The 54993-nt window shown below is 72.2% G+C and carries 51 protein-coding genes and 1 tRNA gene (2 of these 52 running past the window's edge); 29 read left to right on the top strand and 23 right to left on the bottom strand.

Annotation, left to right across the window (positions count from 1 at the left end; translation table 11 throughout):
- Window positions 1-449, bottom strand: the 5' portion of a protein-coding gene (locus ACWCSU_RS37285; protein WP_449941487.1) for a metal ABC transporter substrate-binding protein. The gene continues 460 nt to the left of window position 1, outside the view; 449 of the gene's 909 nt are visible here — the first part of the coding sequence; it begins with the start codon at window positions 447-449; its stop codon lies off the left edge, out of view.
- Between the two features lie 76 nt (window positions 450-525).
- Window positions 526-870, bottom strand: coding sequence for a DUF6703 family protein (locus ACWCSU_RS37280; protein ID WP_449941485.1), 345 nt, complete (start codon window positions 868-870; stop codon window positions 526-528).
- Window positions 871-927: 57 nt separating this feature from the next.
- Here ACWCSU_RS37280 and ACWCSU_RS37275 point away from each other — a divergent pair, with 57 nt between their 5' ends.
- Window positions 928-1215 (top strand): antibiotic biosynthesis monooxygenase family protein, encoded by a 288-nt coding sequence (locus ACWCSU_RS37275; RefSeq protein WP_364086892.1) that lies wholly within the window; start codon window positions 928-930, stop codon window positions 1213-1215.
- A 94-nt stretch (window positions 1216-1309) separates the two neighbouring features.
- Entirely contained in the window at window positions 1310-2695 is a 1386-nt protein-coding gene (locus ACWCSU_RS37270; protein WP_357693950.1) for a glycine--tRNA ligase, read from the top strand.
- A gap of 68 nt (window positions 2696-2763) precedes the next feature.
- Here ACWCSU_RS37270 and ACWCSU_RS37265 read toward each other — a convergent pair whose 3' ends face one another.
- Window positions 2764-3642 carry a dienelactone hydrolase family protein gene (locus ACWCSU_RS37265; protein ID WP_449941482.1) on the bottom strand — a complete coding sequence of 293 codons (879 nt, stop codon included), beginning with the start codon at window positions 3640-3642 and terminating at the stop codon, window positions 2764-2766.
- A gap of 181 nt (window positions 3643-3823) precedes the next feature.
- On the opposite strand from ACWCSU_RS37265, the gene ACWCSU_RS37260 reads away from it, so the two are divergent.
- Window positions 3824-4486: a response regulator transcription factor gene (locus ACWCSU_RS37260; protein ID WP_357693948.1), complete on the top strand. Its 663-nt coding sequence runs from the start codon at window positions 3824-3826 to the stop codon at window positions 4484-4486.
- Window positions 4483-5655 carry a HAMP domain-containing sensor histidine kinase gene (locus ACWCSU_RS37255; protein ID WP_449941480.1) on the top strand — a complete coding sequence of 391 codons (1173 nt, stop codon included), beginning with the start codon at window positions 4483-4485 and terminating at the stop codon, window positions 5653-5655. The genes ACWCSU_RS37260 and ACWCSU_RS37255 overlap by 4 nt, the downstream gene beginning before the upstream one ends.
- A gap of 45 nt (window positions 5656-5700) precedes the next feature.
- On the opposite strand, the gene ACWCSU_RS37250 is transcribed toward ACWCSU_RS37255, so the two are convergent.
- The gene (locus tag ACWCSU_RS37250; RefSeq protein ID WP_364086899.1) at window positions 5701-6144 is read right to left on the bottom strand and encodes a hypothetical protein; all 444 of its coding nucleotides are present in this window, start codon (window positions 6142-6144) and stop codon (window positions 5701-5703) included.
- A 405-nt stretch (window positions 6145-6549) separates the two neighbouring features.
- Here ACWCSU_RS37250 and ppdK point away from each other — a divergent pair, with 405 nt between their 5' ends.
- A complete protein-coding gene (ppdK, locus tag ACWCSU_RS37245) occupies window positions 6550-9186 on the top strand; it encodes a pyruvate, phosphate dikinase (protein WP_449941478.1) in 2637 nt (878 codons plus the stop codon).
- 291 nt (window positions 9187-9477) lie between these two features.
- Window positions 9478-9948: a GNAT family N-acetyltransferase gene (locus tag ACWCSU_RS37240; RefSeq protein WP_357693939.1), complete on the top strand. Its 471-nt coding sequence runs from the start codon at window positions 9478-9480 to the stop codon at window positions 9946-9948.
- Here ACWCSU_RS37240 and ACWCSU_RS37235 read toward each other — a convergent pair.
- A complete protein-coding gene (locus tag ACWCSU_RS37235) occupies window positions 9945-11435 on the bottom strand; it encodes a M48 family metallopeptidase (RefSeq protein WP_449941476.1) in 1491 nt (496 codons plus the stop codon). The two genes, ACWCSU_RS37240 and ACWCSU_RS37235, sit on opposite strands and share 4 nt — an antisense overlap.
- An 80-nt stretch (window positions 11436-11515) precedes the next feature.
- On the opposite strand from ACWCSU_RS37235, the gene ACWCSU_RS37230 reads away from it, so the two are divergent.
- A complete protein-coding gene (locus ACWCSU_RS37230) occupies window positions 11516-12736 on the top strand; it encodes a deoxyguanosinetriphosphate triphosphohydrolase (protein WP_357693935.1) in 1221 nt (406 codons plus the stop codon).
- A gap of 49 nt (window positions 12737-12785) precedes the next feature.
- On the opposite strand, the gene ACWCSU_RS37225 is transcribed toward ACWCSU_RS37230, so the two are convergent.
- Window positions 12786-13646: a M23 family metallopeptidase gene (locus ACWCSU_RS37225; protein ID WP_449941473.1), complete on the bottom strand. Its 861-nt coding sequence runs from the start codon at window positions 13644-13646 to the stop codon at window positions 12786-12788.
- Between the two features lie 236 nt (window positions 13647-13882).
- Here ACWCSU_RS37225 and dnaG point away from each other — a divergent pair, with 236 nt between their 5' ends.
- Complete coding sequence (dnaG, locus tag ACWCSU_RS37220) at window positions 13883-15724, top strand: DNA primase (RefSeq protein ID WP_449941471.1); 1842 nt, start codon at window positions 13883-13885, stop codon at window positions 15722-15724.
- Between the two features lie 354 nt (window positions 15725-16078).
- Window positions 16079-17182 (top strand): RNA polymerase sigma factor RpoD, encoded by a 1104-nt coding sequence (gene rpoD, locus ACWCSU_RS37215; RefSeq protein WP_397042687.1) that lies wholly within the window; start codon window positions 16079-16081, stop codon window positions 17180-17182.
- Window positions 17183-17246: 64 nt separating this feature from the next.
- Here the strand turns inward: rpoD and ACWCSU_RS37210 are convergent, their stop codons facing one another.
- The 7 genes from ACWCSU_RS37210 to ACWCSU_RS37180 are packed head-to-tail and all read right to left on the bottom strand — an operon-like array spanning window position 17247 to window position 25531.
- A complete protein-coding gene (locus ACWCSU_RS37210; protein ID WP_449941469.1) occupies window positions 17247-18053 on the bottom strand; it encodes a transporter substrate-binding domain-containing protein in 807 nt (268 codons plus the stop codon).
- Window positions 18050-19426 carry a hypothetical protein gene (locus ACWCSU_RS37205; RefSeq protein ID WP_449941467.1) on the bottom strand — a complete coding sequence of 459 codons (1377 nt, stop codon included), beginning with the start codon at window positions 19424-19426 and terminating at the stop codon, window positions 18050-18052. Before ACWCSU_RS37205 ends, ACWCSU_RS37210 begins: the two co-directional genes overlap by 4 nt.
- Complete coding sequence (locus tag ACWCSU_RS37200; RefSeq protein WP_449941464.1) at window positions 19423-20055, bottom strand: FHA domain-containing protein; 633 nt, start codon at window positions 20053-20055, stop codon at window positions 19423-19425. The genes ACWCSU_RS37205 and ACWCSU_RS37200 overlap by 4 nt, the downstream gene beginning before the upstream one ends.
- Window positions 20055-21341, bottom strand: coding sequence for a vWA domain-containing protein (locus ACWCSU_RS37195; RefSeq protein ID WP_357693923.1), 1287 nt, complete (start codon window positions 21339-21341; stop codon window positions 20055-20057). The genes ACWCSU_RS37200 and ACWCSU_RS37195 overlap by 1 nt, the downstream gene beginning before the upstream one ends.
- A complete protein-coding gene (locus ACWCSU_RS37190) occupies window positions 21334-22188 on the bottom strand; it encodes a PP2C family serine/threonine-protein phosphatase (protein ID WP_449941462.1) in 855 nt (284 codons plus the stop codon). The genes ACWCSU_RS37195 and ACWCSU_RS37190 overlap by 8 nt, the downstream gene beginning before the upstream one ends.
- Window positions 22188-24368 carry a tetratricopeptide repeat protein gene (locus ACWCSU_RS37185; RefSeq protein WP_449941459.1) on the bottom strand — a complete coding sequence of 727 codons (2181 nt, stop codon included), beginning with the start codon at window positions 24366-24368 and terminating at the stop codon, window positions 22188-22190. Before ACWCSU_RS37185 ends, ACWCSU_RS37190 begins: the two co-directional genes overlap by 1 nt.
- Complete coding sequence (locus tag ACWCSU_RS37180; protein ID WP_449941457.1) at window positions 24365-25531, bottom strand: hypothetical protein; 1167 nt, start codon at window positions 25529-25531, stop codon at window positions 24365-24367. The genes ACWCSU_RS37185 and ACWCSU_RS37180 overlap by 4 nt, the downstream gene beginning before the upstream one ends.
- A 177-nt stretch (window positions 25532-25708) precedes the next feature.
- Here ACWCSU_RS37180 and ACWCSU_RS37175 point away from each other — a divergent pair, with 177 nt between their 5' ends.
- Genes ACWCSU_RS37175 through ACWCSU_RS37165 form a run of 3 tightly spaced genes read left to right on the top strand, consistent with a single transcriptional unit; the run spans window position 25709 to window position 27644 of the window.
- On the top strand, window positions 25709-25867 hold the full coding sequence (locus ACWCSU_RS37175) for a hypothetical protein (RefSeq protein ID WP_357693913.1): 159 nt from the start codon (window positions 25709-25711) through the stop codon (window positions 25865-25867).
- Between the two features lie 32 nt (window positions 25868-25899).
- Window positions 25900-27174 carry an amylo-alpha-1,6-glucosidase gene (locus ACWCSU_RS37170; RefSeq protein WP_364086921.1) on the top strand — a complete coding sequence of 425 codons (1275 nt, stop codon included), beginning with the start codon at window positions 25900-25902 and terminating at the stop codon, window positions 27172-27174.
- On the top strand, window positions 27171-27644 hold the full coding sequence (locus ACWCSU_RS37165; protein WP_357693908.1) for a hypothetical protein: 474 nt from the start codon (window positions 27171-27173) through the stop codon (window positions 27642-27644). Before ACWCSU_RS37170 ends, ACWCSU_RS37165 begins: the two co-directional genes overlap by 4 nt.
- A 42-nt stretch (window positions 27645-27686) precedes the next feature.
- Here ACWCSU_RS37165 and ACWCSU_RS37160 read toward each other — a convergent pair whose 3' ends face one another.
- On the bottom strand, window positions 27687-28004 hold the full coding sequence (locus ACWCSU_RS37160; protein WP_357693906.1) for a YtxH domain-containing protein: 318 nt from the start codon (window positions 28002-28004) through the stop codon (window positions 27687-27689).
- Window positions 28005-28130: 126 nt separating this feature from the next.
- On the opposite strand from ACWCSU_RS37160, the gene ACWCSU_RS37155 reads away from it, so the two are divergent.
- A tRNA-Asn gene (locus ACWCSU_RS37155) sits at window positions 28131-28205 on the top strand.
- Window positions 28206-28322: 117 nt separating this feature from the next.
- Here the strand turns inward: ACWCSU_RS37155 and ACWCSU_RS37150 are convergent.
- A complete protein-coding gene (locus tag ACWCSU_RS37150; protein ID WP_357693903.1) occupies window positions 28323-28499 on the bottom strand; it encodes a hypothetical protein in 177 nt (58 codons plus the stop codon).
- A gap of 306 nt (window positions 28500-28805) precedes the next feature.
- Between ACWCSU_RS37150 and ACWCSU_RS37145 the strand changes: the two genes are divergently transcribed.
- From ACWCSU_RS37145 to ACWCSU_RS37130, 4 genes are all read left to right on the top strand, one after another.
- The gene (locus tag ACWCSU_RS37145) at window positions 28806-29903 is read left to right on the top strand and encodes a nitric oxide synthase oxygenase (protein ID WP_364086926.1); all 1098 of its coding nucleotides are present in this window, start codon (window positions 28806-28808) and stop codon (window positions 29901-29903) included.
- 41 nt (window positions 29904-29944) lie between these two features.
- Window positions 29945-30718 (top strand): enoyl-CoA hydratase-related protein, encoded by a 774-nt coding sequence (locus tag ACWCSU_RS37140; protein WP_449941451.1) that lies wholly within the window; start codon window positions 29945-29947, stop codon window positions 30716-30718.
- Window positions 30719-30859: 141 nt separating this feature from the next.
- Window positions 30860-31897 carry an NAD(P)-dependent alcohol dehydrogenase gene (locus ACWCSU_RS37135; protein ID WP_449941448.1) on the top strand — a complete coding sequence of 346 codons (1038 nt, stop codon included), beginning with the start codon at window positions 30860-30862 and terminating at the stop codon, window positions 31895-31897.
- A gap of 69 nt (window positions 31898-31966) precedes the next feature.
- Window positions 31967-33796: a glycoside hydrolase family 15 protein gene (locus ACWCSU_RS37130; RefSeq protein WP_449941447.1), complete on the top strand. Its 1830-nt coding sequence runs from the start codon at window positions 31967-31969 to the stop codon at window positions 33794-33796.
- A gap of 5 nt (window positions 33797-33801) precedes the next feature.
- Here the strand turns inward: ACWCSU_RS37130 and galK are convergent, their stop codons facing one another.
- Entirely contained in the window at window positions 33802-34914 is a 1113-nt protein-coding gene (gene galK / locus ACWCSU_RS37125; RefSeq protein ID WP_449941446.1) for a galactokinase, read from the bottom strand.
- Between the two features lie 43 nt (window positions 34915-34957).
- On the opposite strand from galK, the gene ACWCSU_RS37120 reads away from it, so the two are divergent.
- Window positions 34958-35794 (top strand): 1-aminocyclopropane-1-carboxylate deaminase/D-cysteine desulfhydrase, encoded by an 837-nt coding sequence (locus ACWCSU_RS37120; RefSeq protein WP_357693889.1) that lies wholly within the window; start codon window positions 34958-34960, stop codon window positions 35792-35794.
- Here the strand turns inward: ACWCSU_RS37120 and ACWCSU_RS37115 are convergent.
- The 3 genes from ACWCSU_RS37115 to ACWCSU_RS37105 all read right to left on the bottom strand — a co-directional run bounded on the left by ACWCSU_RS37115 (window position 35728) and on the right by ACWCSU_RS37105 (window position 37455).
- Window positions 35728-36399 (bottom strand): DUF6766 family protein, encoded by a 672-nt coding sequence (locus tag ACWCSU_RS37115; protein WP_449941444.1) that lies wholly within the window; start codon window positions 36397-36399, stop codon window positions 35728-35730. The genes ACWCSU_RS37120 and ACWCSU_RS37115 overlap by 67 nt on opposite strands.
- A gap of 79 nt (window positions 36400-36478) precedes the next feature.
- On the bottom strand, window positions 36479-36859 hold the full coding sequence (locus ACWCSU_RS37110; RefSeq protein ID WP_449941443.1) for a hypothetical protein: 381 nt from the start codon (window positions 36857-36859) through the stop codon (window positions 36479-36481).
- Between the two features lie 50 nt (window positions 36860-36909).
- A complete protein-coding gene (locus ACWCSU_RS37105) occupies window positions 36910-37455 on the bottom strand; it encodes a hypothetical protein (protein ID WP_357693883.1) in 546 nt (181 codons plus the stop codon).
- A gap of 114 nt (window positions 37456-37569) precedes the next feature.
- Between ACWCSU_RS37105 and ACWCSU_RS37100 the strand changes: the two genes are divergently transcribed.
- The 4 genes from ACWCSU_RS37100 (at window position 37570) to ACWCSU_RS37085 (ending at window position 41696) form a co-directional block, all read left to right on the top strand.
- Window positions 37570-38301 carry a TetR/AcrR family transcriptional regulator gene (locus tag ACWCSU_RS37100; RefSeq protein ID WP_449941441.1) on the top strand — a complete coding sequence of 244 codons (732 nt, stop codon included), beginning with the start codon at window positions 37570-37572 and terminating at the stop codon, window positions 38299-38301.
- Window positions 38298-40775: a PEP/pyruvate-binding domain-containing protein gene (locus ACWCSU_RS37095; RefSeq protein ID WP_449941438.1), complete on the top strand. Its 2478-nt coding sequence runs from the start codon at window positions 38298-38300 to the stop codon at window positions 40773-40775. The genes ACWCSU_RS37100 and ACWCSU_RS37095 overlap by 4 nt, the downstream gene beginning before the upstream one ends.
- Before the next feature lie 83 nt (window positions 40776-40858).
- On the top strand, window positions 40859-41008 hold the full coding sequence (locus ACWCSU_RS37090; protein WP_357693877.1) for a hypothetical protein: 150 nt from the start codon (window positions 40859-40861) through the stop codon (window positions 41006-41008).
- On the top strand, window positions 40995-41696 hold the full coding sequence (locus tag ACWCSU_RS37085; protein WP_449941435.1) for a hypothetical protein: 702 nt from the start codon (window positions 40995-40997) through the stop codon (window positions 41694-41696). Before ACWCSU_RS37090 ends, ACWCSU_RS37085 begins: the two co-directional genes overlap by 14 nt.
- Window positions 41697-41770: 74 nt before the next feature.
- Here the strand turns inward: ACWCSU_RS37085 and ACWCSU_RS37080 are convergent, their stop codons facing one another.
- Together ACWCSU_RS37080 and ACWCSU_RS37075 are read right to left on the bottom strand one after the other, a co-directional pair.
- Window positions 41771-43753, bottom strand: coding sequence for an amino acid transporter (locus ACWCSU_RS37080; protein WP_449941433.1), 1983 nt, complete (start codon window positions 43751-43753; stop codon window positions 41771-41773).
- 86 nt (window positions 43754-43839) lie between these two features.
- Window positions 43840-44496 (bottom strand): TetR/AcrR family transcriptional regulator, encoded by a 657-nt coding sequence (locus ACWCSU_RS37075; protein WP_449941430.1) that lies wholly within the window; start codon window positions 44494-44496, stop codon window positions 43840-43842.
- Window positions 44497-44555: 59 nt separating this feature from the next.
- Here ACWCSU_RS37075 and ACWCSU_RS37070 point away from each other — a divergent pair, with 59 nt between their 5' ends.
- On the top strand, window positions 44556-45524 hold the full coding sequence (locus tag ACWCSU_RS37070; RefSeq protein WP_449941428.1) for an NAD(P)-dependent alcohol dehydrogenase: 969 nt from the start codon (window positions 44556-44558) through the stop codon (window positions 45522-45524).
- Between the two features lie 61 nt (window positions 45525-45585).
- Here ACWCSU_RS37070 and ACWCSU_RS37065 read toward each other — a convergent pair whose 3' ends face one another.
- Window positions 45586-46590, bottom strand: a complete 1005-nt coding sequence (locus ACWCSU_RS37065; RefSeq protein WP_449941426.1) for a PP2C family protein-serine/threonine phosphatase — start codon at window positions 46588-46590, stop codon at window positions 45586-45588.
- 138 nt (window positions 46591-46728) lie between these two features.
- Here ACWCSU_RS37065 and ACWCSU_RS37060 point away from each other — a divergent pair, with 138 nt between their 5' ends.
- The 5 genes from ACWCSU_RS37060 to ACWCSU_RS37040 all read left to right on the top strand — a co-directional run bounded on the left by ACWCSU_RS37060 (window position 46729) and on the right by ACWCSU_RS37040 (window position 53755).
- Window positions 46729-48846 carry an ATP-binding protein gene (locus ACWCSU_RS37060; RefSeq protein ID WP_449941424.1) on the top strand — a complete coding sequence of 706 codons (2118 nt, stop codon included), beginning with the start codon at window positions 46729-46731 and terminating at the stop codon, window positions 48844-48846.
- A 131-nt stretch (window positions 48847-48977) separates the two neighbouring features.
- Window positions 48978-50192, top strand: a complete 1215-nt coding sequence (locus ACWCSU_RS37055) for a cytochrome P450 family protein (RefSeq protein ID WP_449941422.1) — start codon at window positions 48978-48980, stop codon at window positions 50190-50192.
- A gap of 267 nt (window positions 50193-50459) precedes the next feature.
- The gene (locus tag ACWCSU_RS37050; protein WP_449941419.1) at window positions 50460-51404 is read left to right on the top strand and encodes an alcohol dehydrogenase catalytic domain-containing protein; all 945 of its coding nucleotides are present in this window, start codon (window positions 50460-50462) and stop codon (window positions 51402-51404) included.
- Window positions 51405-51407: 3 nt separating this feature from the next.
- A complete protein-coding gene (gene melA / locus ACWCSU_RS37045) occupies window positions 51408-52700 on the top strand; it encodes an alpha-galactosidase (protein WP_449941417.1) in 1293 nt (430 codons plus the stop codon).
- A gap of 2 nt (window positions 52701-52702) precedes the next feature.
- Window positions 52703-53755 (top strand): amidohydrolase family protein, encoded by a 1053-nt coding sequence (locus tag ACWCSU_RS37040; protein WP_449941415.1) that lies wholly within the window; start codon window positions 52703-52705, stop codon window positions 53753-53755.
- 60 nt (window positions 53756-53815) lie between these two features.
- Here the strand turns inward: ACWCSU_RS37040 and ACWCSU_RS37035 are convergent, their stop codons facing one another.
- Window positions 53816-54700, bottom strand: a complete 885-nt coding sequence (locus ACWCSU_RS37035; RefSeq protein WP_449941413.1) for a sigma-70 family RNA polymerase sigma factor — start codon at window positions 54698-54700, stop codon at window positions 53816-53818.
- A 202-nt stretch (window positions 54701-54902) separates the two neighbouring features.
- On the opposite strand from ACWCSU_RS37035, the gene ACWCSU_RS37030 reads away from it, so the two are divergent.
- Window positions 54903-54993, top strand: the 5' end (the start) of a protein-coding gene (locus ACWCSU_RS37030) for an FAD-binding oxidoreductase (RefSeq protein WP_449941411.1). It continues 1217 nt past the right edge of the window; only the first 91 of its 1308 coding nucleotides appear in the window; the start codon lies at window positions 54903-54905; its stop codon lies off the right edge, out of view.

The raw sequence follows: 54993 nt of genomic DNA, 5'->3' as shown, positions 1-54993 counted from the left end.
GCGACCGTGGCCAGCCGGGACGGGTCGAGCCAGATGTGCGGGTCGTAGGAGACGTTGTGCTCCGCTGCGTGCTCTTCCGTGTGCCCCTCCTCATCGGCGTGCCCGCCCGCCGGGATCGTCGTGACGACGGCGGCGGCGTCGAAGGCCGTGTCGCCGGAGACGGCGTCGTCGACGGCGGGCTGCACGCCCTTGACGTAGACCGTGAGCGCGGCGTCCTGGAGCTTGGTCATCTGCTGGATGCCCAGCTCCAGGTCGTGCGGCTCGACGCCGGGCGCGGTCAGGACGGTCACGTTCGCGTCGGGCCCGGCCACCTGCTCCGTGAGCCACTGGAGCGGGTAGAAGGCGGCGATCACTTCGGGCCTGCCGTCCGCGGCGGTCTCCGCCGACCCGGCGCCGCAGGCGGACGTGGCCAGCAGGGCTGCTCCGGCGAGGAAGATTACGGCGCGCATTGGGGGCGTACGGGACATCACGCCCTCAAGTATGGAGGAAAATGAAAATGATTGTCAAAATCTCCGGCGGGCCGGACTAGAACGCCCCAAACCGGTCAGCCGCCAGGATCGCCAGGAAGACCACCATCGCGACCCGCAGCAGCCGCCCGCCGACGCCCAGCGACGGCCACGACAGGTACGCCAGCCAGCCGACGAACGCCAGCACCACCAGCGCCGCCACGCCGCCCATCCAGTTGCCTACCGCGAAGGCGGCCAGCAGCAGGATCACCAGCACGGCGGGCGTCGCCCACCTGGGCACCTGCGTGAACAGGAACGTCATCGGGATCGCGCTGCGCCGCTCGACGGCCTTGCGGACGCCGCTCGCGCCCGGCGTGAAGAACTGCTCGCCCTGGGGCAGCGGGCGCTTGTTTTTGGAGGCCACGTCGAGAGCCTATGGGAGTTCGCGTGACAGCAGGGTGCGCACCTCTAGGCTGGGCTGGTGCTCGCCGTGATCCGATACACCGTGCCAGAGTCCCAGTCTCAGGACTTCCTCAAGCAGGGCCACGCCATCCTCGACACCTTCGCCGCCCAGCCGGGCTACCAGCGCGGGCGGCTGGCCCGTTCGGTCGACGAGCCCAACCTGTGGGCGCTGATCAGCGAATGGGAGGGCGCGGGGTTCTACCGGAGGGCGCTGTCGGCCTCCAGGATGGTCATGTACCCGTTGATGATCCTCATGGTCAACGAACCCAGCGCGTACGAGGACGTGTACACGCAAGAGGGTGCGTAGCGTTACTCGCGCGCGAGACCGGGTGAGCGTCCCCTAAGCTGGGATCTCATCGAATTCACTCGCCGACCTCCAGCCGGAAAGAGACGCAACCAAAATGGCACGACGCACCGACGTCATGGACACCATCGTCAGCCTCGCCAAGCGCCGCGGGCTCGTTTACCCGTCGAGCGAGATCTACGGCGGACTTCGCGCGTCGTGGGACTACGGTCCTCTGGGCATCGAGCTGAAGAACAACGTCAAGCGGCAGTGGTGGCTGTCGATGGTCCAGTCGCGCGACGACGTGGTGGGCCTCGACTCCTGCGTCATCCTGGCCCCCGAGGTCTGGCGGGCCAGCGGCCACGTCGAGACCTTCACCGACCCGCTGACCGAGTGCCAGTCGTGCCACAAGCGTTTCCGCGCCGACCATCTCGTCGAGGCGTACGAGGAGAAGAACGGCAAGGAGCCCGACAACGGCCTGGCCGACGTCACCTGCCCCAACTGCGGCAACAAGGGCACCTTCACCGAGCCCCGGCAGTTCAGCGGCCTGCTCAAGACCTTCCTCGGCCCGGTCGAGGACGAGTCGGGCCTGGCCTACCTCCGTCCGGAGACCGCGCAGGGCATCTTCATCAACTACCTCAACGTGCAGCAGTCGGCGCGCAAGAAGGTCCCGTTCGGCATCGGCCAGGTCGGCAAGTCCTTCCGCAACGAGATCACCCCGGGCAACTTCATCTTCCGCACCCGCGAGTTCGAGCAGATGGAGATGGAGTTCTTCGTCAAGCCCGGCACCGACGAGGAGTGGCACCAGTACTGGATCGACGAGCGCTTCCGCTGGTACTCCGACCTGGGCATCAACAAGGACAACCTGCGCCTGTACGAGCACCCGCAGGAGAAGCTGTCCCACTACGCCAAGCGCACCGTCGACGTCGAGTACCGCTTCAACTTCCAGGGCTCGGAGTGGGGCGAGCTGGAGGGCATCGCCAACCGCACCGACTTCGACCTCACCGCCCACTCCAAGGCGTCGGGCGTCGACCTGAGCTTCTTCGAGCAGGACACCGGTGAGCGTTACGTCCCCTACGTCATCGAGCCGGCCGCCGGCGTCGACCGGGCCACGCTGACCTTCCTGCTCGACGCCTACACCGAGGACGAGGCGCCCAACGCCAAGGGCGTCCTGGAGAAGCGCACGGTGCTGCGGCTCGACCACCGGCTCGCGCCGGTCAAGGCCGCGGTGCTGCCGCTGTCGCGCAACGCCGACCTGTCGCCGAAGGCCCGCGACCTGGCCGCGCAGCTGCGCAGGCGGTGGAACGTCGAGTTCGACGACGCGGGCGCGATCGGCCGCCGCTACCGCCGCCAGGACGAGATCGGCACCCCGTTCTGCATCACCGTCGACTTCGACACCCTCGAAGACCACGCGGTGACGATCCGCGAGCGCGACAGCATGGCCCAGGAGCGCATCGCCATCGACCAGGTCGACTCCTACCTGCGTCAGCGCCTCAACGACTGACCTCGGCACCACCGGCGCCGCCCCGGCTTCGGCCGCGGGCGGCGCTCGCCGTTCACGGCCCGGCCGGTTCAGGACAGGTGGCGGCCGAACCAGGTCAGCACGTAGTCGTAGGCCTGCGAGGCGGCCCGCGCGTCGTAGCGGGCGCCGGTGTCGTTGAAGAAGGCGTGGCCGACGCCCGGGACGGTCACCAGCTCGTGGGTGAGCCCGGCCTTCGTCAGCGCCGTCTCGGCCGCGTCCCTGGTGGCGTTGACGCGGTCGTCCTGCTCGGCGTAGATCGCCAGGACGGACGCCCGCGCGCCGGTCAGATCGGCGTCGTCGGGCAGCGGGCCGTAGAAGGGCGCGGCGGCGGCCAGCCGGTCCTCCCCGGACGACAGCAGCAGCCATGTCATCCCGCCGCCGAAGCAGAAGCCGATCATGCCCAGCCGGACGCCCTCGGCCCGGTTCCGCAGCTCGCCGACGGCCGCCTTCATGTCGGCCACGAACCGTTCCTGCGGGATCTCGCCCAGCTTGGCCGTGACCTGCGCGGTGTCGGCGAACGCGGCCGTGCCGCCCTCGTGGGAGAGCAGGTCGGGCGCGAGGGCCGAGTAGCCGCTCGCGGCCAGGCGGCCGGCGACCGAGCGGATGTGGTCGGTCAGGCCGCGGTTCTCGTGCATGACCAGCACCGCGCCCTTGGGGGCGGCGGCCGGGGACCAGGCGGCCCGCAACGTGGTCCCGTCCGGGCCGGGGAACGTGATCGCCTGTGTGGGGAGCGGCGGCGGGCCCGCGGGGGAGGCCGCGCCGGGCGGCGAGGCCGTCTGCGGCCCCGGGGGGCTCGCCGGGCCGGTGTCCGGGGTGGCGCCGCAGGCGGCGAGGAGAGCAGTGGCGGCGGGGAGGGCGAGCCCGAGAAGGCCCAGGCGGCGCAGAGCCTCGCGCCGCGAGATCAGGCCCTCAACGTGATCGAGTGCCACTTCTTCTGCCAAATATCGCTGGAAGGGCGTCATGGTCGAAAGATCTAACCGTCAACACCGAAAAATCGTGTAAAGGCGATAGTTATGTGGTTTTTCGCGGGTGTTTGGTGCAGTGTTGCCGGGCCGGGAAGGCCGATCCGACCCATGGCGTGACACCCTATCCGGAACTAGGGTCAAGATCATGCGACTGCTGGTGGTCGAGGACGAGGAAGACCTGGTCGACGCGTTACGGGTGGGTCTGGTCCGGGCGGGCTACGCGGTGGACGTGGCCTACGACGCGCCGTCGGCGCACGAGAAGCTGGAGGTCAACACCTACGACCTGGTCCTGCTCGACCTGAACCTGCCCGGCGGCGACGGCTTCCAGCTCTGCCGCTCGGTACGTGCCGCCGGCCGCGGCGTGCGGATCATCATGGTGACCGCCCGCGACCGCCTCGACGACCGGGTACGCGGCCTCGACGAGGGCGCCGACGACTACCTGGTCAAGCCGTTCGCCTTCCCCGAGCTGCTGGCCCGGGTACGGGCGCTGCTGCGCAGGGACACCGGCGGCACCGCCGTGCTCCAGGTGGGCGGGCTGCGCATCGACACCGCCCGCATGGAGGTCTCCCTCGACGGCCGCTCCCTGGCCCTGACCCCCAAGGAGTACGGCGTGCTGCACTACCTGATGACCCGTCCCGGCCACGTCGTCTCCACCGAGGAGCTGCTCGAACACGTCTGGGACGAGCACGCCGACCCGTTCACCAACACCGTCCGGGTCACCGTCGGCAACCTGCGCCGCAAGCTCCAGGAGGACGGCCTCATCGAGACGGTGATCAGCCGCGGCTACCGGCTCAAGGAGCCGGCGTGATCCACACCATCCGCTTCCGGCTCACCGTGCTCTACTCGGGGCTGCTGTTCGTGCTGGCCGCGCTGGTGCTCGGCGGCATCTACGCGGCCGTCTCCAAGACCACCGAGGAACGCCCGTACTCCACCGAGTACGCCAAGGCGTACCGCGGCAACCAGTACGTGGGCAAGCAGGAGGTCGTCTTCATCGAGGAGGTCGAGAACGAGGTCAACATCAGGACGCTGGCCACGCTGCGCGACTATTCGCTGGCCACCCTGGCCGGGCTCTACCTGGCGTCCCTGGGCATCGGATGGGTGCTGTCGGGGCGGGTGCTGCGTCCGGTGCGGTCGATCACGCGTACGACGGAGGAGATCCAGGCTACCGACCTGACCCGGCGGATCAGGCTGGGCGGCTCGCGCGACGAGCTCAAGGACCTGGCCGACACCATCGACACCATGCTCGACCGGCTGGAGGAGGCGTTCAGCGCGCAGCGCCGGCTCATCGACGACGCCTCGCACGAGCTGCGCAGCCCCCTGACGATCATCCGGGCCAACGTGGACGCCGTGCTCGCCTCGCCGGAGGCCAGCGACGAGGAGCGGGCCAGGGCCGTGCAGATCGTGGACCGGGCGACCACCCGCATGACCAGGCTCGTGGAGGACCTGCTGGCCAGCGCCCGGCGGCAGGCGACCGCGTTCGCCGACACCGACCTCGACCTGGGCAGGGTGGCGCGGGAGGCGTGCGAGGAGTACGCGGCGCCGGCCGCCGCCCGCGGCCTGACGATCACCCGCACACTGGACCGGGACCTGGAGATGACCGGCGACCAGGACGCGCTGCGCCGCGCCGTGGCCAACCTGCTGTCCAACGCGGTGCGGCTGACCCCGCCGGGCGGCCGCGTCCGGGTCGGGGCCGGCCGGTCGGACGGCTGGTTGTGGGTCGCGGTCAGGGACGACGGCCCCGGGCTCGGCGCGGCGGAGCAGGAGCGGGTGTTCGACCGGTTCTGGCGCGGCGAGGCCAGCAGGCGCGACCGGCACACCGGCCTGGGCCTGGCCATCGTCCGGCAGATCGTGGAGTCGCACGGGGGGCGGGTGGCGGTGTTCTCCGCGCCCGGGCAGGGGGCCACGTTCGTGCTGTGGCTGCCGCCGCGCGACGGCGCGCCGGGCCCGTCGCCCGAGACCAACCCGATCCCCGCGTGACCCGGCCCCCACGCCTGCTCCAGAACGCGCCCGAGGCCCTCGCGCCTACTCCAGGACGCGCCCGACGAGCTGACCCTGCCGGGCCACCGCCACGCAGTACGCCGTGCGGTGACGCGGCCACTCGGCCTCCAGCGGCGGCAGCGCGGTCACCTCGATGTCGCTCAGCCGTTCCTGCTTGACCCGCAGCCGCGGCGCGCAGAAGCTCTTGGCCTGCCGCCTGGCCTGCTCGGTGCCCGGCCACGGACCCTCCGGCACGACGTAGATCATGCCGAACTCGGCCCTGTGCGGGTTGCCGCACGGGACGAGCGTCGCGATCAGGTCGTCGGGGATCGACACCAGGCAGTCTCCAGGCCTGAGCTGGGTCGCGTGTCGCTGCTCCGCCCCCGGTAGCAGCGACCCTGCGGCGGGCTCGGGCGTTCCCGAGCCGCAGGCGGACAGCGCCAAAGCCAGGCAGGCGGCCATCAGGCCTCGTGGCGTCGTGCGGGGCATGCGAGCAGAGTGTCATGTCCCGATCACGTCCATATCGCGGAACGAGCCGAGCTGGGTCACGTTGAGCGATCATGCCGCCGGCGCCCCGGGCCGGGCCGCCCAGGTGCGTCACCGTGCCCACCGGCGGCCTTGGCGGGGCCCTGCACGACGCTTGGGCTCGGCGGGAGACGGCCGTGGCGACCTCCTGGCGCAGGTGTGATCCGATTCTGCGGCCCGGCTCCTCTTTCTCAAGAATTGGTGTAAACCAATTGGTATAAACCAATTTATCGGGTAGCGGTCCCTATAATTGGATTAGACCTGTGCCAGGCGGTTGACCTGCATAAACGATGACTTAACCGAGGAGTGCAGTTTCATCATCAATTTCGCCGGTAGAGTCCGGGACAGAAGCGTTGGATTGGAGCTGTGGTGGCCAAGTACGTTTACGACTTCACCGAGGGCAACAGGAATCTCAAGGATCTTCTCGGTGGAAAGGGCGCGAATCTCGCCGAGATGATGAATCTCGGGCTGCCCGTCCCCCCCGGATTCACGATCACCACTGAAGCCTGCCGTCACTACCTGACGGAAGGCGCTCTTCCCGACGGCCTGGAGCGCGAGGTCGCCGAGCACCTGGACGCCCTGGAGGCCCAGATGGGCCGCCGCCTCGGGCAGGCCGACGACCCCCTCCTGGTCAGCGTACGGTCGGGCGCGAAGTTCTCCATGCCGGGCATGATGGAGACGGTCCTCAACATCGGGCTCAACGACGAGTCGGTCCACGGCCTGGCCAAGCAGGCCGGCGGCAACGACCGCTTCGCCTGGGACTCCTACCGGCGGCTGATCCAGATGTTCGGCAAGACCGTCCTCGGCCTCGACGGCGACCTGTTCGAGCACGCGCTCGACGAGCTGAAGGGCCGCCGCCAGGACACCGACCTCGACGCGGGCGAGCTGCAGGGTCTCGTGGAGACCTACAAGGGCATCGTCCGGGAGCAGACCGGCAAGGACTTCCCCGCCGACCCCCGCGAGCAGATGCGGCTGGCCGTCATGGCGGTCTTCGACTCCTGGAACGCCCCGCGCGCCATCCTCTACCGCCGCCAGGAGCGCATCCCCGCCGACCTCGGCACCGCCGTCAACATCGTGGCCATGGTCTTCGGCAACGTCGGCAACGACTCCGGCACCGGCGTCGCCTTCACCCGCGACCCCGGCTCCGGCCAGCAGGGCATCTACGGCGACTACCTGCAGAACGCCCAGGGCGAGGACGTCGTCGCCGGCATCCGCAACACCATCCCGCTGCAAGAGCTCGAACGCCTCGACAAGCCCTCCTACGACGAGCTGCTGCAGATCATGGAGACGCTGGAGAACCACTACAAGGACCTGTGCGACATCGAGTTCACGATCGAGCGCGGCAAGCTGTGGATGCTCCAGACCCGCGTCGGCAAGCGCACCGCCGCGGCCGCGTTCTGCATCGCCACCCAGCTCGTCGACCAGGGCCTGATCACCCTGGACGAGGCCGTCACCCGCGTCACCGGCGACCAGCTCGCCCAGCTCATGTTCCCCCGCTTCGACGGCGGCGCCGAGAAGAAGAAGATCGCCAAGGGCATGAACGCCTCGCCGGGCGCCGCCGTCGGCAAGGTCGTCTTCTCCTCCGAGCGCGCCGTCGAGCTGGCCGGCCGGGGCGAGGACGTCATCCTCGTCCGCCGCGAGACCAACCCCGACGACCTGGCCGGCATGATCGCCGCCAAGGGCATCCTGACCAGCCGCGGCGGCAAGACCTCGCACGCGGCCGTGGTCGCCCGCGGCATGGGCAAGACGTGCGTGTGCGGCGCCGAGGAGCTGGACGTCTCCACCGGCGAGCGCAGGTTCACCGCGCCCGGCGGCGAGGTCGTCTCCGAGGGGGACGTGATCTCCATCGACGGCACCACCGGCGAGGTCTACCTCGGCGAGGTCCCGGTCGTGGACTCGGCGGTGGTCGAGTACTTCGAGGGCGCGCAGCCGGACGACGACCTGGTCAGGGCCGTGGACCGGATCATGGCCCATGCCGACTCCGTCCGCCGGCTGCGGGTGCGCGCCAACGCCGACACCCCCGAGGACGCCGCGCGGGCCCGCCGCTTCGGCGCCCAGGGCATCGGCCTGTGCCGCACCGAGCACATGTTCCTCGGCGAGCGCCGCCGGCTCGTGGAGGACCTCGTCCTGGCCGACGGCGACGAGGAGCGGCAGGCCGCGCTCGACGCCCTCGAACCCCTCCAGAAGGCCGACTTCATCGGCATCTTCAAGGCCATGGGCGGCGACCCCGTCACCATCCGGCTCATCGACCCGCCCCTGCACGAGTTCCTGCCCGACCTCGTGGACCTGGCGGTCAAGGTGGCCACCTCGCCCGACGTGACCGACAAGGACCGCAGGCTGCTGGCCGCCGTCAAGCGACTGCACGAGCAGAACCCGATGCTGGGCCTGCGCGGTGTGCGCCTCGGCCTGGTGATCCCCGGGCTGTTCGCCATGCAGGTGCGGGCGATCGCGCAGGCCGCGGCCGAGGTCCCGGGCGCGCGTCCGGAGATCATGATTCCGCTGGTGGCGGCCGTCCAGGAGCTGGAGTCCGTACGCGAGGAGGCGGCCGGGATCCTCGCGGAGACCGGCGTCGAGGCGCTGATCGGCACGATGATCGAGGTGCCGAGGGCGGCGCTGACGGCGGGCCAGATCGCCGAGGCCGCCGAGTTCTTCTCCTTCGGCACGAACGACCTGACCCAGATGACCTGGGGCTTCAGCCGCGACGACGTGGAGGCCGCGTTCTTCTCGCGCTACCTGGAGCTCGGCATCTTCGGCGTCAGCCCGTTCGAGACCCTCGACCGCGACGGCGTCGGCCGGCTGGTCAGGATCGCCGTCGAGGAGGGCCGCGCCGCCCGTCCCGACCTGCACGTGGGCATCTGCGGCGAGCACGGCGGCGACCCCGACTCGGTGCACTTCTGCCACGAGGTCGGCCTCGACTACGTCTCCTGCTCCCCGTTCCGCATCCCGGTGGCCCGGCTGGAGGCCGGCCGCGCCGCCCTGACCGACACCGACTCCGACACCCGCTGACCCGCCCGGCGGCCGGGCCCGGCCCCGGCCGCCTCCCGCGCGCTACCCACGCCGCCGGTTGGCCAGCACCACGGCGGTGAACACCACGAGCCCGATCAGGAGGAAGAAGAGCACGAAGCCGATGATGATCTCCGGGACGCCTAGGTTCACGACGGGTTCCCTCCCTGCCGGCGCTCCCTGGAGGAGCGCTCCTCGGGACGGATCCTAGGAACGGCCGGTTGAGGATCTGTTGACTTCTTGTCGACAGACCCGGAGATCACCTCAAAACCGGTCATTGCGATACTTTCCGCCATGGAAAATCTCGTGGACTGGGAGCTGCGCACCGCCGGGCCGGACGAGGTCGAGGCGATCGCGGAACTGCGGGCGACGGTGATGCGCCCCGACCTGGAGCGGCTGGGCCGCTACGACGAGCACCGGGTGCGTCAGCGGTTCCGGGACTCCTTCTCTCCCGGCCACACCTCCGTCATCCTGGCCGGCGGCGCCTTCGCGGGCTGCGTCACCCTGCGCCCCGCCGAGGACGGCCGCTGGCTGGAGCACTTCTACCTCGACCCCGCCCTCCAGGGACGCGGGCTCGGCTCGGCCGTCCTGCGGACGCTGCTGGACCGCGCGGACGCCGAGGGCGCGCCCGTACGCCTGATCGTGCTGCGGGGCAGCGCCGCCCAGCGGCTCTACGAACGGCACGGCTTCACCGTCGAGGGCGAGGACCAGGTGGACGTCCTCATGGTCCGCCGGCCGGCCGCGAGCCTGCCCACGCCCGGCTAGCGGGGCAGGGCCTCCTCCAGCGGTACGTAGTCGTGCCGCATCCCGTGGTCGCCCAGCCACTTCCGCAGCCCGGCCACCGCCTCCGGATCGCCGGCGACCCTGGCCGCGTACTCGGCCAGGGCCACCTCCTCGCCGTCGTCGTACAGCAGCCGGGCGGGGCCTGACCAGGACAGCGTCCACCTGGCCTCGCCGAGCTGGATCAGCACCGCCTCCAGCGCCTGCCCCAGCACCCCGGCGAGCAGCGTCTCGGACGGCTTCCAGCCCAGCTCGCGCAGCTGCCCGGCCAGCTCGGCCCCCCGGCCCCTGGCGATCGCCTCGAAGGCCGCGTCGAGGTAGGGGCGCGTGGCCCCCATCACCCGCTGCCCCGCCACCGCCAGGTCGCGCAGGGCCTCGGCGTTGCGCCCGGCGTACATGCCCTGGGCCACCAGCTCGTCCCACGGCACCGGACGCAGCCCGGCCAGCGCCTCCGGCGTCCACATCGACCGCTCCACCGCCTCGGCCGCCACGTCGGGGTCGCGCAGCAGCGTCAGCGCCGGACGCGGATCGGGGACGTGCTCCGGCTCCGGCAGGTTCGCGATGGCGGCCAGGCGGTCGGCCAGGCTGGGATGGGAGTCGTACGGCGAGACGTCCTCGGGCCGCTCGCCGAGCCGGGCGATCTCGGCCTGCCGGCCCGGGTCGTTCATCAGCGCGTGGAAGCCGCCGAACACCGAGGCGGGCCGGGAGCCGCCCACGCCGGTCAGCGACAGGTAGTCGCCGACGTACAGGTCCCAGCCCAGGGCGGTGTCGTGGATCTTGCGGAGCGCGCCCGACATGGCCTGTCGCCCGCCGATCGCCACCGCGAACTCGTCGGCCTCCAGCTCCTGCCGGCGCGACACGGCCTGGGAGACCCGCAGGTAGAGCTTGGCGTACCCGGCGAAGAGCCGTTGGATGAGCGGATGGTTGCCGAGCCCCTGCACGGTCGCGATCAGCGAGACCCGCCCCCGGTAGACCGGCGCGCCCAGCCGCGTGTGGGCCCCGCTGTAGTGGCCCAGCTCGTGCCCGAGCACGGCGCGCATCTCGTCGACGGTGAGGGTCTGCAACAGCGGCAGGCCGATGAACATCCGCCGCCGCGTCGCGCGCAACCCCAGGAACCGGGTGTCCTCCGAGACCGCCGCGTTCACCTCGGGGACCAGCCGGATCTCGTCGGGCGGCGCGGTGCGCACCCGCCGGGACAGGTCCTCCACCACCTGCCAGAGCGCGGGCTCGTGCTCGCGCCCCACCTGCACGCCCGGCTGCTCGCCCCCCTGGCGGCGGCCGACCATGAACAGCGCCCGAACCAGCGCGCCCGCCGCCAGCGTGAGCACGATCGCGGCCTTCAGCGCCGTGGCGTGGAAGTCCACCAGCAGCAGGACGTCGAAGAACACGGCGGCCGCCAGAATGATGCCGACCAGCACGTAGAAGCCGGCGAGCAGACTGAAGGCCAGCACCGCTCGGAACGCTGTCGTCATGGGGGAGGGCTCCCGGGGAAGGGGTTCTCGCGAGGCTTGACACTAGCGGAGACGGGAAACTGGATAAAATCACTGCAGAAATGTCGTACTACGACGAGCACGACCAGGAACGATGGGTCCCGGAACCACCCGGCAACCCCGGACGAGGCGCGTTCGAACGCGACCGTGCCCGCGTCCTGCACAGCGCCGCGCTGCGCAGGCTGGCGGCCAAGACGCAGGTCGTGGGCCCCGGCGAGACGCTCGGCGGCGGCCAGCACATCCCGCGCACCCGGCTGACGCACTCGCTCGAATGCGCCCAGGTCGGCAGGGAGATGGGCGCCACGCTCGGCGTCGACCCCGACCTGGTCGAGACCGCGTGCCTGGCCCACGACCTCGGCCATCCGCCGTTCGGGCACAACGGGGAGGTGGCGCTCAACGCGCTGGCCACCTCGTGCGGCGGCTTCGAGGGCAACGCCCAGAGCCTGCGCCTGCTCACCAGGCTGGAGGCCAAGGTCCTCACCGAAGACGGCCGCAGCGCCGGGCTCAACCTCACCAGGGCCGCCCTCGACGCCGCCGTCAAATACCCCTGGACGTGCGAGAAGTCCCCGAAGTTCGGCGTCTACCACGACGACCTGCCGGTCTTCGAGTGGATCAGGGACGGCGCCCCGGAAGGCCGGGTGAGCTTCGAGGCCCAGATCATGGACTGGGCCGACGACGTGGCCTACTCCGTCCACGACCTGGAGGACGCGCTCCACTCCGGCCACGTCACGCCCGAGGCGCTCCAGTCGCCCGTCGAGCGCGGCGCGGTGGCCCGCATCACCCGCACCTGGTACGCGCCCGGCGCCGACCTCAACGAGCTGGAGGAGGTCTTCGCCAAGCTGATCGCCGACCCGCTGTGGCCGCGCCGCTTCGAGGCGACGCTCGCCGACCTGGCCGGCCTCAAGGCGCTCACCAGCGGCCTGATCGGCCGGTTCTGCCGCTCGGCCCAGACGGCCACCAAGGAGGTCCACGGCGCCCGCCACCGCGCCGACCTCGTCGTGCCGCGCGCCACGCTGATGGAGTGCGCCCTGCTCAAGGGCGTCACCGCCCACTACGTGATGACCACCGAGGGCCACCACGCCAACCAGGCCAGGCAGCGGGAGCTGATCACCGAGCTGGCCTCGCTGATCACGCTCGGCGCCCCCGGCACGCTCGAACCCGCCTTCCGGCCCGCCTTCCTGGAGGCCCCCGACGACGCGGCCCGGGTGCGGGTCGTGATCGACCAGATCGCCTCGCTCACCGACACCTCGGCCGTGGCCTGGCACCGCCGCCTGTCGACGTGACGGCACCCCGCCGTGCCGGGGATCCAGGAGCTGATCAGGCCGGGCGTCGTCACTGACCGAAAGGAGTCGACGTCGGCTCCGTCGTGACCGGATCGTCGTCCTTGGTGTCGTCGGTCCGCGGCTTCCTGGGCTTCTTGCTGGCCTGGGGCACCTTCTTGGACTTGCACTGGACCGCGCAGCGCGGCGTCTCGCCGAGCCTGCCGCGCAGCCCCAGCGTCTCCTTGCGCGGGGAGAGCGTGCGGTTGCCGGACCGCCAGGCGTCCAGGTAGTCCCACGGCTCGACCATGCCCCGGCGGACCCACCAGTAGGCCGGGCCGGTCTTCCAGGAGATCGCGAAGTAGAGGTTGGAGCCGGTGTCGCGGGCGTTGCCGGACCTGCCCACCCGGCCGAGCAGCTGCCCGGCCTTGACGCGCACCCCTGGCCGGACGCCGGCGGCGATGGAGTCGAGGTGACCGCCGAGGTAGCGCACGCCGTCGTCGCCGATGATCGTGACGAACCTGCCCTCGCGGTCGGCGCCCTTGTCGGTGGAGGGCGTCCACCGGTTCTTGACGTTGACCTCGTCCACGACGCCGCCCACGGGCGCGACGAACGAGCAGCCCTGCGCGGCCCAGATCGTCGTCTTGGGCAGCACGAGCAGGGCGCGCTGGTAGGTGCTGGCGCAGCCCTTGACCGGGAACGCGTAGGTGAACTTCGACAGCTTGGGCGGCGGCACCTTGACCGGGTCGTCGCCCTTGGGCGGCTGCTCGGCGCCCTGGTCGGACGGGCCGGGGGAGGGGATGGTGGCGGTGACCGCCGGCGTGGGGGTGGGCGTGCTCGTGGCCGGGGCCGTGGAGGGCGACTGGGCGCTGACGCCCGCCACCCCGGTCGCCTGGGCGCAGGCGCCGGTGAGCAGCACGGCGGCGACAGCCACCCACCGTGCGATATGCCCGGAACGCATAGTTTTCCTCACCCGTGTCACCGTTTCCACCGACAACCCTCACCTTTGTAGCCGACCACGGGACTCCGCATCACCAGTTTCCCGCTTTAGCAACCCAGAGGTGACGCGCGTCTTCCCCGGCCGTCCACCGCCCGTGCCTCGCCGTTCACCGGCCGCGGCACAGCCCGCGGGGGGCGGAACCGTCGGTCGGGCGGAATAGACTCACCGGCGTGGCTGGCCGGATCCGTGATGTCGACATCGCGCTCGTACGTGAGCGTTCACCCATCGCCGACGTGATCGGCGAACACATCCAGTTGCGCAACGCCGGAGGGGGCAACCTCAAGGGCCTGTGCCCCTTCCACGACGAGAAGAGCCCGTCCTTCAACGTCACCCCCGAGCGCGGAATGTACTTCTGCTTCGGCTGCGGCGAAGGCGGCGACGTGATCACGTTCGTCGAGAAGATCGAGCACCTGCCGTTCGGCGAGGCGGTCGAGCGGCTGGCCCAGCGGGCCGGCATCCAGCTCCAGTACGAGCAGGGCGGCTACGTCCCCAAGCGCGACCACGGCGAGCGGGCCCGGCTGATCGAGGCCCACCGGGTGGCCGCCGAGTTCTACGCCGAGAAGCTGTTCGGGCCCGACGCGGCCCCGGGGCGCCGGTTCCTGTCCGAGCGCGGGTTCGAGCGCGCCGACGCCGAGACGTTCGGCGTCGGCTACGCCCCGGCCGAGTGGGAGGCGCTGGCGCGTCACCTGATGGGGCGCGGGTTCAGCGCCGACGAGCTGGTCAAGGGCGGCCTGGCCAAGGAGGGCAGGCGCGGGCCGATCGACCGGTTCAGGGGGCGGCTGATCTGGCCGATCAGGGACGCCACGGGTGACGTGATCGGATTCGGCGCCCGCAAGTTGCTCGATTCCGACGATGGCCCGAAATATCTGAATACGCCTGACTCGCCGCTTTACAAGAAGAGCCAGGTCCTTTATGGCATTGATCTCGCCAAGCGAGAGATCAGCAAGCGCGCCCAGGCGGTGATCGTCGAGGGATACACCGACGTGATGGCCTGCCATCTGGCCGGCGTGCCGACCGCGGTGGCCACCTGCGGCACGTCGTTCGGCGAGGAGCACATCAAGATCCTGCGCCGGTTCCTGCTCGACCAGGCCGAGTTCCGGGGCGAGGTCATCTTCACCTTCGACGGCGACGCGGCCGGCCAGAAGGCGGCGCTGCGGGCCTTCGCCGACGAGCAGAAGTTCGTCACGCAGACCTACGTCGCGGTGCAGAGCGACGGGCTCGACCCGTGCGACCTGCGGATCAAGCAGGGCGACGCGGCGGTGCGCGACCTCATCGCCAGCCGCGAGCCGCTGTTCCAGTTCGCCATCAGGAGCACCATCTCCCGCTACGACCTGCGCAGCAACGAGGGCAAGATCGCCGCCCTCGACGCGGCGGCGCCCATCGTGGCCGGGATCAAGGACGTCGGCCTGCGCAAGCGCTACGCCATCGACCTCGACCGCTGGCTCGGGTTCATGGACGAGCGCTTCGTCATGCAGCGCATCGGCGAGGTCGCCAACACCCAGCAGGGCCGTCCCCAGCGCGCCCCCAAGGCGGCCCCCGTCGATCCGAGCGTGCGGGTGGAGGGCGAGCTGCTCAAGCTGGCCGTCCAGCGGCCCGCGCTGCTCGGGCCGCGCTTCGACGCCCTCGACCCGCAGGCGTTCACCGCCCCCGACCACGTCGCGCTGCACAAGGTCGTCCAGGCCGCCGGAGGCGCCGGCTCGGCCGGTCACGGCGGCCGTGAGTGGGTCGACCGGCTGCTGGAGCACGCCCACGACGAGGGCGCCAGGGGGCTCGTGACGAGGTTCGCGGTGGAGCCCATCCAGGCCGACGCGCACGCCGAGGAGCGTTACGCGGGGGCCATGCTGGCGGCCATCGAGGCGATCGCGGTCGACCGGGCCATCGCCCAGGTCAAGTCCCGCATGCAGCGCCTCAACCCGGTGGAGGAGCAGCAGGAGTACAACAAGCTGTTCGGCGAGCTGGTCGCGCTGGAGCAGCAGCGCCGGGTGCTGCGCGACCGCGCCGCCGGAAGCTGACCGCGGGGGCCTTTGATAACAGTTCGGCAGCGGGGGCAGGCGGTGAACCAGAGTGGTTGACCGGGGAATTCCGGCCGGCCCGCGCTGCCGTGAAGGCGCATCTCGGGCATTGCGGGCAGCGAAAGAGATACGTCCGGCCGTCATGCCTCGCCGGACGTCTGATTCCAGACCGCGTAATTGACTTTTCTTTCCTGATCAAACTCCGGCCAAACCTTTACTCGATCTCAATTCGGTAATGCTGATCGTCTTACCTTCCGCAACAAAAATGGGTCTGCCATTTGATGGAACCAATACTGCAGACTGTCTCCCGTGGGTGCATCGGTGCTGCCAAGCGGGCCGCCATCGGTAGATCAGGTGGCGGACCTCGTCGCGAAGGGAAGGGAGCGCGGAAGCGTAACCGTCGATGACGTCGCCGCCGCGCTTGACCGATCCGAGCTGCCGTCCGACGCGCTGGAACGCGTCGTGCGGATGCTCGCAGAGAACGGCGTGGAGGTCCTTGAGCCCCAGGGCGACGAGGAATCCACCCGCGCCGATGAGGAGGACGTAGGCAAGCGGGCGCCGACCAGCGATCTCGTCCGCATCTACCTGCGCGAGATCGGTCGCGTCCCCCTGCTGACCGCCGAGGAGGAGGTGGAGCTCGCCAAGTCGATCGAAGCCGGCCTGTTCGCCGAGGACAAGCTGGCCACCGGGGTCTCGCGCCTGGCCTTCCCGGAGTTCAGGGAGCTCGTCTGGCAGGGCACCAGGGCCAAACAGCGGCTCATCGAGGCCAACCTCAGGCTCGTGGTGTCGATCGCCAAGCGCTACGTCGGGCGCGGCATGCTCTTCCTCGACCTGATCCAGGAGGGCAACCTCGGGCTCATCCGGGCGGTCGAGAAGTTCGACTACACGAAGGGCTACAAGTTCTCCACCTACGCCACCTGGTGGATCAGACAGGCGATCACCCGGGCGATCGCCGACCAGGCGCGCACCATCCGCATTCCGGTGCACATGGTGGAGACCATCAACAAGCTCGTCAGAGTGCAGCGTCAGCTCCACCAGGATCTCGGTCGCGAGCCCATCCCCGAGGAGATCGCCAAGGAGATGGACCTCCCGGTCGACCGCGTGGTGGAGATCCAGCGCATCGCCCAGGAGCCGGTGTCCCTGCAGTCGCCGATCGGCGAGGAGGACTCCGACCTCGGTGACTTCATCGAGGACGCCGACGCCGTCGTGCCCATGGAGGCCGCCGCCTTCATCATGCTGCAGGACCAGCTCGACGACATCCTGGCCACGCTGTCCGACCGCGAGCAGCGCATCATCCAGCTCCGCTTCGGCCTGGCCGACGGGCATCCGCGCACGCTGGAGGAGGTGGGCAGGGAGTTCGGCGTGACGCGGGAGCGCATCCGGCAGATCGAGTCGAAGACCCTGGCCAAGCTCCGCCACCCGACGCGCGCGCAGATGCTCAAGGACTACCTGGACTGACCCTTCGACCCCGCGACGGGCCCGGCGAGCGCGCCGGGCCCGTCCGCATGCCGGAGCCGGTTCTTCAGGAGCAGCCCTCGAACTGCGGTACGGCGATGTTGTCCAGGTGCAGTCCCGCCTTGCCGAACCACTTGTGCAGCAGCTTGCCCGCGGTCCCGTCCTGGTACATGTCGGTGATCGCCCGGTTCACCGCCTCGCAGCCGGGCACGTCGTCCTTGTGCAGGCCCACCCCGGTGCGCTGCTCGTTGAACTGGGCGTTGGCCAGCCGCAGCCCCGAGCCGTCCTGGTTGGCCAGGCCGGCCAGGATCACGTCGTTGGTGGTCACGGCGTCCACCTGCCTGCTCTTCAGCGCGCTCAGGCACGACGCGTAGTCCTTGAACGGCACCAGCTCGGCCGCCACGCTGCGCTCCTTCACGACCCGCTCGGCCGCGTTCGAGCCCTCCACGGCGCAGATCCGGCGGCCCTTCAGCTCCCGGACGTTGTCCACCCTGTCGTCCGGCCGCGTCAGGATGTCCTGGTAGGAGACGTGGTACGGCCCCGCGAACAGCACCTTCGCCTTACGGTCCATGCTGATCGTGTACGTCGCCAGCACCAGGTCGGCCCGCCCCTGGACCAGCACCTTCTCCCGATCGCCCGCCAGCACGGGGATCAGCTTGAAGTCCTTGCCCAGCCGCTTGGCCACGTAGCGCGCGACGTCGACGTCGAAGCCCTCGAAGGTGCCGTCCGGCTTGCGGAAGCCCACCGACGGCAGGTCGGGGCGGACCGCGATGACGAGGGAGTCCTTGTCGAGGATCGACGCCCGGTCGCCGGTCCCGCAGGCCGCGGTGACCACCGCGACCAGGGCCAGCGCCGCTACCAGTGCCCGCTTCAACGGTACTCCTTGAGTCTCGGCCACACCCCGGCGATCATCAGCAGCCCGATCCCGGCGATCGCGAACGGCAGCAGCCGCCACAGGTTGTCCAGCGCGTTCTCGCCGGCGTCGATGGCCCGGTCGAAGGTGTGCTCGTGCCGGTCGGCCAGCGCCACCAGGGACCGGTCGTAGGCGTCGAACGCGGCGGTGACCGGCCCGAGCTTGGCGGTCACGGCCTCGGCCGTCCGGCCGGCCAGCGCCAGCTCCCGGAAGGCGGTGTCGGCCTGCTGGAAGGCCTTGTACGCGTCCAGCACGCGCCCGCCCTCCACGCCGGTGAGCTCGGGCCCCAGCATGCCCAGGGCGTCCCCGGAGTCGCCGGCCACCTTCGCGTGGTACTGCGTGAGGTTGCCCGACTCGTAGTAGACGACCGACTGCGACTTGTCCAGGAACGTGTGCTCATAGGTGTCGGCGCGCTCCTTGTCCAGCAGGTACCGGCTCTGGTCGCCCTGCATGCTGTTGCTGATCGCGCGGGCCTTGGCCAGCGTCAGCACCGAGTCGAAGCCCTGTGCCTTGGCCGTGCGCAGGTCCTCCTGGTCCTGGCCGAGCACGTTCGCGCCGAGGATCAGCGAGACCGCCGTGGCCAGCGTGGCGACCAGCAGTGCCGGGCCGAACACCCGGCGGAATCGCCGGGCCAGGAAGACCTGGAGCCAGATCAGGCAGCCCAGCGCGAGCAGCCCGGCCAGCAGCACCGCGGTCCGCAGCAGCGGGACCCAGGCGTTCTTCTCGTCGTAGGTGCTGCGGACGATCGTGCCGCTCTCCAGGGTCAGGTTGTAGGCCTGCGGCAGCAGCACCAGCCGCATCAGGTCGGTGGCCTGCCGGTAGGTGCCCACCACGTTCTCCGGCGGCGCGCCAGGCGCGTGCCGGGCCTGCTCGTTCAGCAGGAGCGCCTGCCCGGCGAGCCGTTCGTAGCGGCCGAGCCCGTCGAGCACCGACTGCACGGTCCGCCGATCGGCCGCGTTGTCGCCGGCCAGCTCGAACGCCTTCAGCAGCGCCTGGTTGGCCTCCGAACGCCGCCGCTCGTACCGGTCGACGGCGACGCGGCGCTGCTGGCCGTACTGGTCGCCCATGACCAGCGCGTTGGCGACCTGGGCGTCCATGTCGCTGAGCGCCAGGTAGAGCCCGGCGGTGGCGACGACCTGCGGTCCGGCGTCGCGGCCGATGACCTGCAGTCCGTCGCCGGAGGTCAGGCTGCCGACCCCGAGCGCCGCGAACAGCAGCGCCAGCGCCGCCACCGTCACGCCGGAGATCACGCGGATGCGGCCGGGCACGTTGCGGTGCGGCGGGGGCGCGGCTCCCGCCTGGACCAGGGGGCCGGGGTTCTGCACCAGGGTCACGGCGTCCCCTCCCTGATGGTGATGACGGTCCAGGCGCCCAGGTGGATCCGGTCGCCCGGCCCGACCCTGACGGGCGTGTTGATCTCGACCGTCCTGCCGTTGACCTGGGTGCCGTTGGCCGAGCCGGGATCGACCAGCGTCCACGTGCCGTCGGGCCGGCCCAGCAGCACGGCGTGCAGGTGCGACACGCCCGGGTCCTCGGGCGGGCCGGTCAGGTCGATCTCCGGCGCCAGGTTCCTGGCCCTGCTGCGCCGCCCGATGCGCACCTGCTCGCCGACCAGCCCGAACGAGCGCTCGGGACAGTACGGCGGGAAGGCCATGCGCGCCGCGTCGGGGCCGCCCTCGGCGACCACCTTCTCGTAGTAGGTGCGGTCGGCGGCCGCGACGGCCTCCCATCGCGCCCCTCGCACGGGGATCGGGACGCCGCCCCCGCCGCCGGTGAAGTCGTGGCCGCACACCTCGCAGAACTGCCCGGCGCGCGGCGTCTGGCAGACCGGGCAGGCGTCGTCACCGCCGCCGGGGGCCGTCGCCTGGGGCTGGGACGGGGCGGCGGTCCCGCCCATCTGCGCGCCGCAGACGTCGCAGTAGTCGTCGGAGCCGGAGGCGTGCCCCTGGGGACAGGTCGCCATCAGCCCTCGTCCTTACGCAGCCGGCTGGTGCGGACGGAACCGGTGTCCAGCTCGATCTCGTCCGCCTTGTCCACGTTCCTGCGCAACCGGGCCGTGCCGGTGGCGGGATCGACCTCCACGACCTTCTCCAGCAGCCGGGCGGTGTCCTCGCGGCCCGACTCGGCGGCCAGTTCCCTGGCCTTGGCCAGGCGCGCGGTCGCGGCCTCAACGTCGCCGGCGGCGCGGGCGCTCAGGCCGTCCTGGATGAGCTCGTGCAGCTCGGCCTGGCCGGTGTAGTGGGCGACCTTCCGGTTGATCTGCGTGGACTGCGCCAGGTCGTCGGTCCACTGGGCCAGCACGTTGCCGCTGGCCACGACGTCCTGGGTGTCGGGGCGCACCAGCTTGACCCAGCCCGCCCTGATCTCCTGGCCGATCTGGCCCGGCGGCACCTCCACGCACAGGTGGTACTCGCGTTCCTCCTGGCCCCACGAGCCGGTCGGGTAGTCGCCGGTCAGCGGGTTGACGTCGGTGCGCTTGCCGGTCAGGTCGAGCAGCGTGGGGGAGACCTGCTTGACGAACTTCAGCTTGGCCGTCTGCGGCACCCACACCCGCAGCGACAGGTCCGCCACGGTCTTGCTCATCGACGTCTGCGTCACCCGGCGGAAGAACTCGGCCAGATCACTCTGGTTCCGTACGAACTCGAACGAGCCGAGCATCGCCTCGGCGACCTTCCGCAGCTCGGCGGGCACCCAGTCGTCGCCCACGCCCAGGCTGTCGCAGACGAACTTGCCGCTCCACCCCTGCAGCACGGCCCCGAACACCTCGGGACGCTCGTTGTTCTGCCCGTCGGTCATCAGCAGCGCGTGCCTGATCGCGTTCGGGTACGCGCTCAGCAGGTGCCCGGCCAGCTTCAGCCACTCGCCGATGGCCGTGCCGCCGTGCGCGAGCAGCCGGCTGATCGCGCGCTCGGCCTCGGCCCGGGTGGCGGGCGTGGATCTGACCAGGTTGGCGTTGCCGCCGGGGTAGACGACCTTGGCCTTCTCCGTCCCGGCGATCACCGCGAAGTACACGCCGTCGCGCAGCGCGTGCACGGCCGCCGCCGCGGCCTGCCGGGCCTCGCGGATCTTGCCGCCGCTCATCGAGCCGGAGGTGTCGACGATGATCACCTCGGCCGCCTCCGTGGGCGCGGCCTGGGCGAAGCCGCCGCCGGAGGAGGCCACGGTGAGGACCGCGTGCACCTCGCGGGCGTCGGTGGACAGGTACTTGTTCTGGTCGATGTTCAGCGTGAACGTGGGCTGGTCACCCATGCGTTTCTCCTAGGGGGATGAGAACGATCGTCACGTTGTCCTGGCCGCCGGAGGCCAGTGCGTGGCGCAGCATCTCGCGGGCCATGTCGAGAGGGGTTCCCGTGTGCGGGAACCGGTAGCCGTCCAGGTAGCGCCACAGCCCGTCGCTGCACACCAGCAGCAGGCCGGGCGCCCCCAGGGCGAGCGTGCGCACATGCAGCGACACCTCGCCGGAATCCGCGCCGAGCCACGCGGTGATCTCGCCGGTCGGGACCACGTCGTCCTCGGTCAGCAGCACGCCCTGCCCGGGGTCCGCGCCGGGCAGCCAGTACGCCCGCGTGTCCCCGGCCCAGCTCAGCGTGATCCCGCCGGGGCCGGCGACCGCGGCGACGTAGGTGCAGGCGGGCGCGTCGTCCACGGACGTGGCCAGCGCGGCCACGGCCTTGCCGGCCAGCTCGAACGCCTCCTGCGCGGACGTCCCCCTGGCCAGGGCGGCGCCCGCGGTCTCCACCGCCGCGGCCGAGGCCTGGTCGGCCCGCGGCGAGCTGCCGACGCCGTCGCACACGACCGTCACCACGGCGTCGCCGGTGGTCAGCAGCGCCACGGCGTCCTCGTTGCGGGCCCGCCGCAGCCCCCGGTCGGTCACGGCGGCGGCCCCGCCGTCGAGCACGGTCTCGGCGTGGTCCCGGCCGGTGGGCTGGCGCACGCCGCAGCGTTCGCAGTAGCCCTCCGGGTCCACCGCGGCCGCGCCGCAGGAGGTGCAGACCGGCGCGCCGAGCGCGTGCCCGCACCGCTCGCAGTAGACGTCCCCCTGGACGACCGGGGAGGCGCACATCGGGCAGCTCTGGGCGTTCGGTACGGGTTCCATCACAGCCACGTCCTCGGTCGTACGGCGTTCGCCTCGTCGATGAGCGCGTGGCGTTCGTGGCGGGAGCCGGCCGCCACCGCGAGCTTCCTGAAGATCGACTCCAGCCGCCTGCGCAGCCCCGGTTCGGTGAAGTCCGCCTCGGCCAGCTTCGTCCCGGGCGGCGCGGGGTTGTTCTCCAGCCAGGCCAGCGCGCAGCGCAGCAACTCGGTGGTGAGCAGGTCGCGGCGGCGCGGGTCGAGGTCGACCAGGTTGGCCAGCCGCCCGGCCGCGCCGACCAGGTCGGCCGCCGACAGCGTGCTCAGGTCGGTCCGGCGGAACACCGAGGCGGCCAGCGCCACCTGCGCCGCCACCCGGTAGCTGGAGGTGGGCGGCACCTCGTCCAGGATGTTGACGCGGCCCGTCCTGGCCAGCCCGAACGCGGCGCTGACGTAGGAGTGGTCGGTCCGCCAGACGGCGTTGTACCAGTGGGCCGACTGCCTGCCCGCGCATTCCAGCGCGAACGCCAGCGCCAGCTTGGGCGCGAGCTCGCCGGGCAGCGCCGACACGCACGCGTCGAACATCGTCACCGCGGTGTCCGTCTGGCGTGTGGCCAGCGCGAGCACGCCGCGGTACCAGGTCGTCCGCCAGTCGCCGGGGAGCTGACGTTCCAGCTCGGCCAGCGCCGCCGGCGTCTCGGCCGCGCCCGCCTCGGCCAGCAGCCGGGTGCGCATGAGCCGGGTCTCGGGCGTCGGCGGCATCGCCGAGAGCTGGTCGAACAGCTCCTTGCCGTCGAACCCGACCAGGCCCGCCAGCGGGCCCGCCGCCGGGTCGAGCGGATCGACGTGCGGCACCGGCAGCTCGACCGCGACCGCGGCCGGGTCGAGCGGGCCGAACACCTCCTGGCGCGAGTCCGACAGCGCCGTCCACACGGCCGAGCGTTCGGGCCCGAACAGGGTCGAGGGCGCCGGGAAGGGCACGCCCTCCTCGGCCGCGCTGATCTCCCGCAGCACCCCGACGAGCTGCTCCTCCATCTCCCAGGCGCTCTGGAACCGGTCGGCGGGGTTGGGCGCGGTGGCCTTGCGCAGCAGCCGGGCGAACGACTCGTGCCCGCAGTCCTGCGGCAGCGGGCTGGCCACGCCGCCCTTGGCCGGGCTCCAGGACGGGATCGCCAGCACCGCCAGCGTCCTGGCCACGGTGTAGAGGTCGGAGGACACCGACGAGGGATGGGTGTCCAGCTCGGGCGCGTGGTAGCCGACCGTCGCCCAGGACGTGCCGGGCGGGGAGCCGATCGGCTGGACGGCCCCCAGGTCGATCAGCCTGAGCCGCCGGCCGACCCTGATCACGTTGGCCGGCTTGAGGTCGCAGTAGACCAGGCCGTTCTCGTGCAGGTAGCCGAAGGCGTGCAGGATCTCCCGGCCGTAGATCAGGGCCTCGCGCAGCGGCAGCGGGCCCTTGCGGCGCAGCTCGTGCAGGGACTGGCCGCCGACGTACTCCATGACGATGTAGCCGAGGCCGCCGGAGAGCTGGAAGTTGAGGATCTTGACGATGTTCGGGTGGTCGACCGTGGTGAGGAACTTGCGCTCGGCCTCGGCCGCCGCCAGCGCCTCGGCGTCGTTGGTGTTGAGCAGGCCCTTGAGGACGACCCAGCGGCCGTCCAGGTTCTCGTCGGCGGCCAGGTAGATCCAGCCGAGACCGCCGTGGGCCAGGCAGCCGAGCACCCGGTACTGCCCGGCCACCATGTCGTCCTTGCCCAGCTTCGGGGTGAACGAGTACGGCGTGCGGCAGTGCGGGCAGAACCCCTCCGTCAACCCCGGACGGCCCTGCCGGGACCGGCCCACCGGCTCCCCGCAGGCCGGGTTGGCGCAGAACCGCTTCTCCTCCGGCACCTGCGGATCGGCCATCACGGCCGTCGCCGGATCCCGGTACGGGACGGACGGCAGGTCGGCGATGCCGCCCAGCACCCCGGCCCGCGACCTGCCGCTGCTGCTCACCGGCGAGGTCAGCGACCGGCTCACCGGCTGGGTGTTCACCGGGCCCGAGAGCGGCCCCGAGATGGGCCCCGAGATGGGCCCCGAGATGGGCCCTGACACCTGCTGGGGGACGGACACGGGCGCCGGTGGCGCGGCCGCCGCGTTGCCGCACAGGTCGCAGTAGCCGTCCTCGATGGTGCCGGTGCAGCCCGGCTGCGCGCAGCGGGTCATGGCTTACCTCCGTGTATCGCGCGCTGGTAGGTCTCGACCGCGGCGGCAGCCTCGGTCAGGTCGCAGGGAGCGGTCCACAGCAGGGATCGTGCCCGCTCGAAGCACGCGGTGGCGGCGGGGTCCTCGGCCATGCCCTTGCGTACCGCCATGGCCTGGCAGGCCCCGAGCCGGCCGCGTAACTCGTCGCGCCTGCCGACCAGCCCGTACAGGGCCTTGGCGGTGGCCCGCGCCCGGTCGGCCGCCTTCGCCGCCTCGCTCTCCACGGCCGCCAGCCGCCTGGCGCGTACCACCCAGGTGTCGGCCGAGGCGTCGAGCGCGTCCAGTTCGCCGGTCAGCTCCTCGACGCGGCTGCGCGGCCGGGCCTGCGGCGGCAGGGCGATCTTGACCACCACCGCGCCGTGGGCCAGCCTGGCCTCGCTCTCGGCCGCGCGTACCCGGTCGAGGGCCGCGACCAGGTCCTCGCGGCGCCTGGCGTACTCGCGCTTGACCACGATCGCCTGGTCGACCTCTGCGCGGGCCTCGGCCAGCGCGCGGGCGACCCCGCCGAGGTCGGGGCCGACGCCCGCGCCGAGCGGGTCGGCGAGCAGGGCCGCGCGCATCCGCCGCAGCTGCGACTCCTGGGCGTCCAGGCCGGCGCTCTCGCCCAGCTCGCGTTCCAGGTCGCGGAGCTCGCGCAGCGCGCGGTCGGCGTCGTCCAGCCGGGGCAGGACGGCGTTCCAGACGGCGTCGATGTCGTTGAGCGCCGAGGTGACCTCGCGGAACGCGCCGTCCATGCGGGCCACGGTCTCGTCGAGGGTCAGCCGCTCGTCGGCCTCGGGCAGCAGCGAACGCTGCTCGACGGGCTTGGCCGCGGCCCGCAGCACCACGGACGGCCCCGAGAGCAGCCGGGTGAGCTCGTCGAGCTGCTCCGCGCCCGGCTTCGCCCGTACGGCCCTGACCTGCTCGGCCTCGCGCAGCACGGCCCGGTAGGCGTCGTTCAGCACCCACAGCCGGGCCAGCGCGGCCTGGACGGCGGTCCAGCGCTGCCGCGTCACCCCGTCCAGCGCCGCGCCCTTGAGCAACTGGTAGGTGGTGTGAGATTCGAGGTCGAGCAGGTCGCCGGAGATCCGGTCGCGTTCGTCGGCCCGAGCGCGCAGCGCGTACTCGGCGCCTTCCCTGCTCATGGGCGGTCCCAGACTCATCACGCTCCCCGTGAAGAGGGCCCCCGATGCCCCGTGGTTCTACCGGATCAACGGGAGGCTTGACCGGTTGGTTCCAATGGGTAGGGGTGACCCTGACTTGTCCCTGATTCAACCCTCGGTCACCTGCAAACGGCTTAAAGGATCTCCTACCGTGGAGACATGGCACGCATCCTTCTGATCATCGCCGCGATCATCGTCGCACTGCTTCTCGTCGGCCCGCTCGTGGGTTTCGTCTTCACGCTTCTCAAGTGGGCTCTCATCATCGGCGCCGTCGTCCTCGGTGTCACGTTCGTCGCGAAGTGGGCCCAAAGGCCGTAGCTTCCGCCCGCTTCCCAAGGCATAGTGAGTGAATGGAGGCGCGGCCGGCGGTTGACGATGCCGCGCTCGGGCGCGAGGCGCTGGCCGTGCTCGAGGCGAACTGGACGGGCAGCGGCACCGTGCCCGCGCCCGGCCTGTACCCGCACCAGTGGAGCTGGGACTCCGCGTTCGTCGTCATCGGCCTGGCCAGGCACCGTCCGGAGCGCGCCCGGGAGGAGCTGCTCAGCCTGCTGAGCGGCCAGTGGGCGACCGGCATGGTGCCCCACATCGTCTTCCACACGCGCGAGGCGTACTTCCCCGGGCCGTCCGTCTGGCGTTCGCAGGAGCACGAGTCCGCGCCGAGGGTCGGCACCTCCGGGCTCACCTCACCGCCGCTGCAGGCGCTGGCGCTGCGGTGGCTGTACCGGCACACCGGCGACGTGGGGTTCGTCCGGCGGACCTTCCCGCTGCTCGTCGCCCAGCACCACTACCTCGCCTCGGCCCGCGACCTCGGCGGCGCGGGGCTGGCGGCCATCGTCCACCCCTGGGAGTCGGGCATGGACGACAGCCCGGCCTGGGACCAGCCGCTCGCCGCGCTGCCCGTCATCGGCTACGGCTACCGCAACGTGGAACTGGCCGACCGCCACCCCGACAGCGACCACGACCGTTACGTCTGGCTGGCCATGCGCTACCGCGACGCCGGCTACCGCGCCGAGTACCTGCGCGACGAGCACCCGTTCGCGGTCGAGGACCCGATGTTCAACGGCATCTGGCTCGCCTCCTGCCAGGCGCTGGCCGAGCTGGCGCCGCTGGCCGGCGCCGATCCCGCGCCCCACGCCGAACAGGCCGAACGCATCAGGCAGGCCATGCTCGACCGGCTCTGGGACGGCTGCTTCTACCCCCGCGACCTGCGCTCCGACCGGCTGATCAAGGTCTGCACGGTGGGCGCGTTCGGGCCGCTGCTCGATCCCGGGCTGCCCAGCGACCAGCTGCACGCCTGCGTCGAGGTGCTGGAGTCGGCCCGGTTCATGGGCGCGACCGGCTACCCGGTGCCGAGCTGCGAGATCCGCGCCGCCCAGTTCGACCGCACCCGCTACTGGCGCGGGCCGTCCTGGGTGAACACCAACTGGCTGTTACGCCGGGCCGCCGCCGTCCACTCGCTCGACCAGCTCGGGCGGCAGCTCGCCAACGGCACCCTGCGGCTCGTCCGGCAGGCCGGGTTCCGCGAGTGTTTCGATCCCTTCGACGGCAGCGGGCGCGGGTGCAGGGACTTCTCGTGGAGCGCGGCGCTCACCCTCGACCTGCTCGCCGATACCGTGGAGGTATGAGCATTTTTCGCCGCCTGCCCGCCGACGTGCGCCGATCGCTGGACGTCCGGCCGGGGGAGCGGGTGCTGACGTTCACCGAGACGGGTGACGGTCACCTGGTGGCCACCAACCTGGCCCTGTTCCTGTCGGACGGGACGCGGGTGCCGTACGAGGAGATCGACAAGGCGTCGTGGGACGACGAGGGGCTGCGGGTCGTCACCGTCGGCGGCGCCCGGTACTTCGAGCGGGTCGCCGAGCCGCGGATGGTGCCGGAGACCGTGCGCGAGCGGGTGAACTCCACCATCGTGGTCAACAAGCGCGTCAGCCTGCCGGGGCGCGGCGGCGTACGGCTGGTGGCCAGGCGTCCGCCGGGCGGCGAGGTGCTGGGCTGGACCCTGGTCTTCGACGAGGGGCTCGATCCGGCGGACCCGGGGCTGCGCGCGCAGGCCGAACAGGCCCTGGAAGGCGTCCGGCGCAGCATGGGCGTGTGAGGGTCACACGTCCGTGCCGCGCCGGATCTCGGGGTCTCGGCCTCAGTAGGGGATGCCGGTCTCGCGGGACTTCCGTTCCGCGAGATCCTCCTCCTCGGGCCAGCCGCTGCCGGACCTGTGATGGCCGTCGGAGCCGAGGAACGGGATCTTCTCCTGAAGAGTTCCGCCCACCTTCTCCCTGGCCGCTCCGGCCAGCTTCGACGCCTGCGCGCCGACCACGCCCGCGGCCTCCTGGACCCTCGGGCTGTCGGCCACCCGCTGGGCCGCCCGCTTGATCTGTTCGTACCGCTCGCGGCCCGCCCGGCTGCCGAGCACGTAACCGACCGCCAGACCGACCGCAAATGTCATCCGATAACGCATGTTGCACCTCCGCTGTCTCCCGGCCTACCCCAGTTGCGATGCGACACGCACTCCCGGAGTGCGCTAATCTATTCCTGCGCACGAAGGAAGGGCCCAACAAGCCCGACCAGCAGGGCGAACGTTCGATCCCGCGTAGCTCAACGGCAGAGCAGCCGGCTGTTAACCGGCAGGTTATAGGTTCGAGTCCTATCGCGGGAGCCAGTGGTCAGGCCCTCTACCTGGAGACAGGTGGAGGGCCTGAGTCGTTTCCGGGGCGTCGTCCGGGGTCTCGGACGACGCGTTCCCCTCACTCAAGGCCCAGGTCCTCGACCGCCGGTCCTACGGGGCGAGGTAGTACTCAGGGGCGCCGCCCGTGGCCTGCACGACGATGGGCTCCGCGCCTTCCCAGCCCGTGTTCTTGAGGTGGTACCGGACGCGGTAGTCGTGGAGACCGGCGACGTCGTAGTCGGTGACGTCGAGCGTCAGGCGTACGGTGCGGGTCTCGTCGTTGCTCATGAACGGGGAGCGTAGACGTCGCCACCGACAAGATCGTGCGAGGCGGCGCGTGGAGTGTACGGGTTGTAGTTGGTGGGTTACGGGATTTTGGGGTTTGGGGGACAAGGGGAGGGTTGGGGCGGAAGATGGGGGAGCCGGTCGGGTATGGCCGGCAGCCGCGGGAAGTCGTCGAAGGTGGCGTGGAGAGGGCGCCGCCGCAGGACGTGCCGCCGACCCGGAATCGGCGGGGCGCTCCGCTGACGGAGAAGTGTTGGTTGCCGCGTGCGTACCTGGATCAGATCCCTGCGTCCCTTCGATGTGCAAGCCGTGCACGCGCTGTTCGAGCGCACCACGGACGTCCGCGAGGCGGAGCGCTTCATCAGGCTCTTCCACGCCGAGAACCCCTCCGCCGGCGGCCTGGCCGCCCGGCTGCGCGACGTCGCCAGAGACGTCGCCCGCCACGGCACGTACGCCCACACCTTCGAGGAGCTGGAGTTCGGCGCGCGGGTCGCCTGGCGCAACAGCGGCCGGTGCATCGGACGCCTGTACTGGCGCTCGCTGAAGCTGCGCGACCGGCGGGAGGTGGCGACCGCGGAGGGCGTGGCGGTGGAGTGCGTGGCGCACCTGCGGGAGGCGACGGGGGAGGGGCGCATCAGGCCCACCATCACCGTCTTCGCCCCGGACACCCCGGCCATGCCGGGCCCGCGGGTGCTCAACGACCAGCTCGTCCGCTACGCCGGGCACCGTCTGGACGGCGGCGGCGTCCTGGGCGACGCGCGCAACGCCGGGCTCACCGACCTGGCCAAGGAGCTCGGTTGGCGCGGCGGGCCGGGCCGGTTCGACGTGCTGCCGCTGATCGTGCGGGCCGGGCTCGGCGACCCGCTGCTGTGCAACCTGCCCGGCGACGCCGTCCTGGAGGTGCCGCTGCTGCACCCCGAGTACGCGTGGTTCGCCGAGCTGAGGCTGCGCTGGCATGCCGTGCCGGTCATCTCGGACATGTGCCTGGAGATCGGCGGCGTCTGCTACCCGTGCGCGCCGTTCAACGGCTGGTACATGGGGACCGAGATCGGGGCGCGCAACCTGGCCGACGCCGACCGGTACGACCTGCTCCCAGAAGTGGCCAAGCACCTCGGCCTGGACACCTCCACCGAGCGCTCGCTGTGGCGCGACCACGCGCTGGTCGAGCTCAACGTGGCGGTGCTGCACTCGTTCGAGGCGGCCGGGGTGACGATCACCGACCATCACACCGAGTCCCGGCGCTTCCTGACCCACCTGGAACGCGAGGAACGCGCCGGACGCCGCTGCCCGGCCGACTGGTCGTGGATCGTCCCGCCGCTGTCGGGCGGCGCGACCCCGGTCTTCCACCGGTACTACGACACCTGCGAGCTGACCCCCGCCTACGTGCACCGCCACCCCACCCGGTGACATGCTTGCCAGCCCTGCCCAGAACATGGTTCGGTTAGCGCATGGCGGAACTCGTGCTCTCATCGTCGGACCGGGGCGTGCTCACGCTGACCTTCAACCGTCCCGACACGCTCAACGCCTGGACGGACGCCATGGGCCGGCGCTACTTCGACCTGCTGGCCGAGGCCGAGAAGGACCCCGACGTCCGGGCCGTCGTGGTGACCGGCGCGGGCAAGGGCTTCTGCGCCGGAGCCGACTTCAGGACGCTCGCCGCCATCCAGACCGGCTCCTACGACGAGACCCCCGACCCGCGGCCCAACACCTTCCCCACCACCATCGGCAAGCCGATCATCGCCGCGGTCAACGGGGCCTGCGCCGGGCTCGGCATGGTGCACGCGCTCGTCTGCGACCTGGTCTTCACGGCCGAGGAGGCCAAGTGGACGACGGCGTTCCCGCGCCGCGGCCTGGTCGCCGAGTACGGCCTGTCCTGGGTGCTGCCGAGGGTCATGGGCCAGCAGCGGGCCATGGACGTCCTGCTGTCGGGCCGGGTGTTCAGCGGGCGGGAGGCGTACGAGCTGGGTCTGGCCAACCGGGCGGTGCCCGGGGAGTCGCTGCTGGAGCAGGCCCAGGAGTACGCGAGGGAGCTGGCCGTGCACAGCTCGCCGGCGTCCATGGCGGTGATCAAGCGGCAGGTGTGGCACGACTGGGACACCACGCTGGAGGATTCGGCCAGGAAGGCCGTCCACGAGATGCTGGCCTCCTTCGGGCGGCCCGACTTCGCCGAGGGCGTCGCCAGCTTCCTGGAGCGGCGCCCGCCCAACTTCCCGGCGCTGTGAAACCGCAGGCCGGAGGGGGGCCGGCCGGCGCGCGCCGAGGTTAGACGACGAGCCCCGCCGGGTAGGCAGGGCGTGTCCGGGAGCTTCACGGCGAAGCGGGGACGCGGGGCAGGTTCGGGGGGCGCGGTGCAGGCTTTCGTCATGAGGGAGATCGGCCGGGTCGGCTTCATGGACAAACCCGTGCCGCGACCGGGCCCGCGCGACGCCGTCGTCCGCACCACCACCGCACTCATCTGCACCTCCGACTCCCACACCGTCCAGGGCGGCATCGGCCCGCGCACCGACCTGACGCTCGGGCACGAGGCCGTCGGCGTCGTGCACGAGGTGGGCGGCGAGGTGCGCGACTTCCGGCCGGGCGACCGCGTCCTGGTGGGGGCCATCACGCCCGACTGGGGCGATCTCGCCTGCCAGAACGGCCACCCGTCGCAGTCCGGCGGCCCGCTCGGCGGGTTCAAGTTCGCCAACTCCAAGGACGGCGTCTTCGCCGAGTTCTTCCACGTCAACGAGGCCGACGCCAACATGGCCAAGATCCCCGGCGGCGTGCCGGACGAGACGGCCGTCTACTGCGCCGACATGCTCTCGACCGGGTTCATGGGCGCCGAGAACGGCGACATCCCCATCGGGGGGACGGTCGCCGTGCTGGCCCAGGGCCCGGTGGGGCTCATGGCCACCGCCGGCGCCCGGCTGCGCGGCGCGGGCCTGGTCATCGGGGTCGAATCGGTGCCCCGCCGCAAGCGGCTCGCCCGCGACTACGGCGCCGACGAGATCGTCGACTTCACCACCGAGGACGTCGTCGAGCGCGTCCTCGGCCTGACCGGGGGCCAGGGCGTGGACACCGCCATCGAGGCGCTCGGCGCGGACGCCACCTTCCAGACCGCGATCAAGATCACCAAGCCGGGCGGGACGGTGTCCAACACCGGCTACTACGGCCAGGGCGAGTTCGTCCGCATCCCGCGCGTCGAGTGGGGCGTCGGCATGGCGGAGAAGAAGATCACGACCGGCCTGTGCCCGGGCGGACGGCTGCGCATGGAACGCCTGCTGCGCATCCTGGAGGGCGGCCGGCTCGATCCCACGCCCCTGACCACTCACACGTTCGGCTTCGAGGAGATGGAACGCGCCTTCGAGGTCTCGGACAAGAAGCTCGACGACGTGGTGAAGGTGATGATCGCCTTCCAGTGACGGCAAGGGCACCAAGAGGCGCCGAGAAGCACTGAGGAGCGCCGAGAAGCACTGAGGAGAACGCCGGCCATGCTCGACCTCGACCCACCCTTCCGCCCGGTGCGCCGCCGGGACGGCTACCCGGCGCTGGAGGACCTGGGCCTCATCGGCGACGGCACGACGGCGGCGCTGGTCGGTCTCGACGGCTCGATCCCGTGGTTGTGCCTGCCCGACTTCGACAGCGATCCCCTGCTGTGCGGCCTGCTGGACCACGAGCGCGGCGGCCACTTCACGCTGACGGCCGACGACCTGCGCGAGGCCAGGCAGTACTACGAGCCGGACACCGCCGTGCTGGTCACCGAGCTGCGCGGCCCGTCCGGCGTGGTGCGGATCACCGACGCACTGGTCCTGCGCGCCGGCGCCGACCTCAGCGACGACGCGGGCGGCGGCAGGGGCGAGCTGGTCCGGTCCGCGGTCGTCCTGGCGGGGAGCGTACGCCTGCGGGCGGAGCTGGAGCCGCGCGGCGGCGGGCAGGCCCGGATGCTCGGCAGCGGCCTGGAGGTGCGCGCGTCCCGGCGGCCCGACCTGCGGCTGCATCTGCGCTCCGACCGGCCGCTGACCGGGCTGCGCACCGTGCACGACCTCCAGGAGGGCGACCGCCTCGACCTGGTGCTGTCGTGGGGGCGCATCCACCGCCACCACCGGTTCGACCCCGAGGCGATGTTGCGGCAGACCGCCGACGCCTGGCGGCGCTGGATGGGCGCGTGCGGCTACCGGGGCCCGCAGGAGGCGCTGGTCCGGCGTTCGGTGATCACGCTGAAGCTGTGCGACGACTGGGTCAACGGCTCGCTGGTGGCGGCGCCGACGTCCTCGCTGCCCGCGCCCGTCGGCGGGGTGCGCAACTGGGACTACCGCTACACGTGGATCCGCGACGCCGCCTACGCCGTCTTCGCGCTGCGCCGCGTCGGCTTCGAGGAGGAGGCCGACGGCTTCCTCGGCTGGGTCCTCGACGCCTTCGAGCAGAGCGGCGATCCGCTGATCATGTACACGCTGCGCGGCGACCCCGTACCCGAGGAGGTCGTCGACCCCGATCTGGAGGGCTACCGCCGCTCGGCGCCGGTGCGGTGGGGCAACGGCGCGGCCGACCAGCGCCAGCACGACGTCTACGGCGAGGTGCTGGACTGCGCCGACCAGTGGCTGCTGCCCGGCCGCGACCTCCAGCCCGCGCTGTGGTCGGGGCTGTCGGAGCTGGCCGAGGCCGCCGCGCGCACCTGGCAGGAGCCCGACCAGGGCATCTGGGAGGTACGCAGCCAGGGCCGGGTCTTCACCTACTCGGCGGGCATGTGCCAGGTGGCGCTGGACCGGGCCGCAGCCATCGGCGAGCGGCTGGGCCTGGCCGGTCCGATCGCCAGGTGGCGGTCCACCGCCGAGGAGCTGCGCCGGCTCATCCTGGAACAGGCGTGGAACGAGGACGCGCAGTGCCTGGGCGAGCACCTCGACGGCGGCAGCGGCCTGGACGCCAGCCTGCTCGCGCTGCCGCTGCGCAAGGTCGTGCCGGCCAACCATCCGCGGATGGCGGCGACCACCGCCGCCGTCGCCGAACGCCTGTCCGCCGGCGACGGCCTGCTCTACCGCTACCTGCACGAGCAGTCGCCGGACGGCCTGCCCGGCGACGAGGGCGCCTTCCTGCTGTGCAGCTTCTGGCTGGTGGACAACCTGATCCTCCAGGGCCACCGGGCCCGCGCCGAGGCGCTGTACGCCTCCCTGTGCGCCCGCGCCAGCCCGCTCGGCCTGCTCCCGGAGCAGATCGACCCGGCCACGGGCGCGTTCGCGGGCAACTTCCCGCAGGCGTTCAGCCACATCGGGGTGATCGCCAGCGGGGTCAACCTGGCCCGGGCGGGGGCGGCCCGGACGCCCTGACCGGCTCAGGCCAGGCGGTGGGCGCCCTTGGCCGCGGTGGCCGACAGGAAGCGCGGGGCCTGGAAGCCGCGCTCGGCGTAGGCGGCCGTGACCGACGCGCGCACGTCGTCGAGGCGGGCGTCGGGGACCAGGGCGATGGCCGAGCCGCCGAAGCCGCCGCCCGTCATCCTGGCGCCGCGGGCCCCGCCGCGGAAGGCGGCCTCCACGGCGACGTCGAGCTCCGGCGAGGAGACCTCGTACTGGTCGCGCAGCGACAGGTGGGAGGCGTTGAGCAGGGCGCCGATCTCGGTGACCTTGCCCGCGCGCAGCAGGCCGATCAGGGCCTCGACGCGGTGGTTCTCGGTGACGACGTGCATGACGCGCCTGCGCTCGGCGCCCTGGAGCCGGTCGAGGGCCGCGGCCAGGTCGGTGACGTCGCGCAGGGACGGCACGCCCAGCTTCCGGGCGGCGGACTCGCACTCGGCGCGGCGCTTGGCGTACTCGCCGCCGGCGTGCTCGTGGTGGACCTGGGTGTCGATGATGAGGATGCTCAGGCCCTCGGCGGCCAGGTCGAGGGGGATGTTCCTGGAGCCGAGCGAGCGGCAGTCGAGGAACAGCGCGTGGCCCTCCTGGCACAGCGCGGAGGCGGCCTGGTCCATGATGCCGCACGGCATGCCGACGAAGTCGTTCTCGGCCCGCTGGCTGAGCAGGGCGATCTCCATCGGCGTCAGGCCGAGCCCGTGGACGTCGTTCAGCGCGGAGGCGACGGCCACCTCCAGGGCGGCGCTGGAGCTGAGCCCCGCGCCCTGGGGCACGTCGCCGTCGATCGCGATGTCGGCGCCCGCGACCCGGTCGCCGAGCATGGCCAGCACGCCCACGGCGTAGCGGGCCCAGCCGGTCGCCTCCTCCCTGGCCGACAGCTCGACCGGGCCGCCGGAGGACTGGAGGGACAGCAGGCGGATGGTCTGGTCGGCGCGCGGGGTGACGGCGGCGCTCACGCCCCACGGCACCGCGAAGGGCAGGACGAAACCGTCGTTGTAGTCGGTGTGCTCGCCGATCAGGTTGACCCGGCCGGGCGCGCGCCAGACCGTGCGGGGATCGGCACCGAAGGCGGCACGAAAAGCTTCAGCAACGCGCATAATCCAACACTCCTCAACAAAGGCCCGACCGTAGACTAGCGCCATGGAGGAGCTCCTGGATCCAGCGCTCGGCGAGGTCCGGGTGTTCCTGATGCACGACGACAACAAGCGGCGCAAGCTCAAGTACAACCTGGGCCATCGGCGGCTGCTCACCTTCGGCGGGGCGTACTCCCATCACATCAGGGCCGTGGCCCGGGCCGGGAGGCTGCACGGGATCGAGACGATCGGGGTGATCAGGGGCGAGGAGCACCTGCCGCTCAACCCCACGCTCGCCTTCGCCGTCTCCTGCGGGATGACGCTCACCTACCTCGACCGCGCCTCCTACCGGCTCAAGCACACGCCCGAGGTGCAGGCGCGGCTGCGGGAGCGCTGGGGGGACGTCACGATCCTGCCGGAGGGCGGCAGCAACGCGGCGGCCGTGCGCGGCTGCGCCGAGCTCCCGCCGGAGATCGGCGTCGACTACGACGTGGTCTGCTGCCCGGTCGGCACCGGCGGCACCCTCGCCGGCATCGCGGCCGGGCTGCCCGAGGGCAGGCGGGCGCTGGGCTTCGCGGTGCTCAAGGGGGCCGGCTTCCTGACGGACGAGGTGGCCCGGCTCCAGCGCGAGGCGTACGGCCGTACCTGGACGAACTGGTCGGTCAACCTCGACTACCACTTCGGCGGCTACGCCCGCTCGACCCCCGTCCTCGACCGGTTCGCCGCCGAGCACCGGGTCGAGGGCGTCTACGTGGCCAAGATGCTCTACGGCGTGCTCGACCTGGCCCGGCAGGGGGCCTTCGCGCCGGGCACCCGCGTCGTCGCCGTGCTGACCGGTCAGCCCTCGACGTCCGTGGCGGCGTGCGGGGCGCCGACCGGCTTCGACTCGGGCGAGCCGCGCTGACGCAGGTAGACCGACAGCACCACCATCGACAACACGGCCAGCAGCTCCGACTGCCAGTTCTGCAGGCTGCGGTTCCAGAACTCGGCGGAGGTCACGTACTGGCCCCACGAGACGGGGTCGCGCAGGTCGCCCAGCCGTCCGGCGTTGTAGGCCGCCTGGCCCGCCACCGACTGGGCCAGCCACGACAGCACGAAGATGGCGCCCATCACCAGGCCGAGCGAGTTGCTGAACAGCCACAGCCGGGCGCCGCGGGCCTTGGCCCAGGCGGGGGAGTAGCTGGTGGCGTGCGCGCCGACCTGCTGCTCCTCGTCCGACTCGGCCCCGGCGTCCTCCACCTTCTTGGACTCGGGGGAGCCCTTCTGCACGAGCCAGACGGTCAGCATGATGTACAGGAAGAACTGCAGGTACTCCGACTGCCAGTTCTCGGCCACGTCCACGGCGAAGTCGGAGGAGGTGACGTACTCGGCGAACGACACCGGGTCGCCGCCCTGAACCAGCTGCACGTCGTTGAACTGCAGCATGCCCGCCACCGCCTGGCCGCCGAGCGCCAGCAGGAACATGACCAGGAAGGCCAGCGACAGGGAGTTCTCCTTCAGCCACCTCACAACCGCGCCCACCCGATGGCGAAGAACCAGGCCAGCCCCGCCGCGATGATGAGCAGGGTCAGCGTGAACATCACCCGCATCAGTCCTCCACCTCGCATTCGTAGGGCAGGTCGCGCGCGGGCCGGCAGCCCGCGGCCTTCACCCGCCAGCCGTCGGCGAAGCGGTGGAGGAACACCGTGTCGCCGGCCAGCCGCACCTGGGCCTCCTTCCCCCACACGTTCACCTCGGTGACCCGGCCGCCGGGGCCCAGCTTGACGTCGCCCAGCGCCTGCGCGCAGGTCTGGCCGGGGTCGGGCAGCTTGTCGGCGGTGGTACGGGCCAGCAGCCCGCACGCGGCGTCCTCCTGGTGGGCCGCCACGGCCGCGTGGAACCGTTCGGCGGCCCGCGCGGGGGACGTCGTGTCCACGGCGCAGCCGGCGGCCGCCAGGAGGAGCGCCGGAACGACGAACGGGAATCTCATGAGCCACCCGCTACCCCCAGGGGCTCAGGGCATGCTGCCGGGCGCGCCGGCTAGCCGAGCTGGTCGAGCACCGGGGTGACCAGGGCGTTGAGCTCGCGGGCCAGCACGACCACGGCCCGGTGGGCCCGCTGCTCGACCTCGTCGTGCGGGCCCTCGGGCTCCGGCGGGAGGTCGTCGAGCGGCACGGGCGCCTCGACGAGCAGTGTGGCGCGCAGGAACGGGATGCGCGCCAGGTCCTGCTGGCTCGGCTCGACGTACTGGCCGAAGGTCTCCTGCCAGCCCAGCCAGCCGCGGTCGCGCCACCAGGCCCGCGACCTGGTCAGCTCCTCGGGGAGCGGCGAGGCGATCTGGACGCGGGCGTAGAGGGTGCCGTCCCAGGTGTTGCGGTGGCAGGTGGCCTCCAGGACGCGACGGTCCCAGCGCACGTAGCCGGGGGTGAGCGAGGGCGAGGTGGCCAGCCGCCAGGCCGCGCAGGCGAACCTGACCGGCGCGATGTCACCCCACTCGAACTCGTCGAGGTTCTTGCGCACGTGTACGGCGTAGCGCCCGTCACGGTCCCTGTCGAACTCCTGGTCGATCCAGAACGCCTTGCCCATGCCCCCTACGCTACGGCCCGGCGGGGCCGCCCGGCGGGGTACGGGAGATCTGGGTCTTGTCGGTAATTACGTGACCATATAAGCTCATCTGGTCAAACAATGGGAGGGCGAAGAATGGCCAGAGCGGGCAGGCCGCCGCAGGACCCCGCGCGGCACGCCGAGCGCGCCCACCGCATCCTCGACGCCGCCGCCGAGCTGATCCTGCGCTGGGGCTACGACAAGACCACCGTCGACGACGTGGCCAGGCGCGCCGGCGTCGCCAAGGGCACGATCTACCTGCACTGGAAGACGCGCGACGAGCTGTTCGCCGCGCTGCTGCGGCGCGAGCGGGTGCTCATGCTGGACCGGGTGCGCGAGGCCGCGCCCGCCACCCTCGGCGAGCTGTTCGGGAGGCTGGCCTCGGCGCTGCTGCACCGGCCGCTGCTGCACGCGGTCCTGCTCGACGACTCCGAGGTGCTCGGCAAGCTCACCCGGCTCAAGCGGCAGCGCCCGTCGATCGGCGGACTCGAACTCGGCGGCCCCTTCGACGCCTACCTGCGCGAGCTGGTCAAGCTGGGCGCCGTGCGCGAGGAGCCGGCCGAGCAGGTCATGGTGATCGGCTCGATCTTCTACGGCTTCATGTTCCTGCCCGGCGCGCGCCCGGAGTCCGAGCGGCTGCCCGACGACCGGGTCGCCGAGCTGCTGGCCGAGACCGTCGAACGCGCGGTGGGCACGGGACGCGCGCTGCCGCCCGCCGACGCCGCGGCCGTCGCGCGGGCCACGCTCGACCTCCTCGACGCCCTCGCCGACGTCGCCCGGCGCAAACTGGCGACATCCATGAGCCCTGCTAAGGAGCGCGTGCAGTGAAGGAAGTCATCCCCCTCGACGACGAAGCCGCCGCCGACCTCGACACCGCGGGCGGCAAGGGTGCCTCGCTGGCCCGGCTGGTCAGGGCGGGGCTGCCGGTGCCCGGCGGGTTCGTCGTCACGACCGGGGCGTACCGGTCGTTCGTGTCGGCGTTCGGCGACGAGATCGCCTCCTCCGGCGACCCCGGCGCGCTGTTCGCCGCGCACGAGATCCCGGCCGGCCTGGCCGCGCAGATCGAGGCCGCGCACGCCGCGCTCGGCGACGACGTCGCGGTGGCCGTGCGCTCGTCGGCCACCGCCGAGGACCTGCCCGAGCTGTCGTTCGCCGGGCAGCAGGACACCTTTCTCAACATCCGGGGCGACGGGCTGCTGGAGGCGGTCCGCCGCTGCTGGGCCTCGCTGTGGAACCCGCGCGCCGTCGCCTACCGCGAGCGCAACGGCGTCCCGCACGACGACGTGGCCCTGGCCGTGGTCGTCCAGGAGCTGGTGGACGCCGACGCGGCCGGGATCATGTTCACCGCCGACCCGGTCACCGGCGCGCGCGACGAGATCGTGGTCAACGCCTCCTGGGGGCTCGGTGAGGCCGTCGTCGGCGGGCAGGTCACGCCGGACACGATCACCCTGTCGGGCGGCCGGGTCACCGGGTCGCGGGTCGCCGACAAGACCGTCATGACCGTGCGCACCGCGAGCGGCACCCGTGAGGAGCCCGTGCCCGAGGAACTGCGCCGCCGACCCGTGCTCGACCCGCCGCAGGCGGTGGAGCTGGCCGCGCTCGGCGAGCGCGTCCAGGCCCTGTACGGCCTGCCCATGGACGTCGAGTGGGCCAGGCGCGACGGCACGTTCGCGATCCTTCAGGCCCGCCCGATCACCGGCCTGAAACCGCAGGTCGAGGAGTGGAACGACAGCCTCAAGGGCGACTACCTGTGGACCGCGGGCAACCTGGGCGAGGCCATCCCCGACGTGATGACCCCGGCGACCTGGTCCTTCGTCCGGCTGTTCATCCACGAGGCCATGTCGGCCTCGGCGCTGCCCGGCTTCGACCTGGTGGGCAACATCGGCGGCCGGTTCTACATGAACCTCAGCGTCGTCCACTCCATCGCCGCCGCCCTGGGCATGCGGAGCAGGCTGGGCGCGGTCGAGCAGGTCTTCGGCAAGCTGCCGCCCGGCCTGGAGATGCCCCTGGTGGGCCTGTCCCGCTGGGAGATCATCAGGCGCGTCCTGCCGATGGCCGTGAACCTCCAGCGGCGGGTGCGCCGGAACCTCAAGGAGATGCCGGCCTTCCTCGCCGCCTCCCGGCGGCGCTGCGAGGAACTGCGCGAACGCGTCGCCGCCACCTCCTCCGGCCCCGAACTGGCCGACCTGTGGACGGCCGAGATCAAGCCCCACGTGGTCACCTCCAGCCGCATGCTGGAGGCCGCCGGCCGCCAGGGCGGCGCCACGCTCGTCTGGACCCGCGACCGGCTGCGCAGGCTGATGGGCGAGGTGGACGCCGAGGCCATGCTCACCGGCGTGAACGCCGACGGCGAGCTGGCCAGCCTCGGGCCCGTCCTGGGCCTGGGCAGGCTGGCCAGGGGCGAGATCAGCAGGGAGGAGTTCGCGCTGGCCTACGGGCACCGCGGGCCGCACGAGTTCGAGGTCTCCCGGCCCCGGCCCGGCGAGGACCCGGCCTGGATCGACGCCCAGCTCACCGGCCTGCGCGACCTGCGGGCCGGCACCGAGGCGCTGCTCGCCCGCCAGGAGAAGGCCAGGCAGGAGGCGTGGGCGAGGTTCGCCGCCCGCCACCCGGGCAAGGAGGCCAAGATGCGCGCCCGGGTACGGCGGTGGAACGCGGTCGTCCGCGACCGGGAGAACGCCCGCTCGGAGAACATGCGGGCCTTCTGGGTGCTGCGGGCGTTCGTGGTGCGTGCCGGCGAGCTGACCGGTCACGGCGACGACCTGTTCCACCTCTACCTGGAGGAGATCCTCGACGTGCTGCGCGGAGACCCCTCTGCCTTGGAACGGGTGCCGGTACGGCGGGCGACCCACGACCTGTACGCCGCGCTGCCGCCGTACCCGACGGTGATCGTCGGCCGGTTCGACCCCGTCCGGTGGGCCGCCGACCCCGGCCGCCGGGCCGACGTGTACGACGCCCGCGGCTTCGACGTCCCGGTCAGCGACACCGTGACCGGGTTCCCCGGCGCGCCCGGCGTGGTCGAGGGCGTGGCCAGGGTCATCGCCGGCCCGGAGGACGGCGACCGGCTCAAGTCCGGCGAGATCCTGGTGACGACCCTGACGAACGTCGGCTGGACCCCCATGTTCCCGCGCGCCGCCGCCGTCGTGACCGACATGGGCGCGCCGCTGTCGCACGCCTCGATCGTCGCCCGCGAGCTGGGCATCCCGGCCGTGGTCGGCACCGGCAACGCCACCATGCGGCTGCGCGACGGCGACCGCGTCCGCGTGGACGGCGAGCGCGGCACGGTCGAGTTGCTGCGCTGAAAGGGTTGCCGCGGTGAAAGGGTCGCCGCGGTGAAAAGACTGCGCCAAGTCGGCCGCCCGCCGGCGGCCGGTGTGTTCTCTGGATGACCATGATCGAACAGTGGATCCTCGACGACGAGCGCGAGCTCGAAGCACGCTGCGCCCGCTTCCGCCTCGCCCTGCTGGGCCCCGACCGCGACGGCCCGCAGCCCGACCTGCAGAAGGAGCCCCGGCACCCGGATGACACCACCTGACCAGCCGTACACGTGGGACGACGTGCCCGGCGTCCTCGTCCGGGAGGTCGAGCGGCGGCTCGGCCGGGCGGCGGCGGGCTTCCAGGAGCGGCACGGCGGCTTCACCGGCGGCGTGCGCGGCGTGCTCACCCTGACCGGCGGCGGCCGGGTGTTCGTCAAGGCCGTGCCCGCCGCCTCCGGGCACTCGGCCGACTACCGGGCGGAGGCGGTGGTCGCCGCCGCCCTGCCGCCGGGCGTGCCCGCGCCCCGGTTCCTGTTCTCGTGCGAGGAGGCGGGCTGGGTCCTGCTCTGCTCGCGGGTCGCACCCGGCAGGGTCCCGCACGAACCCTGGCACGACGACGAGCTGGCCGCCGCGCTCGGCCTGCTCACGGCGTGCGCCCGCGAGCTGACCCCGTCCCCGCTGGGCGGCCTGCCCACACTGGCCGGGCGCATGTCGGGCCGCTGCGAGCTGTGGAACACCCTCGACCCCGCCCGCCTGGTGGACTGGGGCCGCGCCTGCACCGGCCCGGCCTGGGCCGACCTGGTCTGCCTGCTGCTTCAGTCGGACCTCGGACCTCGGACCGCGCGACCCCGAGCGCGTGCTCACCGCGCACCCGCTCGGCCGCCGGGCGCCCGCCGGCCAGGTGGACGCCCTCCTCGTCGCCCTGCTCGGCTACTGGACGCGCGCGGCCACCCTGGCCGCGCCTAAGCCGCTGCGCGACCGGCGCGAACGCTCCCGCCGCGCCACCCTCGCCTGGCTGCGCGCCCGCTGGGCCTGACCGGTCAGCCACCGACGTGGATGCCGGGCCGCCGCTGCGGGTCGGTCTCGATCTTGCGGATGATCTCGCGGACGACCGGGGCGGTGTCGCCGCGCCCCAGGATGAGGTAGCGCAGCAGGTGGACCATCGGCGAGCCCTCGGCCCACTCGAAGTAGCAGTGGGGGCGCACCCCGGTGGCGTCGCGCAGCGCGAGCAGGACGGCCGCGATGGCGTTGGGCGCGGCCGGGCTCTCCGCGCGCAGCACGCGGTGGCCGTCGACCTCGACGCCGCGCACCCGCAGCACGTCGCTGAAGCTGGAGGGGTCGATGACGTCGATCTCCAGGAACAGCACGTCGGCCCGGCCCGGCACCGGGTTCATCGAACGCTGCTCGCTCTCCTTGGCCAGGTACTCGGCCGCGTCGCCGGGGCCGCGCCGGTTGGCGATGATGTTGAGCGCGCCGTCGTAGTCGAGTGAGTCGGTGACGAACCGGCGCGCCACCTCGTCGAACTCGATCCGGTCGGCCCGCAGCTCGGTCGTGCGCGACACCCGCGAGATCAGTGAGATCGCGACGATGCCGAGGATGAAGAACGCCGAGATGGTGATGCCGTCGGGCTTCTCCCTGATGTTCTCCACCAGCGCGTAGAGCAGCACCAGCGTCAGCACGGTGAACCCGATGGCGGCCGGGGTCTGGCGGCGCCGGACGGCCGAGATGGTCACCGCGACCGCGCCGGAGACCATCATGGCCAGGATGCCGGTGGCGTACGCGCCGGCCTGCGCGTCGACGTCGGCGTTGAAGACCAGGGTGAGCAGGACGCAGATGGCCGTGTAGACCAGCACGACGGGCCGCACGGCCCTGCCCCACTCGGGCGCCATGCCGTACGAGGGCAGGTAGCGCGGCACGATGTTGATCAGGCCCGCCATGGCCGAGGCGCCGGCGAACCAGAGGATGAGGATGGTGCTGATGTCGTAGACCGTGCCGAAGCCCTCGCCGAGGCGCTCGTGCGCCAGGTACGCCAGCGCCCTGCCGTTGGCCTGCCCGCCGGGCGCGAACTGGTCGGCCGGGATGAGCACGGTGGTGACGAAGCTGGTGGCGATCAGGTAGACGCTCATGATGAGCGCGGCCACGGTCAGCAGCTTGCGGGTGTTGGCGATGCGCGAGCGCAGCCGCTGCTCGGGGTTGTCGCCCTGGGCCGCCACGAGGGGCATCATGCTGACGCCCGTCTCGAACCCGGACAGGCCCAGCACCAGCAGCGGGAAGGCCAGCACGGCCGGGCCGAGCAGCCCGGTGAAGCCGCCGCGCCCGGTCAGCAGCGCGTCCGTCCAGCGGGACAGCGACTCGGGCTCGGCCGCCACGTCGGCGAACCCGACGGCGACGACGACCGCGTTGAGCAGCAGGAACAGCGCCACCAGCGGGATCGCGACGCCGACCGCCTCGGTGAAGCCCATCAGGAACACCCCGCCGAGCACCAGCAGCAGCACCACGGTGATGATCACCGCGTGCCCGTGCAGGAAGCTCGGGAAGTACGGGTTCTCCAGCACGTGCACCGAGGCGTCGGCGGCCGACAGCGTGATCGTGATGATCCACGACGTGGCCACGAACCCCAGCAGGACCAGCACGAACAGCTTGCCCCGCCAGAACGGCAGCAGGCGTTCGAGCATGGCGACCGACCCCTGCCCGTTCGGGCTCTCCTTGGCCACCCGCCGGTACATCGGCAGCATGCCCAGCAGCGTCAGCCCCACGATGAGGAGGGTGGCCAGCGGCGACAGCGCGCCGGCGGCCAGCGCGGCGATGCCGGGCAGGTAGGCGAGGGTGGAGAAGTAGTCGACGCCGGTCAGGCACATGACCTTCCACCAGGGCTGCGGCTCGCCGTGCCCCTCGGCGGACTCCGGACCGACGGGCTGAACCTGGTGCCGCAGCAGCCACCGCGCCAGACCGCTCGAAGGCGGCCCGGTACGGCCCGCGCTCTCGACCGACTCGGGTACGGCCAGCCCACCGGTACCGCTCACCGGAACTTCCTCTCAAGGGACACCGCCAAACGAACGTCCCCACACTAGGGGGTCGGCCTCCGCGAGCGCGCGCCGCGGCCCCCGCCCTAGGAGCTGTTCACCGTTCGGATCAGATGGCCGAGCGTGAGCGGCGGTGCCGGCGGCAGCGGTTCGGCGTGCCCGGCGCCGAAGGACTGCAGCAGGTACGCCACCAACCGCCGCGACGCCGCCTCCACCCCCTCCCCCGCACCGGCGATGAGGCCGCAGTTGGCCCTGAACAGCAGCACCAGGTCCGCGACGTCGAAGTCGGCCCGCAGCCGGCCCGCGGCCTTGGCCCGCCGTGCCATCTCGGCGAAGCCCCGCTCGGCCCGCAACCGCGTGCGCTCGTAGTCGATCGCGTCCGGGAACGCGGTGAGGAAGGCGTCGGTGAACCCCCGGTCGGCGACCTGCATCGCGCACACCTTCTCGATCGCCCCGCGGAACCCCCGCCACGGATCCGGGTCGGCCAGAGCGTCGTCCACGACTGACGCGCACGCCGCCAGCTCGTCCGCGAACACCTCCGTGATCAGGGACTCGCGGGACGGGAACCGCCGGTAGAGGGTGGCCACCCCGACCCCGGCACGCCGGGCGATGGCCACCATCGGCGCGTCCAGACCGCGCGCGGCGAACGTCTCCCGCGCCGCGCCGAGGATGCGCGCCCGGTTGTGCCGCGCGTCCGCCCGCAGGTCCCTGGCCGACGCCAACTGAGAGGGATGATCAGCCATATTTCTCACATTAACGTAAGTGGAGGGGGCCGTCCGGTTAGCGAGCTAGCGTCGTCCGTATGGAGACGAATCAGATGCGCGCGGCCCTGTTCGACCGGTACGGGCCGCCGGAGGAGCTGTACGTGGGCACGGTGCCGAAGCCGGTCCCCGCCCCCGGACAGGTGCTGGTGCGGGTGCACGCCGTCAGCGTGAACGGCGGCGAGGTGCACGGCCGGACCGGCCGGCTGCGCCTGGTGACCGGGCTGATGCGGCGGGGCTTCCCGAAACGGGTCGGGATCGACCTCACCGGCGAGATCGTCGCCCTCGGCCCCGGGGTGACCGGCCCGAAGGCAGGCGACCGGGTGTGGGGCGCGCTGGGACGCACGTTCGGGAGCGCCGCCGAGTACGTGGCGATCCGCCCCCGCCGTCTGTCCCCGGCCCCGGCGGGACTCGACCTGGTGACGGCCGCGGCGCTCCCGGTGGGCACGACGGCCATCACGGCGCTGCGCGACCTGGCCGCGCTCAGGCCGGGCGAACGCCTGCTCGTCCGGGGTGGCAGCGGCGGCGTGGGCGTCGTCGCGGTACAGCTCGGCCGGGCGCTCGGCGCCCACGTCACCGCCCTCGCCGGGGCGCGCGGCCTCGACCTCGTCCGCGACCTCGGCGCGCACGAGGCGTACGACTACGCCGCCGTCGCCCCGGCGGACCTGGGCAGGTTCGACGTGATCCTGGACACCGCCGGCACCGAGCACGCCGCCTTCCGCCGCCTGCTGACGCCGTCCGGCCGGATGGTGGCGATCGCCTTCGACCAGCGCAGGATCGCGGCGTCCCTGGCGTACATCGCCGCCTCGGCCGTTCACGGGCGGCGGCGGGTGCGCTTCTTCAGCGGCAACCCCACCACCCGGCTCTTCACCGACCTCACCCGGTACGTGGACAGCGGCGCCATCCGCCCGGTCGTGGACACGGTCTTCCCCTTCGACGACATCGCCCGGGCACACCGGACCCTGGAGCAGGGCGGCGTACGCGGCAAGGTCGTCGTACGGATCGCCTGAGAACGGTACGACACGCCGAACGTCCACCACGGCACCGCCGTCGCAGGACGGCTAGAAGCGGCTAGAAGCCGTCGTCGCGGGAGTCCGCCGGGAGGGCGGTGACGCCCGGACCACCCGGCACGGGCCCGGGCACCCGCTCGGCCGGGTCAGGCGCGGGGCCCGCCGCCCGCTCGGCCGGGTCCGGCGCGGGCATCGGCTGCGCGAGCACCAGCGTCAGGTCGTCGCGCAGGTCGCCGGCGTGCTCGTCGAGCAGGTCGAGCAGGTTGGGCAGCGCGTGGTCCAGGCCCGGCGCGGCCAGGGCGTGCCGGACCTGCCGGTCGAGCGGGAAGTGCACGCCGTCGGCGTCCCTGGCCTCGCTCAGGCCGTCGGTGTAGAGCAGCAGCCGCTGGGAGGGGCCGAGACCGGCGCGCCGCATCCGCGGCTCGGGGCCCAGGCCCAGCGGCGGCGAGGGCTCGGGCGGCTCCAGGGCCTCCAGGCGGTGGCCGATGCGCAGGGGCGCCGGATGGCCGCAGTTGACCAGCCGCACCTCGCCGGGCACGAACTCGGCCAGCAGGACGGTCACGAAGTCCTCCTCGCCCAGGTGCGGCGCGAGGTCGGTGTCGAGCGCCGCGGCCAGTGCCACCAGGTCGGGCACGACGGGCGCGTGCCGGCGGAAGGCGGCCAGCACGACGGCGCTGAGCCGGACGGCCTCCATGCCCTTGCCCTTGACGTCGCCGACGATCAGCCGCACGCCCGTGGGCGTGACCAGCGCGTCGTGCAGGTCGCCGCCGATCAGCGCCTGGTCGGTGGCCGAACGGGTGTGGACGGCCAGGCTCATGCCGCCCAGCCGGGGCGGCAGCGGCCGGACGATCGCCTGCTGGGCGAGCTCGGCGATCTGGCGGACCCGGGCGAGCTCGCGCTCCTGGCCGCGCTGCATCCGGAAGCTCACGTACATCCACCCGGCCGCGGCGGCGAGGACGAGCAGACCCGTCAGAGGGTCGAAACCGCCGCCCCGGAAGGTGACGAACAGCGCGACAACCACTTCGACCAGCAGGAACAGCAGGAACCAGCCTCGCTGTGAACGCATGGTATGTCTCCGGTTATCGGCTTCTTCTTTCCGGACGCGGCGAACAGGGTGAGTAGCTACTTTCTCACTTTTAGTCACGCAGTGCATCAGGTTCCGGCAAGCTGCTTTCACAACTTCATCCGATAGGTGGCGATCACGATGGCAGGTAAGTGGCAGGCAGGCAACCTTCCAGCGGAACTCACGAGCCTGATCGGCCGCGGCGACGAGCTGGAGCAGGTGCGGAGGGCGTGCCGGCGTTCGCGGCTGGTGACGCTGACCGGGGTGGGCGGCGTGGGCAAGACCCGCCTGGCCCTGCGTGCCGCCGCAGACCTGCGGGCCGACTTCGCCGGCGGCTCCTGGCTGGTCGAGCTGTCGCCCCTGGACGACGGCACCCTGCTGCCGCACGCCATCGCCGAGGCACTCCGGGTCACCGACCAGACCACCAGGCCCATGGCCGAGGTGCTGGCCGAGCACCTGTTCGGCCGCGAGCTGCTGCTCGTGCTCGACACCTGCGAGCACCTGGTCGGGGCCTGCGCGGCGACCGTCGAGGCGCTGCTCGCCGCGGTGCCGGGGCTGCACGTCCTGGCCACCAGCCGCCGTCCGCTGGAGATGGACCCCGAGCTGGTGATCGTGGTCGAGCCGCTGCCGGTGCCGGCGGCGGGCGCCACCGCGCTGCTCGGCCAGGACGCCGTGACCCTGCTCGTCGAGCGCGCCGCGGAGACGATGCCGACCTTCGAGGTCACCGACACCAACCGGGACGACGTCGTCCGGCTGTGCCGCAGGCTCGAAGGCATCCCGCTGGCGATCGAGCTGGCCGCCGCCCGGCTGCGCGACCTGCCCCTGGGCCACCTGGCCGACCGGCTGGAGGACCGCTTCGCCACGCTGGAGGACGACCTCGCGCTCGTCCAGGAGGCCGACCCGCCCTGGCATCAGGCGCTGCGCACCGCCGTCGGGTGGAGCCACGAGCTGTGCGAGCCGGCCGAGCGTCTGCTGTGGGCGCGGGTGTCGGTGTTCTCCGGGGACTTCGACGCCGAGGCGGCCCGCCGGGTGTGCGCCGACGAGCGCCTTCCCGAGGGCGACATCGGGCTGCTGCTCGACGCCCTGGCCGACGAGTCGATCCTGACCTGGCTGCCGACCGGCTCGGGGGAGCGCTACCGCATGCTCGACACGCTGCGCGAGTACGGCGCCGGCTGGCTGCGCGGCCTGGGCGAGGAGGAGGAGCTGCGCCGCCGGCACCGCGCCCACTACCAGGACCTGGCGGTACGCGGCGCGGCCGGCTGGCTCGGCTCCGCGCAGCCGTCGTGGTACGACCGGATGGTCGGCGAGCACGACAACCTGCGCGCCGCGCTGGAGAGCGCGCTCGGCGAGCGGGACGGCGCCGCCGCCCTCGACCTGGCCGGCACGCTGGCCTTCTTCTGGTACGGCTGCGGCTACGCCAAGGAGGGCCGCCACTACCTCGGCCAGGCCCTGGCCCTCGATCCGGCGCCTCACCAGGCTCCCGGCGGGGTGCGCGCCCGCGCCCTGTGGGCCGACGGCCTGCTCGCCGCCACCCAGGGGGACGCCGCCGCCGTCGAGGCGCGGGCCGGGGAGTGCGAGGCCGCCGCGGACCCCGACGACGCCTTCGCCGCGCTGTGCGTCAAGGCGCTGCGCTCGTCGGCCGGCGTGATCCGGGGCGACCTGGAGCAGGCCATGGCGGAGTCGGAGCCGGCGTACGCGATGCGCTGGAGCGACGAGGACCTGACGATCGCTGGGCTGCTGGCGTTGATGTGCCGGGCGGTCGCGCACACCGTCGGCGGCCGGATCGAGGAGGCGATCGCGGTGCTGGAGGACCTGCGGGCCCTGTGCGACCGCTGCGGCGAGCAGGCCATGCGCTCCCACGGCGACCTGCTGCGCGGCCAGGCAGAGCTGGCCCGCGGACGGGTGGGGGCGGCCGTCGCCTACGGGCAGGCCGCGCTGCGCACCAAGCGGCGGCTGCACGACGACTTCGGGATCGGGCTGACCGTCGACCTGCTGGCGCTCGGCGCGGGCGCGGCGGGCCGGGCGGAGCGCGCGGCCCGGCTGCTCGGGCTGGCGCAGCGGATCTGGAGCACCCACGGGCAGGCGCAGGCCAGCGTCCCGGCCTGGGTGGCGGCCCGGCAGGAGTGCGAGCGGCAGGCGCGCGAGGCCCTGGGCGACGACGCGTACGAGTCGGCGTTCCGCGCCGGGTACGACGGCGAGGTCGACGCCGGGATCGGGTACGCGCTCGAACCCGAGGAGGAGGGGCTGCCGAACGTGTGAGACCGCCGGCCTCGGGGCTCCGACGTGGCGGAGGAGGCAGATGTTGCCCGCCTGACGGTGACAGCCTCACCTCTTGGCTGTATCGGCGTTACCACGGAGAGTAGGGAGACATCCGTACATGGGAGGCTGCATTGGACATCCGTCCACTTTCGTTCCCGGTTCCCGGCGAGCGGACGTCCGAGACGATCCGCCGCCTGCGGGACGAGCACGGCCCCGTCCTGCCCGTCCTGCTGCCCGGGGAGGTGAACGGCTGGCTGGTGACCTCCTACGAGGCGACGGACGAGGTGCTGGCCAACGACGACACGCTCTACAGCAAGAACGCCAAGAACTTCACCGGGCTGCATGACGGCACGGTTCCCGCCGACTGGCCGCTGCGCCAGGTCATCCAGGGCGACCACCTGCTGACCAAGGACGGCGCCGACCACCGGCGGCTGCGCAGCCTCGTCAACCGGGCCTTCACGCCGGCCCGGGTGGCCGCGCTCGTGCCGCGCGTCCAGGAGATGACCGACGAGCTGCTCGACCGTCTGGCCGAGCGGGACGGCGAGGTCGATCTCGTGCACGCCTTCAGCGAGCCGCTGCCCGTCGCGGTGATCTGCGAGCTGTTCGGCGTCCCCGGGGAGGAGCGGGCGCAGATCCGCGAGTGGACCGGGGTGATGTTGTCGCACGCCGCCACCCCTGACGAGGTGAACGCGGCGGCCGGGTCGCTGCTCGGCTACCTGGGGGCCTTCATCGCGCGCCGCCGCGGCGAGCCGGGCGACGACCTGACCACCGGCCTCATCCGCGCCAACGAGGACGACGGCGACCGGCTGTCCGACAACGAGCTGCTGTGGATCCTGTGGGTCGTGCTCGTCGCCGGTCACGAGACGACCGTGCACCTGATCGCCAAGGCGGTCGTGGCCCTGTGCGCCGACCCCGTCCAGCTCGACCGCGCCCGTACGGAGGACGCGTGGGAGCAGGTGGTCGAGGAGGCGCTGCGCAGCCGCAACTCGGTCGTCGGCCTGGTGTTCCGCTACGCGCTCAAGGACGTCACGGTCGCCGGGACGACCATCCGGGCGGGTGAGCCCATCGTCGTCGGGCTCACCGGCGCGGGCACCGACCCGGCCCGCTACGGCCCGGACGCCGGCAGCTTCGACCTGGGCAGGGCCAAGGACGGGCACCTGGGCTTCGGCCGGGGCCCGCACTTCTGCCTGGGGGCGCCGCTGGCCCGGCTGGAGGCCAGGATCGCGCTGTCGTCGTTGTTCACCAGGTTCCCCGGGCTGCGGCTGGCCGTCCCGCCGGAGGAGATCTCCTACACGGCGTCGATCATCACCGAGGGGCCGCTGGCGGTTCCCGTACTGTTGCGCTGATTCTGCCTGTCAAACCGGCTTTCCATGATCCGGAATAGGGTCTGAGCGGCCGGGCTCAGGGGCATCGTCCGAGGACATCGCCCTGGCCCGGCCGCTTCTGTCGTTCTCGCCGAGGTGTGGCGCTCCTGGGTGAGTTCGTCCCTGCCTCTTGACACGTTCTCCACCCCAATGGTCTTCTAGCGCAAGTCCGGAATGACATTCCTTATAGCGGAACGCAACAGGACGGATCTCAATGGAACACACGCATTCGACCGCCGGCCCGCTCTCGTGAGGGCTCTCGTCTTCACCGCGCCCGGCGTCGTGGAGCCGCAGGACGTGCCCGAACCCGTGGCCGGGCCGGACGAGGTGCTGGTGCACGTGGTCGTCTCCGGCATCTGCGGCAGCGAGCTGCACGGAGTGAGGACCCCCGGGTTCCGGGTGCCGCCGCTGGTCATGGGGCACGAGTTCGCCGGGCGCACCGACGACGGGCGGCCGGTGACGGTCAACCCGATCCTGTCGTGCGGCGCCTGCGACGTGTGCCTGATCGGCCGGCCCAACGTGTGCAGGAAGCGGCAGATCATCGGCGTGCACCGGCCGGGCGCCTTCGCCGAGCGCGTCGCGGTGCCGGCCGCCGCCGTGGTGCCGCTGCCCGACGGGCTCGGGTGGAGCGCGGCGGGCGTGGTGGAGCCGGCCGCGAACGCCGTGCACGCCTGGGGGCTGGCCGGACGGCCGGCCGGGGCGCGCGTGGGCGTGATCGGGGCCGGGGCCATCGGGGTGACCTGTCTGCTGGCCGCCCTGTCCGGCGGCGCGGCCAGTGTGGAGGTGGCCGACCGCTCGCCCGAGCGGCTGACCGTGGCCGCCGGGCTCGGCGGCGTGGCGGCCGGCGCCGAGCTCACCGGCGAGTACGACGTCGTCTTCGACGCGGTCGGCGCCGCCTCGACCCACGAGCAGTCCCTGTCCCGGCTGCGCCCCGGCGGCGTGGCCGTCTGGCTGGGCCTGGCCGACCACGTGGCCGGCTACGACGCCGCCGACCTGGTACGCGGCGAGAAGCGCGTGCTGGGTTCGTTCGCCTACGACGCGGCCGACTTCGCCGCGGCCGTGGACCTGGTCGCCGGCTGGGACCTGAGCTGGGTCCGGACCTTCCCCCTCGAAGAGGGCGCCGAGGTCTTCACCCGGCTGATGAACGGCCAGGCCACCCCTGTCAAAGCTCTGCTGACCCCGGAATCGAGGTAACCCATGGCCCGCATCGTCCTGGTGGGCGCCGGCAGCATCACGTTCGCCAAGAACCTGCTCTCTGACATCCTGACATTTCCAGAACTGTCCGAGTCCACGATCGTGCTCCACGACATCGACCAGGCCCGGCTCGACACCGCCGAGGCGATGGCCCGCTGGATGGTGACCGAGCTGGGCATCGGCGCCAGGATCGAGGCGTACGCCGACCGCAGGGCCGCCGTCGAGGGCGCCGACTACGTGATCAACGAGATCGCCGTGGGCGGCCTGGAAGCGGTCAGGCGCGACCTGGAGATACCCGCCGCGTACGGCGTGCGCCAGACGATCGGCGACACCCTGGGCATCGGCGGCATCTTCCGCGCCCTGCGCACGATCCCCGTCATGGTCGGCATCGGCGACGACCTGGCCGAGCTGGCCCCCGACTCGGTGCTGTTCACCTACACCAACCCGATGTCGATGATCCCGTGGTCGGTCTACGCCGGCACCCCGTTCAAGAACGTCGTCGGCGTCTGCCACGCCGCCCGCGACACCCAGAGGACGCTGGCCGCCATGGTCGGCGTACCGGAGGAGGAGATCTCCTTCCTCACCGCGGGCGTCAACCACCAGGCGTTCGTGCTGCGCTTCGAGCACAACGGCGAGAACCTCTACCGGCGGCTCGACGACCTGATCGACCAGGACCCCGAGCTGCGGCGGCGGGTGCGCGTGGAGGTCTACCGCAACTTCGGCTACTTCCCGACCGAGTCCTCCGAGCACGGCTCGGAGTACCTGCCGTGGTTCCTGCCGCACGCTGAGGAGGTCGAGCGGTACCGCATCCCGATCAACGTCTACCTGGAGTGGCTGGCCGACGGGTACGAGGAGTACGAGCAGTACAAGGGCTCGCTGGCGGCCGGCCACGGCGTGCCGATCGAGCGCGGCGAGGAGCTGGCCTCGCTGGCCATCCACTCGATGGAGACCGGCACCCGCAGGATGATCCACGGCAACGTGCGCAACGGCGGCCTGATCGCCAACCTGCCGCCCGAGGCCACCGTCGAGGTGCCCTGCCACGTCGACCGGTCCGGCGTGCAGCCGGTGCTCGTCGGCGAGCTGCCCGCCCAGGTCGCCGCGCTCAACCGGGCCTTCCTCAGCGTCGGCGAGCTGACCGTCAAGGCGGCCCTGGAGGGGCGGCGCGACCACGTCTACCAGGCCGCGCTGCTCGACCCCAACACCGCGGCCACCCTCCCGGTCCGCAAGGTCCGCGAGCTGGTGGACGCCCTCATCGAGGCCCACGGCGAGCTGCTGCCCGAAGGCATCAGGAAGTGACCATGTGCGATGCCGGCCTGCCGTTGTCCCGCTACCGGCCGGTGTCCCAGCTGCGGGTGGCCGTCCACGAGGTGGACCGTGCCCGGCTGCCCGTCGTGGACGCCCACATCCACCTCGGACGCTGGCTGACCGAGAACGGCGGCTGGATGGTCGAGGACGTCCCCGCCCTGATCGGCATGATGGACGAGCTGAACCTGCGCGGCCTGGTCAACCTCGACGGCCGCTGGGGCCGGGAGCTGGCCGAGAACATCGAACGCTACGACGCCGCCCATCCGGGCCGCTTCGCCACGTTCTGCCACGTCGACTGGTCCGAGACCGCCGTACCGGGGTTCGGCGAGCGGCTGGCCGCGCAGCTGCGCCGCTCGGTGGCCGAGGGCGCGGCCGGGCTGAAGGTGTGGAAGGACGTCGGCCTGCGGGTGCGCGACCACAAGGGCGAGCTGGTCATGCTCGACGACCCCCGGCTGGACCCGCTGTGGGCCGCCGTGGGGGAGGCGGGCGTCCCGATCGCCCTGCACACCGCCGACCCGGTCGCCTTCTTCGAGCCCATGGACGAGCGCAACGAACGCCTCGAACTGCTGGCCGCCCGGCCCGACTGGAACTTCTCCGGGCCCGGGTTCCCCTCGTTCGAGCGGCTCATGGAGGCCATGGAGTCGATGGTCGCCCGCCATCCGGCCACGACCGTGATCGGGGTGCACGCCGGATGCTGGCCGGAGAACCTCGGGTTCGCCGGGCGGATGCTGGACGCGTACCCGAACTTCCACATCGACATCGCGGCGCGCGTCGCCGAGCTGGGGCGTCAGCCGCGCGCCACGCGGGCGCTGATGCTCCGCCACCCCGGACGGGTGCTGTTCGGCACCGACGAGATCCCGCCGCACCGGGACGTCTACCGCATCCACTTCCGGTTCATGGAGACCGACGACGAGGCGTTCGCCCACTCCCTCGACGACCCGCCGCTGATGGGCCGGTGGACGATCTCCGGGCTCGACCTGCCCGACGACGTCCTGGAGCCGGTGTACGCGCGCAACGCGCTGCGGCTCGTGCCGAGGCTGGCATGACGGCGGTCCCGGCGGCCAACACCCAGGTGAACGCGCTCTTCAGTGACCGGCCCGGCCGCCTCAGGCCGCCGGGGGCGGTGCCTCCTCGTCGAGTGCGACGTCCAGGGCGGCCAGGCGGGCGGGGTCGGAGACGATGTCGATCTCGGTGATGCGCTCGCCGTCCGTCGTGACCCGCAGCACCAGGAACAGCCTGCCGCCGCGCAGGACGCCGATGCCCGGCGTGCCGTCGATGAGCACGAGGTCGGCGAAACGCGCGCCGCCGGCGTCGGTGAGCGTGCCCTGCGCCACCGGACGGGCCCCGCGCCGCTCGCCGCCCGAGCCCGGCAGGTCCGACCGGTGCAGCACGTCGGGGTCGAGCACCGCGAGCAGGGCGTTCAGGTCGCCGGCGCGGGCCGCGGCGAGGAAGGCGGCCACGAGCCTGCGCTGCCTGGCGTGGTCGGGGGCGGGCAGCACGGGCGTGCCGTGCACCCGCTGCCGCGCCCGGCTGGCCAGCTTCTTGGCCGTGGCGGGCGTGCGCGCGACGATCTCCGCGATCTCCCCGAACGGCACCGCGAACAGGTCGTGCAGCACGAACGCGACCCGCTCGGCCGGGCTCAGCGTGTCCAGGACCACGAGCAGGGCGAGCCCGACCGAGTCGGCCAGCACCGCCGCGTCGGCCGGATCGCCGTCATGGACGCTCACCTGGTCGAACCGCTCCGCCTCGACGAGGTGCTCGTCCCTGCGCCCGCGGGCGCGCAACATGTCGAGGCAGACCCGGCCGACGATCGTGGTCAGCCAGCCGGGCACGTTCGCGACCCCGTCCGTGCCGGCGCGGGCGGCGCGCAGCCAGGTCTCCTGCACGGCGTCGTCGGCCTCGTCGGCCGAGCCGAGCATGCGGTGCGCCACCGCGCGCAGATGGTTCCTGGTCAGGTCGAAGTGCTCGGCCAGGTGGGTTTGCGCGTTCATCGGTCACCTTTCGTCGCGCCGGGTCGTCATACAGGCGGCTGGGCGACGACGGGGGGCGACCATGGCGGAATCCTAAGGCCCGTCCGGGGGTGGTGAAGGCCCGCGGGCATGTCCTGGGGACGATCGTGCTTCTTCTGATCGGCGGTCACCTTTTCCGGGCCCCCGTCGTCAAGGTGGTGAGTCTTCATGAAGGAGTGACCGAATGACGTACGACAACCTGCGCACCGTGGTCGACGGGCGGGTGTGGCTGCCCGGCGACGAGGGCTTCGAGGAGGCCGCCAGGGCGTGGAACC

This window comes from Nonomuraea sp. NPDC001699, assembly GCF_053596455.1.
This window is presented reverse-complemented; position numbering and strand designations above follow the sequence as displayed.

Excerpts from the sequence above, each read along its gene's own strand:
- melA (WP_449941417.1), top strand. The coding sequence starts at position 51,408 with ATGGCCCGCATCGTCCTGGTGGGCGCCGGCAGCATCACGTTCGCCAAG.
- ACWCSU_RS37200 (WP_449941464.1), bottom strand. The coding sequence starts at position 20,055 with ATGGCGACCTGTCCCCAGGGGCACGCCTCCGGCTCCGACGACTACTGC.
- ACWCSU_RS37100 (WP_449941441.1), top strand. The coding sequence starts at position 37,570 with ATGGCCAGAGCGGGCAGGCCGCCGCAGGACCCCGCGCGGCACGCCGAG.
- ACWCSU_RS37270 (WP_357693950.1), top strand. The coding sequence starts at position 1,310 with ATGGCACGACGCACCGACGTCATGGACACCATCGTCAGCCTCGCCAAG.
- ACWCSU_RS37070 (WP_449941428.1), top strand. The coding sequence starts at position 44,556 with ATGGAGACGAATCAGATGCGCGCGGCCCTGTTCGACCGGTACGGGCCG.
- ACWCSU_RS37135 (WP_449941448.1), top strand. The coding sequence starts at position 30,860 with ATGAGGGAGATCGGCCGGGTCGGCTTCATGGACAAACCCGTGCCGCGA.
- ACWCSU_RS37130 (WP_449941447.1), top strand. The coding sequence starts at position 31,967 with ATGCTCGACCTCGACCCACCCTTCCGCCCGGTGCGCCGCCGGGACGGC.
- ACWCSU_RS37060 (WP_449941424.1), top strand. The coding sequence starts at position 46,729 with ATGGCAGGTAAGTGGCAGGCAGGCAACCTTCCAGCGGAACTCACGAGC.
- ACWCSU_RS37160 (WP_357693906.1), bottom strand. The coding sequence starts at position 28,004 with ATGCGTTATCGGATGACATTTGCGGTCGGTCTGGCGGTCGGTTACGTG.
- ACWCSU_RS37175 (WP_357693913.1), top strand. The coding sequence starts at position 25,709 with ATGGCACGCATCCTTCTGATCATCGCCGCGATCATCGTCGCACTGCTT.
- ACWCSU_RS37240 (WP_357693939.1), top strand. The coding sequence starts at position 9,478 with ATGGAAAATCTCGTGGACTGGGAGCTGCGCACCGCCGGGCCGGACGAG.
- ACWCSU_RS37075 (WP_449941430.1), bottom strand. The coding sequence starts at position 44,496 with ATGGCTGATCATCCCTCTCAGTTGGCGTCGGCCAGGGACCTGCGGGCG.
- ACWCSU_RS37165 (WP_357693908.1), top strand. The coding sequence starts at position 27,171 with ATGAGCATTTTTCGCCGCCTGCCCGCCGACGTGCGCCGATCGCTGGAC.
- ACWCSU_RS37035 (WP_449941413.1), bottom strand. The coding sequence starts at position 54,700 with ATGAACGCGCAAACCCACCTGGCCGAGCACTTCGACCTGACCAGGAAC.
- ACWCSU_RS37235 (WP_449941476.1), bottom strand. The coding sequence starts at position 11,435 with ATGACGACAGCGTTCCGAGCGGTGCTGGCCTTCAGTCTGCTCGCCGGC.
- ACWCSU_RS37195 (WP_357693923.1), bottom strand. The coding sequence starts at position 21,341 with ATGGGTGACCAGCCCACGTTCACGCTGAACATCGACCAGAACAAGTAC.
- ACWCSU_RS37150 (WP_357693903.1), bottom strand. The coding sequence starts at position 28,499 with ATGAGCAACGACGAGACCCGCACCGTACGCCTGACGCTCGACGTCACC.
- galK (WP_449941446.1), bottom strand. The coding sequence starts at position 34,914 with ATGCGCGTTGCTGAAGCTTTTCGTGCCGCCTTCGGTGCCGATCCCCGC.
- ACWCSU_RS37170 (WP_364086921.1), top strand. The coding sequence starts at position 25,900 with ATGGAGGCGCGGCCGGCGGTTGACGATGCCGCGCTCGGGCGCGAGGCG.
- ACWCSU_RS37250 (WP_364086899.1), bottom strand. The coding sequence starts at position 6,144 with ATGCCCCGCACGACGCCACGAGGCCTGATGGCCGCCTGCCTGGCTTTG.
- ACWCSU_RS37120 (WP_357693889.1), top strand. The coding sequence starts at position 34,958 with ATGGAGGAGCTCCTGGATCCAGCGCTCGGCGAGGTCCGGGTGTTCCTG.
- ACWCSU_RS37110 (WP_449941443.1), bottom strand. The coding sequence starts at position 36,859 with ATGAGATTCCCGTTCGTCGTTCCGGCGCTCCTCCTGGCGGCCGCCGGC.
- ACWCSU_RS37105 (WP_357693883.1), bottom strand. The coding sequence starts at position 37,455 with ATGGGCAAGGCGTTCTGGATCGACCAGGAGTTCGACAGGGACCGTGAC.
- ACWCSU_RS37185 (WP_449941459.1), bottom strand. The coding sequence starts at position 24,368 with ATGACCCGCTGCGCGCAGCCGGGCTGCACCGGCACCATCGAGGACGGC.
- ACWCSU_RS37190 (WP_449941462.1), bottom strand. The coding sequence starts at position 22,188 with ATGGAACCCGTACCGAACGCCCAGAGCTGCCCGATGTGCGCCTCCCCG.
- ACWCSU_RS37040 (WP_449941415.1), top strand. The coding sequence starts at position 52,703 with ATGTGCGATGCCGGCCTGCCGTTGTCCCGCTACCGGCCGGTGTCCCAG.
- ACWCSU_RS37230 (WP_357693935.1), top strand. The coding sequence starts at position 11,516 with ATGTCGTACTACGACGAGCACGACCAGGAACGATGGGTCCCGGAACCA.
- ACWCSU_RS37260 (WP_357693948.1), top strand. The coding sequence starts at position 3,824 with ATGCGACTGCTGGTGGTCGAGGACGAGGAAGACCTGGTCGACGCGTTA.
- ACWCSU_RS37180 (WP_449941457.1), bottom strand. The coding sequence starts at position 25,531 with ATGAGCAGGGAAGGCGCCGAGTACGCGCTGCGCGCTCGGGCCGACGAA.
- ACWCSU_RS37090 (WP_357693877.1), top strand. The coding sequence starts at position 40,859 with ATGACCATGATCGAACAGTGGATCCTCGACGACGAGCGCGAGCTCGAA.
- ACWCSU_RS37140 (WP_449941451.1), top strand. The coding sequence starts at position 29,945 with ATGGCGGAACTCGTGCTCTCATCGTCGGACCGGGGCGTGCTCACGCTG.
- ACWCSU_RS37065 (WP_449941426.1), bottom strand. The coding sequence starts at position 46,590 with ATGCGTTCACAGCGAGGCTGGTTCCTGCTGTTCCTGCTGGTCGAAGTG.
- ACWCSU_RS37085 (WP_449941435.1), top strand. The coding sequence starts at position 40,995 with ATGACACCACCTGACCAGCCGTACACGTGGGACGACGTGCCCGGCGTC.